Below are 54,253 nucleotides of genomic sequence, written 5' to 3' on the forward strand. Positions count from 1 at the left end.
ACCGCCGGTCTCGTCGAAGAACTGCAGCTTCTCCGGCGGGAAGTACGCCGGCATGCGGTCCATCAGCAGCTTGGCCAGGTGGCGCGAGTTCTCGCTCATCTTCACCATCGCGCGGTTGCCCGCGGCGAAGATGTAGGTGAGCTGGATCATCGTCAGGTTGATCGGGAAGTTCCACGGCGTGATGACGCCGATCACGCCCAGCGGCTGCGGAATGACGCGGTTCTTGGCGCCGAAGTAGTTGCGGATGTCGACTGCGCGCTTGCGCGGCTTCATCCAGCCGCGCAGGTGCTTGAGCACCTGGTCGACGCCGTCGGTGGCCGGGAAGATCTCGGCCAGCAGCGTCTCGTGGCGCGAGCGGTTGCCGTAGTCGGCAGAGACCGCGTCGATCAGCGCTTCCTTGTGGTCGAGGATGAAGCGCTTGATCTGGCGAAGGTCAGCACGGCGCTCTTCATAGGTGGGAACCGGGTGTGCGAAGTAGGCCTTGCGCTGCAATGCGAGCGCGTCGGTCAGTTGACGGGTGATCGCCTCGGGGGCAAACGGGACTCGCATGTCTGTCATTTCTTTCACTCCTGGGAATGTGGCACGAGCCCCGATTGCTACTGCTGCGCTGGTGCAGCTGCGGGCCTGGCAGCGCCCGCATTCACCATGCTGTCGATCAGCTTGTTCACGTCCAGCGACGTGGACTTCTGGCTCGGCGGGAAAGCCTTGAGCGAGCCGACATGCTGCATGAGTTGCTCCAGCGCAGCGTTCAGGAGCCAGGTCTTGTGCTGGGTCACGTCGCCGCGCGGTCCCGGCGCTTGTGTGTACGACTCGAACGGGTCCTGGCGCAGGTTGAGCACGAACGGCAGCGGATAGGTCGTCGAAGCACCGTAGTAGCCGTCACGGCTGCCGAAGGCCAGCTTCCACTGGTTCATGCGGATCGCGCGCAGCGTCGACTCTTCGTATTAGAAGAAGTTCTTGCGCGCCGACTCCTGCGACTTGCCGCTCCAGTAGTCGATGTTGTTCACGCCATCGATGTAGCCCTTCTTGACCACCGAGGTGCCCAGGGCGTCGCCCTTGGCCAGGCGATCCTTGATGTCGCCTGCGCCGGCGGCAGCCGCCAGCGAGGTGAACAGGTCTTCATGCGACTGGATGCCGTTGAGTTCGGTGCCGGGCTGGATGCGGCCGGGCCACTTGATCATCGCCGGCACGCGCACGCCGCCTTCCCAGGTCGTCATCTTCTCCGAGCGATAGGGCGTGGTGGCGCCTTCCGGGAAGGTCGAATGCTCCGGCCCGTTGTCGGTGGTGTAGACCACGATGGTGTTCTGGTCCAGCCCCATCTTCTTGAGATTGGCAAGCACGCCGCCGATTTCCTCGTCATGCTGCAGCATGCCGGCGCAGTGCGAGTCGTAGCCGCTGGTGATGGCGCGGCATCGCTTGTAGTAGTCCTGCGGCGCGTGGGTGAACACGTGCATGCGCGTGGTGTTGAGCCACACGAAGAAGGGCTTCTTGTCGGCCTTGGCCTTGGCCATGAATTTCTCTGCGCCGCCGATGAATTCGGCATCGACCGTTTCCATGCGCTTCTTCGTGAGCGGCCCGGTGTCTTCGCAGTTCTGCGCACCCCAGGGGCCGAAGCGCGCATCCGTCGGCGTGGCCGGGTTGTCGTCCTTGCGGGCGGTGCAATGCAGCACGCCGCGGGGGCCGAAGCGCTTCTTGAAGGCGGGGTCGGTCGGGTAGTCGGCGTCTTCGGGCTCTTCCTCGGTGTTGAGGTGGTAGAGGTTGCCGAAGAACTCGTCGAAGCCGTGCACGGTCGGCAGGTATTCGTTGCGGTCGCCCAAGTGGTTCTTGCCGAACTGGCCGGTGGCATAGCCCTGGGCCTTGAGCACTTCGGCCAGCGTGGCGTCGGTGGACTGGATGCCTTGCTTGGCGCCGACGATGCCCACGGAGGTCAGGCCGGTCCGGATCGGCAACTGGCCGGTGATGAAGGCTGCGCGGCCGGCCGTGCACGAAGGCTGCGCGTAATGGTCCGTGAAGATCGCGCCTTCGCGCGCGATGCTGTCGATGTTGGGCGTGCGGTAGCCCATGCTGCCGCGGCTGTAGGCGGAAAGGTTCCAGATGCCGATGTCATCGCCCATGATGACCAGGATGTTGGGCTGACTGGCAGCGGCCTGCGCTTGTGCCGGGGGGGCGAAGGCGCCAGCCGCCGCGATCATCAGGCCTGCCACGGCCGCGGTGCCGCGCCGCAGGAAAGAAGGCCGTGGGTCCATGCGGCACGCGGCCGCCGATGCGTTGTTCATTTCTTGTCTCCTCCTGAGTTTGTTGTTGGTGACCTGCACCACGCTTTATTCCAGCGAGCGCGCATTATGCGCGCGCGGTCGCCCCGTTCACTTCAACCTGCGCCCTGTTCGAACACGGTACGCAGTGCCTTCGGCGGGACGCCGAACCAGCGGCGGCAGCTCCGCGTGAGGGTCGAGGCGTCGGCGTAGTCGAGCATCGCCATCAACACCGTCAGCGATGGCGGCTCGGGGCCGCGCATCAGGCTTTCGACCATGTTGCGGCGAACCTCATCCTTGATCTTCTCGAAGTTCGTGCCTTCCTCCAGCAGCCGGCGCTGCAACGTGCGCGGGTGCATTGCCAGCATCTGCGAGACGGTGTGGTGCGAAGCCTGCTCGGTACCCAGCAGGCGCTGCACGATCTGGCGCACGCGATCGGAGAGGGGCTTGCTGGGCTCGATGAATTGCGTGTCGATGTAGCGCTGCGCCATCTCGCGCAGCATCGGGTTGCTGCCATGCAGCGGGCGTCGCATGTCGCGCGCAGCCAGCCGCACCGCGGCCTGGGGCTGGTTGAAGCGGCAGGGCGCGCCAAGCATTTGTTCGTGCTGCGTGCTGCCATTCGCGCGGGGGTGCGGCAGCAGGATCTCGTGCGGCGTGAATTCGCCCTGGCCGAGCATGTGCGCGCACCGCACCATCACGCCCAGCGCCAGCTCGATGGCCTGGACGCAAGGCGGGCGCGGCTCGAGTTCGATGTCGAAGCACAGGTCGATCCAGCGTCCGCCGGGGACCGGTTGCACGCTCATGCGTTTCGCGGGGCTGTGGACGAACATGTAGCGCCCCGTCAGCGCAAAGGCTTGCGCCACGTCGATCGCGTTCTCGGCGATCACCGCCACCGGCCCGAGGATCTCCAGCCCCTGGCGCTGAGACAGCCGCAGGCCGAAGTCCGGCTGGCCCGACGCCGCCGCCGACTGCTCCAGCAACGCGATCATGTCGGGATAGGGGATCAGCCGATCAGGTTCGTGCAAGACGGCCAGCGACAGTCCAACCCGCCGCAATTGAGCGTCCGCGGACAGGCCTGCTTCTGAAGCCTGTTGTTCATAGCCGGCGAGTGCCGCTGCTCGGATAAGAGGGTTCATTGCGAAGAATTGGAGGGCCGCGCATTTTCGCGCGTCCCCGTCTCCGCAAATAACCCGACTGGATGGGGAGGGAACAGAAAAGGCGGCTCACAGTGTCCGGCGTCATGCCGGGCGAGCGGTACACACTGTCATGGCCGTGGCGCAGTGCACGGCTGTCGGGGCACGCCCGGCCGTCTTTTTTTTCAGCGACCTTGGTCCGGGACCATGCCGGAACCGATCAGCCGCAGAACGGCGCCAGCGCGTGACAGCGGCGCCTCGGGCAGCGGCGCCTCGGGCAACGGCGCCCGGCGCTCGATCTGCACGCCCACGGCGCCCACGTCCTTGAACTTGCGCGGCTTCACCACCTTGACCCGGACCCAGCACGCACCGAACTCGCCGATCGCGATGTCGGCAATGGCCTCGGCGAAGGCCTCCAGCAATTGAAGCTTGTGTTGGGCCATCAGGCCACGCAGGCGCTGGCAGACCTCGCCGTAGTCGATGGTGTCGGCGATGCGGTCGGTGTCGCAAGCCCGCGCGCGGAGCAGGCCCATGTGCACGTCGATGACCAGGGGCTGCGGGCGGTGCAGTTCGGTCTCGTGGATGCCGATCACCGTGTCACCGGTGAATCCCTCGATGAAGACAACGTCCATGGCGGCCAAGCCGGGCAGTTGCTCGGCGGCGCTGGAGGGTGGGGTGAACGAAGAAATGCTCGTGTCCAAAGGGCGCCTTCTTGTCTGGAGCGATCGGTTGTCGGGAAGATTTCCCTATGCAGCGGACCATGGATCCGCAAAATCCGGGCCACACATCGCGTTGAGCGCGCGTTGGGAATTGGCATGCACCCGTGCACACCCCGTTGCGCTCGGCCGCCACTGCGCTACAGAATTGTCAACCGGCGCAAATCGACGCCGGACGGACTGGAGACGTCGATGGTGCTGACGGTGCGCAATGCGGGACATCCGGCGGATGCCCACGCGAATCGAGTTCTGGAAGTGGTGCGGGGCGGGTTCTCCGAGCGGAGCGACGATGTCGTGACGCTCTCCTGGATTCGCTGCCTCAACCAGTACAACCTGCGCCCGGACAAGCCGCGCGACCCCGCTGTGATGGGGCGCGTCCTGCTCGAGGAGCGGCGCGTGCGTCACGCCGCTGTGCTGGAGTGCGCGCGCTACGAGATGACCACGCTCTACCAGCAGCTGGCCGATACGGAGATGGCCGTGCTGTTGACCGACACGGACGGCGTGATCCTGCACATGGTGTCCTCCCCGGAGTTCGCGGCCGAGGTCGGCCCGCTGGGCCTGCGGGCCGGCGGCATCTGGAGCGAGACCGAGGCCGGCACCAACGGCATGGGCACCTGCCTGGCCGCGGCGAGCCCAGTCTGCGTGCGGCGTGAGGACCACTTCTACACGCAGTTCACGCAACTGACGTGCTCGGCGGTGCCGGTGTGCGATCCGGCCGGCAACATCGTCGCGGCGCTGGATGTGACGAGCCGGTCCAGCCTGATGCAGCAGCACCTGCTGGTCTTGCTGACGATGACGGCGCGGATGATCGAGAACCGGTTGATCGACCACCAGTTCCGCAACGCCCATCCGCTGCATTTCCACAGCCGTCCTGAATTCGTCTATACGCTGCACGAAGGCAAGCTGGCGGTGGACGATGACGGGCGCGTGCTGGCCGCCAACCGCAGCGCCTTGTTCCAGTTGGGCCTGCAGTCGATGGACGAGATCCGGTCGCGGCGCATCGAGGACCTGTTCCAGACCTCGCTGCCGGACATGCTGCAGCGCAGCGCGTCGTCATCCTTCCATCCCGTGGTGACCTATCGAACCAATGCGGCATCGCGCTTCTTTGCGGTGGCGCGACGCCCGGCCTCGACTGCGGACGCACTGTCCTTGCCTTCGTCGGCGAGCGGCATGCCTTCGCCTGGCGGTGCGTCGATGGCGCTCGCAAAGGGCAAGGCGCGGCCGGTGGCCCGGCGTGCCCCGGCAGTTGCCCGCGTCTTCGAGGATCCGCGACTGGCTGCGCAACTGGAGGTCGCTCGGCGCGTGATCGCCCGCGGCACGCCGGTGCTGCTTTGCGGTGAAACGGGTTCAGGCAAGGAAGTCTTCGCGCGCTCGCTGCATGAGAGCAGCCCGCAGGCATCGGGCGCCTTCGTGGCAATCAACTGCGCGAGCCTGCCCGAGGCGCTGATCGAATCCGAACTCTTCGGCTACTGTGCCGGCGCGTTCACTGGCGCACAAAAGGCAGGGCGCCGCGGCAAGATCCAGCAGGCCGATGGCGGCACGCTGTTCCTCGACGAGATCGCCGACATGCCGCTGGAACTGCAATCGCGCCTGCTGCGCGTGCTGGACGAGCGCCGCGTCACGCCGCTGGGCACCGAGGAAAGCCATGCGGTCGACTTCCAGCTCATCAGCGCCAGCCATCGCCACTTGCCGACGCTGGTGCGCGAGGGCCGCTTCCGCGAGGACCTGTACTACCGGCTGGCCGGCATCGAGGTGCAACTGCCGCCGCTGCGCGAGCGCACCGACAAGCTCGCACTGATTCGCGGCATGCTGGCCACCGAAGGCGGCAGCGACGCCGTGCTGAGCGCCGAGGCCGAACGCATGCTGATGGCCCACAGTTGGCCCGGCAACGTGCGCCAGCTCGGGCATGTGCTGCGCACCGCGGCGGCGCTGGCCGATGGCGAGCCGATCACCCGCGCGCACCTGCCGGCGCTGGCGGTCAACCTCCATGCCCCGCATGACGCAGAGCATGTGCCCCAGGTGGGCGGCGAGCGCTTGGGCGCGGCCCCGATGCAGGCTGCCGATGCGCAGACTGCCGCGCCGCACAACGCCCAGCATGACGACGCGCACGCCTCGGCCCGGCTCAACCCGATCCAGGCGAACGAGCGGCAACTGCTGCTGCAGATGCTGGAGCAGCACCGCTGGAACGTGAGCAATGTGGCCAAGGCGCTCGACATCAGCCGCAACACGCTCTATCGCAAGATCCACAAGCTGCAGATCGAGGTTTCGCATCCTGAGCAGAGTGCGTGAGCGAGACTGACAGCGGGGCTGGCGCGGGGGGTAGGGCGTCGTCCGGCAACCTGGCGCTGTTCGACCTTGACCACACGCTGATTCCCTTCGACAGCGGCACGGCTTGGATTCGCTTCCTGATGCGGCATGGACGCCTTCCGGCCGACGCCGAGGAGCGTCATCTGGACTTCTGCCGCCTCTATGTGGCCGGCACGCTCGACATCCATGCGATGCATCGCTCGAACATGCAGCCGCTGCTGCCGGTCCCGCGATCGACGCTGGCGCAATGGCAACGCGAATTCGAGATCGACTTGGCGCCGAGCATTCCGCCGGCGAGCCTGAAAGTGGTCGAGCGGCATCGGGCGAATGGAGACCTCTGCGCCATCGTCACGGCGACCACGGAATTGATCGCCTGGCCGATCGCCCGTTTGTTCGGCATCGACGAATTGATCGCAACGCGGCCCGCCACCGTTGGCGGGTTGCCAGACGCCGCCTTCACTGGAGAGATCGACGGTGAGCCCTGCTACCGGCATCACAAAGTGAGCCGGGTGGGCGAATGGCTGGCAGCGCGACCGCAAGGGTCCGCGACGCGGCTTGGCGACTTCGGGCGGTCCTGGTTCTATTCCGATTCGATCGGCGACCTGCCCTTGTTGGAAGCGGTATCTGATCCGGTCGCAGTCTGCCCGGACGATCGGCTGCGGACACATGCTTTGAACGCCGGTTGGCCAGTGCTTGACTGGGCTCCCGCAAATCCCACCGCGGCAGCCATCACGCGCTCGTCCTCGCCTGGCTCCCAATAGCCAGTCGCACGCGTGCGCCACGCGTTGCGAACCAACACAGGATCGATCCCCCGCAGACCAGCGAAGCGCCTTGCCAGAAGGACATCGAAAGCGACTGGTGCAAGAGCATCGCTGCCAGCGCGGCGGACAGCACCGGCGTGAAGTAAGACGCCCCGGCCAGCACGGTCACATGCCCATGCAGGATGCCGGTGTTCCAGGCCGCGTAGCCAAAGCCCATGGCCGAAGCAGCCAGCGCAAGCTGGAGGAGGGCGTGGAAGCTGAACTGCATCGCGCCACCGCCGTCCGCCAGGTACTTGCCCCACAGCGTCAGCGCCGTCAGCATGAAGAACAGCGTGATGCCGTTCTTCCCGCCGGCGAGCCTCGCCGTCACCGTGCAGTAGGCGGCCCAGATCAAGGCGCCCGCGAAGGCCAGTCCATAGCTGAGCGGGTTGGTCCGGACGTTGTCCACCATGCCGGGGAAATCCAGCCCCTGGTCGCCGCCCAGCACCCAGCAGATGCCGAAGAGGGACAGCGCAAGACCCGGAACGATCAGCAGGTTCGACTTCTGCCCGTTGAACGCGATCGCGAACAGCATCGTGAAGCTCGGCCACAGGTAGTTGACCATGCCCACCTCGATGGCCTGCCGGCCGCTGTTGGCATAGCCGATGGAGAGCGAAAGACACAGCTCATACGCCACGAAGAGCAGGCTTCCCCAAAGCAGGTAGCGGCGAGGAAAGGCGCGCAGCCTGGGAAAGCCGACCGTGAAGAGCAGAAGAACAGAGGCGACCGTGTAGATCATCGCGGCGCCGCCCGTGGCGCCGAGGCTCTCGCTGACGCCGCGGATCAGTCCGACGATCGAGCTCCACAACAGGATCGCGACCAGGCCGATCAGGGTCGCCTTGGTCTTGCTGATCATGCGACCTTCTTGAGGAGATGGCTCGAAGGTCCGTCGACGATGGCAGCCACCTCGCGCTTGAGCGCATCGACGATGGCCTTCAGCGATCGCTTCTCGCTGGCGTCGAGCGCTTGCAGCGGGGCGCGAACGCCGCCGGTTCGCAAGCCCGCCAGTTCGCAGCCGTACTTGATGGACTGCACGAACTTGCCGCCTTCCAGGAAGTCCATCAGCGGCAGCATGGCGGTCATGATGCGGCGGCCCTTGTCGAAATCCTTCTCGAGCACGCAGGCTTCGTAGAGCGCCACGTGTTCGGCCGGGACGAAGTTCGAGCCGGCGCAGGTCCAGCTGCGCGCGCCCCAGGCGAAGAACTCGATCGCCTGGTCGTCCCATCCGCAGGAGATGTCGATGTTCGGGAACTCGCGCGCCAGCATGTGCAGTTGCGCGGTCTCACCCGAACTCTCCTTGATCGCCACGAAGTTCTTCGAGGCCCTGGTGACGATGTCGAAGAACTCGCGGCCCATCGACACGCCCATGCGGCCCGGGTAGTTGTAGAGCATGACCGGCAGGCCCGCGGCCTTGTCGATGGCCAGCGCATGCGCTGCGTTTTCCTGCTGGGTCGGCAGCGCGTAGGGCGGCGAGCCGACCAGGATGGCATCGGCCTTGATGGCGCGGGCGGCCTTGGCGTATTCGACCGAATCCTCCGTGCGCACGGCGCCGGTGCCGACGATCAGTGGAAGCCGCCTGCCGATCACCTGCTTTGCCAGGGCCGCGAGCTCGAGGCGCTCCTGCATGGTCTGCGCGTAGTACTCGCCGGTGGAGCCGCCGATGATGATGCCGTGCACCTTGGCGTCGATGAGGTACTCCAGGACTTCTGCGAATGCGGTCGTGTCGATCTGCCCGTCGGACGTCAGGGGCGTGATGGCGGGGGTGTAGATGCCTTCGAATTTCATGATGATGTTTCCGTTGATTTTGAGAGGGTTTGCGATGAAGGGACGCCTGCGCCTGGCAGGCGAGGGAAGTGACGTGTCAGCGCGCCAGGGAGGCGGCCTCCTGCAGGCTCATTGAACGGGTCTCCGGCGCCAGGACCAGCGACACCAGCAGGCCGAGCATCGTGACTGCCGCGGCGGCAAACATCGTGTTGCCGATGCCGATGCCCTGCAGCGCGATCGGCACCAGCCACGTGCCCACGGCGGCCCCGATGCGGGATAGCGAGGCGCCCATGCCGACCGCTGCCGAGCGGATCTCGGTAGGGAACAGTTCGTTGGGGTAGACCAGTTGCAGCACCTGCGCACCGCCGATGAAGACCGCATAGGCACCGAACAGCACCAGGACCAGCACTTCCGCGCCAGCCGAGAAGTAGCCCAGCCCCAGCAGCGCCAGGCCCGACCACAGGAAGCTGTGGATCAGCATGCTGCGACGGCCGACGACATTGATCAGCTTCGTGGCGATGACGCAGCCCACCACGAACAGCAGCGTGATGGCGACGGAGCCGAAGGAGGCCCAGGCTCCGCTCAGGTTCAGTGCCTGCAGCACCTTGGGGGCGAATGCATACACGGCAAACACCGGGATGACGGAGCAGCTCCAGAACACCGCGACGAACAGCATGCGTCGGCCGTAGCCGGAGTGCAGCAGGTCGGCGATCGACACCTTCTTCTCGGCCGGTTGCTCGGGCAGGTTGCGCAGCGAGAACGACGGGCCGTAGACCTGCTTGATGACGGCTTCGGCTTCCGTCGTGCGGCCCTTGCTCAGCAGCCAGCGCGGCGACTCCGGGGTGCCGATGCGCACCAGCAGCAGCGCCACGCCGATGAAGGCCGGGCTCGCCAGCACCAGGCGCCAGGCCTCGGCCTCGCCGCCGCCCAGCAGGATGTTGCCGACCACATAAGCGAGCGCGGCGCCGGCGAACCAGAGGATGGTCAGCATCGCCAGGCGCGGGCCGCGGTGCTTCCGGGGCATGAACTCGACCAGCAGCGAGCCGGCCACAGGGTATTCAAAGCCCACGCCGATGCCGATCAGGAACCGGAGCAGGAACAGCGCCATGCCCGAGTCGGCCCACAACTGCGCCACGGAGCAGAGGACGAAGATGGTGGGCCCGACGAAGAAGAGCTTCTGGCGACCCAGCCGCCCGGTGAGCACGCCGCCGAGGAAGCCACCGAAAAAGATCCCGATCAGCGCCGAGGCCGCGATCATCCCCTGCCAGAAGCTGTCGAGATCGAGCGCGGCGGCCAGCGGGACCATGGCCACGCCGATGATGCTCAGGACATAGCCGTCCAGGATCCAGCCGCCGCCGCAGCGCACGCTGAGCCACTGGTGGAATTTGTTCAGGGGAACGTCTTCGATGGAAGTCGTGTTGGTCATCTTGTCTCCGTTGTTTACGTGAAGTGAGGGCGTGCCGCCTGGTCAATACGCCAGGTCTTGTTCACGCCTTGAATTGAAGGGAGGGCGCCATGCTCGATGGAGCGGAATTGAAATTCGCAGATTTGCCCGGCGACTTGTCAGCCTTCCTGGCCGGCCCGATACTGGTTCCACTTCAGGCTGAGATTCACGCCAATTGAAAGAAATGGCTCCGGCGGATTCCGGACAGGCCCCGGCGAATTGCGCAGAAAATCGATCAGGTCATTGCGCTCGCCGGCGAGCCAATCGGCGAGCAGGGTGCCGGTGGCCGTGCCACGCGTCACGCCCAGGCCATTGCAGCAAAGGGCACCGTAGACATTGGGCGCGAGTTGACCGAAAAAGCCCGCATGATTGCGCGACAAGGCCAGCGAGCCGCCCCAGGTGTAATCAAATTCGACATCCGGCAACATCGGAAACCTTCGCTGGAATGAATCGCGATGCTTCTTGACGAATTGGTCCAGGTATTTCTGCCTGCTGCGTCCGTCGGAATTGAAGCTGAAGCTGTTTCGCACCAGGATCCGGTTGTCGTGCGTGCGGCGCAGCGTGGTGCCGAACGGGTCGGCAGGAATCACGCCCCAGAAGTCCTTGCCACCCAGGCGGGCCTGCTCCGCCGGCGTCAACTCCCGCGTCAGGCTGGCATAGGTGAAGACGGGCAGCATCGTGCCCTGCAGGAAGCCGAAGCGCATGCCGAAGGCGTTGTTGGTGAGAACGAGCTTGTCTGCAGTGATGCGCCCGTTGCGATGGGTGATCACGGTCTTTTCGCCGTAGTCCACGTCGGTGATCGCGGTGTTCTCGTAGAGCGTGACGTTCGAGGGGAGGCTGTCCGCCAGGCCCTTCACCAGCGCCGCGGGCTGGACCAGCATCGTGCCGGGAGTGAACAAGGCCTTGCGGTAGAAGCGGGTGCCGATGTGGTCCGGCAGGTCCTTCCCGTCGATCATTTCGTAGGGCTGGCCGAGTTTGTCCAGACCGTGGCGATAGGCATCGAGCACGGCAATGCCGCGATCCTCGATGGCTGCCTGGTATTTGCCTGAGGGGCGGAGATGGCATTCGATCCGGTGTTCTTCGACCAGATTTTTGAGGATCGTCTGACCGCTCAGATTCAGTTTCATCGTCGTCTTGGCGGTTTCGATGTCGCCGATATAGTCGTCGGCGCCAATATCGTGCGGCAAATCGATGGCGAATCCGGCGTTCCGGCCCGAGGTGCCGAATCCCACCTCCTGCGCATCGATCAATACAATTTCCTCGTCCGGGAAATTAATTGCCAGTTGCCTTGCCGCCGCAAGACCGGTAAAGCCGGCGCCAATCACGACCCAGCGGGCCTCGGTATTTCCGGAATGCCCGGGGCGGGCCTTCCGGGGCTTGCTCAAGTGAAACCAGCCGCAGGTCGAATCGTCAGCTGGAAGTGAAGTAACTTTGGTCATTTCCTTGTCTCCGAATTGCTTTATTGGGTGATTCGAAGTCTAGGTATGACGTTAATTGGGCACAATCGACCTTTCTTGCTTAGAATTGATAACGCCCTGTTATGAGCAAGCACGCCACCCCCGACCAGACGCTGCTCAAGATGCCCTCCTTGAGGGCCGTGAAGTGCTTCGTCGCGGCTGCGCGCTTCCAGAGCTTCACGCGCGCCGCGGAGACGCTCTGCGTCACACAGGCCGCCATCAGCCGGCAGATCCGCGAGCTGGAGGACCATCTGGGCACGCCCCTGTTCAAGCGCGTGGGGCGCTCGGTGGAGCTGACTGCCGCCGGCACCGTCTTCTTCGATGCGGCACAGCTGTCCTTCATCAACATTGCCCAGGCCGCCACGCGCATCCGCAAGGACTACGGCAGCACGACGCGGCGCACGCTGACCCTGTGCTGCTCGCCAGCGTTCTCTGCGCTGTGGATGTCGCATCGCCTTCCCAGCTTCTTCCGCGCGAATCCCGACATCGACCTCAACCTGATCGCGACGGAAAACTTTCTCTCGATGGAGCCCGGGACCAATCCGGACATCTTCATCACCAAGATTTCGCGGGTGCTGGACGGCTACCTGAGCAAGCCACTCTTTCACGACCGGGTCTATCCGGTGTGCGCGCCTGCCTACCTGGCCGCGCACCCCGAGATCCAGACGCTCGAAGGGCTGAGGGACGGCGTGCTGCTGGACTTGAGCCCGTACGGGCGATCACAGATTGCCGAGCATGTGGACTGGGGCGTCTGGTTTGCCATGCACCAGCTCGACATCGAGGATCGGCTGCGCAAGGGCCCGCGCTACTTCAATGCCAACGACTACAACCTGCTGGTGCAGATGGCGCTTGGCGAGCAGGGCGTGACCCTGGGATGGGATCACCTCGTGCGGCATCTGGTCGAGCAGGGGCGGCTTGTGAGGCCTGTTGAGCAGGAAATGGTGCTGGGAGGCACGCACCACTTCATCGCGTATCGCGAGGAGCAGGCGGGCGACGAGGCCGTCGGGAGGTTCCTGGACTGGTTCATGGAACACGCCGGCATGGGGCAGGATGGGTGAGGGCTTGAGAGCCGCCCTGCGGGGCTTCGGCGCGGGCTCGATCACTTGCTCGCGGCGCCCGCCGCAGGGTCTTCTCGGTATCGAGCGCAGGCGAACCTGCTAGGCCTGGATCAATCCCCAGCGCAGCGCCACCAGCGTCAGCTCCGACTGGTTGCTCGCGCCCAGCTTCTGCTTCACGTGATAGAGGTGCGTGCCCACCGTGCTCGGTGACAGGTTCAACGTCTCGGCAATCTGCGCCACGCTCTGGCCGCGCGCGAGCTGGATGAACACCGAGAACTCGCGTTCGCTCAGCGTGTCGGCCGGGCTCGCGTCGCCTTCGAGTTGCGCAAGTGCCATGGCTTGCGCGGTGGCGGGGTCGACATAGCGCTGGCCGCGCGCCACGGCGGTTACGGCAGCGATCAGGGCATCGGGCGCGCTGCGCTTGGTGAGGTAGCCCAAGGCCCCGGCGCGCAACACGCGTCGCGGATGCACCGTGTCCTCGTAGGCCGACAGGGCCAGCACGCGGGCCTTCGGGTCTTGCGCGAGCAACCGGCGCACGGCCTCGAGGCCGCCGATGCCGGGCATCGAAAGGTCCATCACCACCACGTCCGGCTTGACCCGTGCGTAGTCGATGCAGGCCTGCTCGCCGGTGTCCACCTCGGCGACTACTTCGCACTCGGCATCGGACAGCAGCATGCGAAAACCCATGCGCACCAGGGCATGGTCGTCGGCCAGCATCACACGGATCACGCGGTCTCCTTGTTGTTGTTCACGGGCAGGCAAACCTGCAGGCGTGCGCCATGGGGCGGCACGTTGTCGATCTCGAAAGCACCACCCAGCGCCTGCACCCGTTCGGCCAACCAGCGCAGGCCGTGGTGTCCGCCGCGATGCAGGTCTTCCGGCGCGAAGCCTGCGCCGTCGTCGACGAGTTCCAGCCGGACTTCATCATGGCCGCCTTGCAGTGTCAGGCCAAGACGTGCGGCCTTGCCATGGCGCATGGCATTGGTGATGCCTTCCTGTGCGGCGCGGTAGAGGGCCAGCGAGGCGTCCGCGCCCAGCATCGCATCGGCCAGGTCGACCTGCAGCGTGACCTGCACGCCGGCATGGGTGCGCTGCGTGCGCTCGACCAGGTCGCCGAGCGCTTCGGCCAGGCCGAAGTTGTCGAGCACCAAGGGCGTCAGGCGCGGGATGATCCCGTGCATCGCGTCGTACAGGCGCGAGGATTCGTCGGCGATCAGGCGCGCGGCCTGTTCGGACTGCGGGTCCAGCGAACGCATGCGCGCCGCGATCGACAGGGCCATGCTGCGCATGGCCGTCACCGACTGGCCGAGTTCGTCATGCAGTTCGCGCGCGATCAGGCGGCGCTCGGCTTCGATGTGCTTGTCGACCCATCGGGAGAGCTCGCGGCTGTCGGACAGCTGGGATTCGGCGCGCACGGCGCGGCGCTCGGTCTCGATGTGGCCCTGCAGGTCATGCACCATGCGGTTGAAGGCAGCGCCTATGGCGCCGGCCTCGGTGCCCGCAAGCGGCGGCAGCACGACATCGAAGCGGCCGCCCTGCACCTGGTTGAGCGCATCCACGATCCGGCCGAAAGGCCGCACGGCCCGGCCGACCAGCCAGAAGACCAAGGCATTGACCACGAACAGGAATACCAGCGCGGCGATGCCCAGGTTCAGCATGTAGTCCCAGGCATCCACCTCGGCACGCGAGGGGTTGGCCTGCACCACCAGCTTGCCGTCCGGGAAGGCGATGGACTGTACCGATCGTGTCGGGCCGACCAGCGCGCTGAACCATGCCGGCGCATCGCGGCCGGCCTTGTAGGTGGGCGGCGGCGAGCGATAGAGCTCGTGCCCCTGCGCATCGAACAAGGTGAGGTCGTTGGAACGGATGCGCCCGATGCTCTGGAGGAAGGCCAGCATTGCGGGCGTGCCCTGCGCCGCGTAGCGCATGGCCTGGCCCTGCAGCAGCAGGGAGGCCACGCGATTGGCCGCCGCCGTCTCCTCGTGCACCGACTCGCGCATGCTGCGCAGCTCCAGCGTGAGGATGGCTGCCGCGAAGACGAAGGTCAGCGCGACGACGATCAGGTTGATCTTGAGCCGGAGACTCATCTGGAGCATGACCCCCACGCTCGGCACTGCGTGTCCTCGCTGCCCCCCGAGGGGGTGCGAGCTTGCTTGGGGCGGCCCGGCGCGGGTTCCATGAGCCCCCACGCTCGGCACTGCGTGTCCTCGCTGCCCCCCGAGGGGGAGTGAGCTTGCTTGGGGCGGCCCGGCGCGGCGCTCGGAGTGGTTGTGGCAGACACCCGCGCGATCGTAGCGGCTTGCCCGCATCGCCGTGACGGCGCCGCGCGATTCATGAAAATCATGAGGCGCGAATCATGATCGGGGGACTGTGCGTGCGGGGCGCGCGGGCGGACCATACGTCACGGGACTCGAAAAATCCCCGCGACCGCCAGTCGGTGGCCGTGCAACTGCGCAAAAGGAGAGACTGCTTATGCAATGGGAAACCCCTACCGCTCAAGACTTCCGCTTCGGCTTCGAAATCACGATGTACGTCGCTGCCCGTTGAGCCGGGCTGCGCAAGTTCAAGCCCCGCTGGCCTGGCCTGCGGGGCTTGTTGTCTTATTGGTCTCGTCGATTCACTGATATGCGCATCACCGTCCTGGGTTCGGCTGCCGGCGGCGGCTTTCCGCAGTGGAACTGCAATTGCCGAAACTGCGCCGGCCTGCGCGCCGGCACATTGAAGGCCAAGGCGCGCACGCAGTCCTCGATCTTCGTGCAGCCCGACGACGGAGACGATGGCGTGCTGTTCAACGCCTCCCCCGACATCCTGGAACAGATCCGCAGCAAGCCTGCGCTGCAACCCGCCCGCACTCTGCGCGATACGGCCATCGCCGGCGTGATCTTGATGGACGGCCAGATCGACCATGCGACCGGCCTGTTCATGCTGCGCGAGCGCACGTCGCCGCTGCCGCTGTGGTGCACCGATCCGGTCGAAGAAGACTTGCGCCGCGGCAACCCGGTGCTGGCCGTGCTGGGCCACTACTGCGGCGTGGACCGGCATGGCATCGCGCTGGACGGCAGCACCTTCAGCGTGCCGGGCATTGCCGAGCTGAGCTTTCGTGCCTTGCCGCTGTCGAGCAAGGCGGCGCCGTATTCGCCGCACCGCGACAACCCGGTCGAAGGCGACAACATCGGCATGCTGATCACCGATGCCCACAGCGGCAAGTCGGTGTTCTATGCGCCGGGCCTGGGGCAGATCACGCCGGCCGTGTTCGACGCGATGAACGCTGCCAACGCGGTGATGGTCGACGGCACCTTCTGGACCGACGACGAGATGCCGCGCATGGGGCTCAGCACCAAGACGGCCCGCGACATCGGCCACCTGCCGCAGTCCGGGCCGGGCGGGATGCTGGAGTGGCTGGCGAAGCTGCCGGACGGCACGCGACGCATGCTGATCCACATCAACAACACCAATCCGATCCTCGATGAAGATTCCGTCGAGCGCGCCACGCTCAGGAGCGCCGATGTCGAGGTTTGCGAAGACAACATGCTGATCCGCGTTTGAAAATGAAGCCCGCCCCCGAATGCGCCTGCGGCGCTCCCCCTCAAGGGGGCGCACCCAGCGGCCCGGCAAAGCCGGTTCCGCGGGTGCCCACGAACAGGCATGGCCGTGTGCGCCATGTCGGGAGTCCTGAATGAGCCAGACCCCACCCACCGTCGACGCCATCCCCTCATCGCAAGCCTGGACGCACGAGCAGTTCGAAGCCAAGCTGCGCGAGCGCGGTCGGGCGTATCACATCCACCATCCCTTCAACGTGATGCTCAACACCGGCCGCGCCACGCCGGAGCAGGTGCGCGGCTGGGTGGCCAACCGCTTCTACTACCAGATTTCGATCCCGATCAAGGATGCGGCGGTGCTGTCCAACTGCCCCGACCCGGAAGTGCGCAGGGGTTGGGTGCAACGCATCCTCGACCATGACGGCTTCGAGTTGAACGGCATCCGCGACGAGGGCGGCGTCGAAGCTTGGCTGCGCCTTGCGACTGCCGTGGGCCTCACGCGCGAGGAGGTCCTCGACCTGCGGCACGTGGCGCCGGCGATGCGCTTCGCCGTCGATGCTTATGTGACCTTCGCGCGCCGCGCACCGTGGCAAGAGGCCGTCTGTTCATCACTGACAGAACTCTTCGCGCCCGAGATCCACAAGCAGCGCCTGTCCACCTGGCCCGAGCACTATCCGTGGATCGAGCCCGAGGGCATGGCCTACTTCCGCAACCGCGTCAGCCAGGCGCGGCGGGACGTGGAGCAGGGCTTGGCCATCACGCTCGCGCACTTCACGACGCGGCCGATGCAGGAACGGGCGCTGGAGGTGCTGCAGTTGAAGCTCGACATCCTGTGGGCGATGAACGATGCGATGGCGTTGAAGTACGGGGTGACCGCATGAACTCTCCGACCGCCGATTCCTTGCCGCGTGTCGGCCCCGGCTTCCGCCTGCAATGGGAGCCGGCGCAGAACGCCCATGTCCTTCTTTACCCCGAAGGCATGGTCAAGCTCAACCAGAGCGGCGGCGAGATCATGAAGCGCTGCGACGGAGAACGAACCATCGCCGCGATCGTGAGCGAACTGGAGACGGCCTTCTCGATGCAGGGCCTGGACAAGGACGTGCTCGCCTTCATCGAGATGGCCGGCAAGCAGCGGTGGCTGGCATGGGACTGAATGCCACGCCCGGCCCACCGCTCTGGCTGCTGGCCGAGTTGACCTACCGCTGCCCGCTGCACTGCGTCTTCTGCTTCAACCCGGTCGACTTCGCGCGGCAGGAAGAAGAACTCACCACCGAAGACTGGATGCGCGTTTTGCGGCAGGGGCGCGAACTGGGCGCGGTGCAACTGGGCCTCTCCGGTGGCGAACCGCTGGTGCGAGACGACCTTGAGGAGATCGTCGTCGAGGCGCATCGACTCGGCTACTACACCAACCTGCTGACCTCCGGCGTCGGGCTGACCGCGGCGCGCGCCGCGGCGCTCAAGGCAGCGGGGCTCGACCATGTGCAGCTCTCCTTCCAGGATTCGACGAAGGAGATGAACGACTTCCTGTCGCACACGAAGACCTTCGAGCTGAAGAGCCGCGTCGCCAAGATCATCAAGGACAACGGCTGGCCGATGGTGCTGAACGTGGTGATCCACCGGATGAACATCGACCACATCGACCGCATCATCGAGATGGCGGCCGACATGGGCGCGGAGTACCTGGAACTGGCCAACACGCAGTACTACTCGTGGGCCTTCCTCAACCGCGACCAGCTGCTGCCGACGCACGAGCAACTGAAGCAGGCCGAGCGCAAGACCGACGCATGGCGCGCGAGGATGGGCGAGCGCATGCGGATCTTCTTCGTCGCGCCCGACTACCACGAGGGCAAGGCCAAGAAGTGCGTCAACGGCTGGGGCAACATGTTCCTCACCGTCGCGCCCGACGGCACGGCCTTGCCATGCCATACCGCGAAGATGCTGCCGGGGCTGAGCTTCCCGAACGTGCGCGAACATGACCTGCGGCACATCTGGTTCGACTCCGAAGGCTTCAATCGCTACCGCGGCACGGGCTGGATGAAGGAGCCTTGTTCATCGTGTGAATTCAAGGAGCAGGACCTGGGTGGTTGCCGATGCCAGGCTTACTTGCTGGCCAACGATCCGGCCGTGGCCGATCCGGCTTGCTACAAGAGCCCGCACCATCACCTGGTGGAGGAGGCCGTGGAGCGGGCGGGCAGCTTGTCACCGGCACGGGCCATGGAGCATCCGCTCGTGTTCCGGGACCCGGCCAATTCGCGACGGCTGGCAGGTGCCGCGGTTCCGGGAACGCACGCGACTTGATTGCGCGCGACCGAGATTGCTTTTGGCGTTGACGCAAGTCCTCGCAGCGCTCAAGGGTTCAGGAAACTGTCGATCACCGCGCCATGTCAAACTCGCCTCGCTTTTCCGAGGGGTACGCCATGCTTCGATTGTCGAGCCTGTTGCCAGGTGGCCTGCTGGCCATCGCCGTGACCGCAGCCCACGCCGACGTGGCGGTCAATTTCATCGATCCGGCGCATTACACGGACGCAGCCTACTCGCACGCATTCGCAAATGAAAAGGACCGTGCCGAGGTGCAGCGCGACATCACGCAACACCTGGAGCGATTGGCCGAGCGCAGCCTGCCGCCCGACGAGACATTGACGATCGACGTCCGCGACATCGACCTCGCCGGCTGGTTCGAGCCCTGGAACACGCGCATGGGCCATGACGTGCGCATCCTGCGCGACATCACCTGGCCCCGCATCAAGCTGGCCTGGGCCCTGAAGCGCGGAGACGAGTTGCTGGCAAGCGGGGAGGAACGCCTGGTCGACATGAATTACCTGATGGTGACCAATACCTACCCTCGCACCGACCGCCTGCGCTACGAGAGGCCGATGCTCGATGCCTGGTTCCGGGGAATCGTAGGGCGGCGTGAAGGCGTGGGGAGCGAGTAGCTCTCCGCGCGCGCTCTCCAGGTCATCCGCAGTCGGTTGCGTAAATTCACCGCAGCTTTACGAATCGCTCAGCAACAGGTCAGACTGGCGGACGACGATGCAAGTCCGCGGCGGCATCCGCATGCTGCCGATCCAGTCCGTCGGCGCTGCCGGACGCAGCCCGACGCAAAGTAGGACGACTCATGACATCCATTGCATCGGATTTCACCGGTAGTGCGTCGGCACCCATGGGCACTGCATCGGAAACCGAGATTCCGGCCTTGGTCGCGCAGGTCTACGAAGCGGCGCCTGTGGAGGAGCGCTGCCACCTGGTCGAAACCTTGCTGCGACCGCTGGGCGTGCTGTCGCTCGTCGCGATTGCGCACGGCGTGTTCGCGAAGATCCGGTTTCGCAGCGCGGGGCACGAACTGAATGTGCGCGTCGACGACCTGCAGAACGTCAGCGCGGCCGACATGATGGCGCTGGTCCACCATGCGCAGCAGGTCAGCGTCGAGACCGTCGACAGTCTCGTGCAGCAGCTCTCGAGCTCGGGCAGCATGACGGGCTCCGCCGCTGCGATCGTGCTGGTGGGGTTGCTGGTGCAGCGCGCCCGCGCCCGCCGCACCACGCCGCTGCAGCCGCGCGACGCATTGCTGGACCCTTGACTGGGTGGCAGTTGCCAGTTGTTGAGCGACGCGATGCCGCGTGCGCTACAGCGACAAGGTCGAGAGACTCCACACCACGACCACCAGTTGGACGAGGTTGATGAAGATCGCGGCCAGATGGGTCCGGCGGAAGCCCGGGATCGCGCCCAGGTCGTCGGCCTGGATCTGCGCGCGAAGCTGGTCCATCTTTCCGATCACCAGCCGCCGAAACACCACGGCGAGGACCGTGAGCCCTGCCGCCCCGATGGCGAATGCGGCCCGGCCGGCGAACGCGTAGCTCACCGAAGTCGCGCCCGCGGTGACCATCGCCGCCAGGTAGTAGGTATTGAAGAAGCCGCGCACGAACCGGGAGTCCAGCGGCGTGTCGTGCTTGAGGACCAGCAGCGGCACGGAACCCATCAGGAAGTAGGCGGTGGTGACCAGCAGTGCCACTGTGAAGAAGAGGGCGGGGAACATGGCAAGGGGCATCTGCATTCTCCGGGAGCGATATGCGCGGAGCGGAGGTTAATCCAACTGCTTCCGCTGCATGCGAACGAAGAGCGCGGAGGCATTCTTGGCGTTCAGCGTCTCGTACTGGTCCCAGCCCGCGAACTCGGGCAGTGCCGCGGCCTTGGGTACGTCGCTCAAGGCGGTGCCGGCCTGCAACAGTTGCGCGATGCGCGTGCGCAGTTGGGTGAGGTAGCGCACTTGCGCGTCGATGGCGGCAGTCGTGGTCCGCGGGCCATGGCCGGGCACGATGACCTGGGTGGGCAGCTTTCGCAAGGCGTCGAGTGCGGCCAGCCAGCCGTCGATGTCGCCATCCATCACATCGGGAATGCGCGCCTTGTCAACCAGCCCGCCGGCGAACAGCACGCCGGTGCGCGGGTCGAGCACCGCAACGTCGCCGGGGCCGCTGGAGTGGCCGAAGTAGATGATGCGCACGGGGCGGCCGATCACGTCCAGCGTTTGCGATTCGTCGAACTGCTGGTCCGGCGTGAACATCACCGTGCCCTTCATCTCCTCTTCGCCGAGCGTCTCCTTGAGCACGCGCAGGCATCGCTCGCAACGCGAGGCCATCAGGTCGGCGGCCTTGCGGTGCATGAGCACGGGGATGCCGCGCTCCCGGAACGCGGGCGCGCCGAAGAGGAAGTCCTTCTGCGCATGGGTGACGAGCGCGAGCCGCACCGGCTTGTCGGTCACGCTCCGTATGTTGGACAGCAGCGCGTCGCCATTGCGCCAGGAGGTGCCGGTGTCGATGGCCAGCACGCCCGTCTCGCCGACGATGAAGCCGGCGTTGCCGACGCGGCCGAGGTTCCGCGTATCGACTGCGCCCGGTTCGCCCTGCACCATGAAGACGCCGGCGCCGACTTCGACCGCTTTCGGCGAGACATAGGCTTGCGTGGATGGCGTGGATGGCGTGGACGGTGTGGGCGATGTGAACCGTGTGGGCGCTAGGGGCGCTGTGGGCGGCGTGGGGGCAGTCGCAGCCGGCCCCAATGCACCGGGCGACGCGCAGCCTGCGACGAGCATCGTGCCTGCCAGCGCCGGCACTGCCATGACCCACGACGCAACCCGCGTCGAGCGCACCCGCATCACCGGCGCGACCCGCAAGCGACTGGACCGCGACGCTTGTCCGGCCTCATTCCGGCCGCCGGTACTTCAGCGTGCTTTCGAATTGCAGGTCGCGCGAATCGACCACGTCCGCCTTCAGGACCCCATCGCCCTTCGGCACGAAGTAGAAGCGGAAGTTCGGGTTCTCGCTGATCGAGAAATCCACGTCGGCCGACATCACCGGCTGGCCTGCATAGGTGATGTTCACCTGCCGCACGAAGTGCGCAGGCGTGTAGAGGCGGGTGACCTGGTCGAGTGCCAGGCCGGAGTTGTTGGGGTGGCTGATCATCAGCTGCGCGAGCTGCGGCTTGTCGCCATCGGCGGGGCCCTGCAGGCTCAACTTCATGCGGCCCAGCGTCTTCAGTGCGGCCTCGGCATCCTTGGCCGGCGGGGCGGAACAGCCGCCGGAGGCCTTGACGAAAGCCGTCGCCATCTGCAGCTTGCCGTCATTCGTTTCCGCGATGGCGCGGATGTGGGTGTACTCGTCGACGCGCACACGCGTCTCGATGTCGGCCCGTCCGCTCAGCGGCGTGAAGTGGAAGATGGCCGAGATCGGCGAGGGGTTGTTGTCGATGATCAGCCAGACCTTGTCGATGTAGCGCTCCGGCGTCTGCTTCATGCGCGAGCGGATCGCGATCGGCACGATGGCCGCGTCCTCGGCGCGTACCGGCACCACCAGCGAGAGCACGTCATCGCTCGCGGGCGCGATCGGGCGCGACTGGAACAGGCTGGCGCGGACCTTCTTCCAGACCGGATTGCCTTCGGGGTTGTCAGCGGTCTTGATCTGCGCTGCGGCGTCATGGCCGATGCCGGTCAAGGCGATGGACAGCAACGCACCGCAGGCCAGGGCGCGCCGGGTGAGCGGGCGTGGCGCAAGCGTGGGGTTCTTCAAGGAGTTCATGGCTTCGTTGCCTTGGGCGCATCGGTGGGATCGGGGTCTTCCCATTCCAGTTCCGCGTACGCAGCCGTGACGTTGCGCTTGTGGAAGCGATCCGTCAACAGCCAGGTCGTACCGGGCGCGATGCCGATGCTGTCCACGGCCTGCTGGATCGTCAGGTGCTTGCGGAGCGCGGCGCGCGTGTCGCGCAGCAGGGCGCCGAGGTAGTTGGCCTGCGCATCCATCACGCCGGGCCAGTCGGTGCTGACCGGGCCGTGCCCCGGCACGACGGCGTCGACGGGCAGGCGCCTCAGGTCCTCCATCACCGCGGTCCAGCCGCGCAGGTTGCCATCGAGCGCCGGCAGGTGCCGCACGAAGAGCAGGTCGCCCGCGAACAGCGTGCGGGTGCGCTGGTCGTACACGGTGAGGTCGTTGTCGGTGTGCGCCGTGGGCCAGGCTTGCAGGGTGAGCACCCGGCCGCCGAGGTCCAGGTCCATCGACTTGTCGACGCTGTTGCCGGGGTACACGATGGAGGTGCGCGGCACGGTGAGGCCGAAGTCGCGCTTCAGCGAATTCAGCCAATACGGTTCGCGTGCCGTCAGGGCCTGGGCGAAACGGGCACTGGCCACGAAGCGCGGCGCCGGCTTGTAGGCGTCGACGAAGGCGGCGTTGCCCAGCACATGGTCGGGATGGGCATGCGTGTTGATGACGTAGCAGACCGGCAGGGTAGTCGCGCGGTCGATCGCGGCTTTCAAGGCCTGGCCGATGGCGGGCGTGCCCCCGGTATCGATCACCGCGACGCAGCGGCTGCCGACCACGAAGCCGAGGTTGGCCACGTCCCCGCCATTGGCGGGCGCCCAGTCCTCCAGCTTGCCGGCATGGGCGAAGACGCCGGGCTTCACTTCGACGACAGCCAGGGGCGCCACGGGATCGGCAGCTTGCGCGCCCGCGTTCGCGGCGCACAGGAACATGGCAAGCCACAGGCCGCGTGGCCAACGTCGCGTCGGCATCGCAACCCCGCTCCCTGGCATCACATCATCCGGTCACTTCGGGTCGGCAGCGCCGATGAAGCATCCTTTTTCAGCCTTCGCCACCAGCGCCTTATAGCGCTTGACCTCGGGCTCGTAGGAGGGCACGTCGCGGATCGCACCGCCGCGTTCGCCGCCGATCGACATGGCCTTGACGATGGTGCTCAGCGTCACGTAGTCCTTGTATTTCACGGAACTGGCAAGCGCATCGAGCGTGCAGGAGCACTTGTTGGTCATCTCGAACGTGGACCCCGGATGTGCGCGCATGCACTCCTGCACGTACAGCACCCTGTCCACGGTCGGAAAGTCGTTGACGGGGGCGGCGGCATTCGCTGCGCCGGCCAGCAGGAGCGCGCAGGCAGTCAGCGCGGAGGGCAAGGGTTTCAGCTTGGGCATGGTGTTCGACGCAGGCATTCAGGGTTTGGGCGCGGCTCCGGCGCCGTCGATGAGCATCTCCTCGACCATCAGCGGCGCATCGCCGGCGGACGCGCCGCCGATGCGCGTGCGGATGCCGTAGAGGCCGCCGGGCACGGCGCTCGACATCAGGAAGACGTAGGACTTGTTGGCCAGCTTCTCGAAGCGTGCGCGGTTCGGGTCGTCGAGGTAGGGCGTGATGCTGAACTCCTTCACCGCCACCGGCTTGCCGCGGTACGGCAAGGTGGTGTCGCGCACCGTCGCGCCCTGGTACACCGCCATGCGAATGCGCTTGCGGAAGTAATTCGGCTGGCCCTTGGTCAGGCGCTGCATCTCCTTGATGTCGCGTTCGAGGAAGTACAGGATCGCCGGGTTGCCCTTGGCGCCTTCGACCGGCGGCAGCGTCATGGCGCGCTTGCCGGTGAAGAACTGCGGGCTTGCGGCGCAGCAACTGCCGTCGGGCTGTGCCGTCAGTACGAGGTCGACCTTGTCGTCGAAGGCTTCTTCCATCGTGCCGGACTTGCGGAAGACGTAATGCAGGGTGAGCGGCGGACGCAGGCTGCCGAGATGGTCCTCCATGAAGACGGACTGCTCGGCGGCCGAGAAATCGGTGGCCGCCTGCGCCGGCCACGAGCCCGAGACGGCCGCGGCGAACACCAACGCCAGGACGGGAAGTGCTTTCATCGGCAGCACCCGCGGGCTTACTTCGGCACCTCGTACGACGCGTCGACGACCGGCACGCCGTACTCCTTCAGGATGGCCATGATCTGCGGCTTGTTCGATTCGATCAGGCCCTCAACCTGCTGCTTCCATTCACGCTCGCCGTAGCGCACGCCCATGGCGATCTGGTAGTCGAACTGCACGCCGGGCTCCGACTTCATCGGCACCACTGCCAAGGCAGGCGCCTTGATGCGCGTGGCGTAGTAGCCGCCGATGGGGCCCCAGACGATGGCGACATCGATCTTGCCGGCGGCGAGGTCCTTCTCGATGATCTCGCCGGGATACTGCTCGGGGTCCGCGTTCATGATCTTGTAGGGCACGCCCTGCTCGATCAGCTTGTGCTTGGTGAGCCATGCCGACGCGGGCGAGCGATCGTAGATGCCGATGCGCAGCTTCGACAGCGTGGCCGGGTCGAGCTTCAGGAAGTCCTCGGTCGACGCGACCTGGTCCAGGCCCTTGCCCTTGGGGAAGACCAGCGCATAGGTCGAGCGGTAGTACGGCTTGGTGACGGAGACCTGGTCGTAACCCGCAGGCACGCCCATCACGATGTCGCAGGGGTAGTCCTGGCCCGGCAACTTGTAGCGCAGCGTGTTGCGGATGAAGGCCAGGCGCTGCGGGAAGGAGTAGTAGACGACGGGGAGCCCCATCGACTTGCCGAACACTTCGGCGATCTTGTTCTCGATGCCTTCACCCTTGGTGTTGGAGAAGGGCAGGTTGTTCGGGTCTTGGCAGACACGCAGCTCCTTGCGCGGCGCGGGCTTTTCCTGCGCTGCCGCGCCGGTGGCCAGCAAGCTCAGCGGAAGGGCGACGACGGCCAGCGCGCGGATGCCGTTCATTTGGGGAGTTCTTCGACCTTGGCGCGAGTGATGGCGCCATCGGACCGGCCCTTGAGATAGGCGTAGAGCTGATTGATGTTGTCCATGACCACCGGGCTGTTGCCGAAGCTCTGCATGCCCTTGTCCAGCCGGCCGTTGGTCACGGTCTTGACGAATTCGTCCTTGCTGAGCGTCTTCAGGCTGGCCACCAGCGAGGGTCCGACCATGCCTTCCTGATTGGCGCCGTGACAGCGGTCGCAAGCCGCGGCACGCCAAGCCCGGAAGCCTTTCATGGTCTCGCCGTCGACCTTGTAGCCGTCAACCACCGTGTACAGCTTCTTGTCTTCCGCGTGAGCCGCAACGGCACCACCCATGCACAGCAGCGCGCATGCGCCGATCAACACCAATTTCAGTCTCATCATTTGTATTCAGCCCTGTTTCTTTCCAATTGAAAAGAGGGGCAGCCAGTAGGTGCCAGCTGCCCCTCTCCGGTATCAGAACAGGGTCCGGGCTCGTGGGTTCCCGGGGACTTACCCTGTCGTCGTATGCGATCAGTTCGGCAGCGCGAAGACTGTCAGCGAACCGCCCAGTTCCGTATACTGGTTCAGCTCACGGTAGCCGCCCACTGCGCCCAGGCCGTCCTGGTCCTTCTCGAGGCCAGCTGCCATGCCGATGCCGGCCCAGCCGCCAATGCCCGAGAACACGCCGATGTACTGCTTGCCCTTGTGCTCATAGGTGAACACGTTGCCGATGATCCCGGACGGGGTCTTGAACTTGAAGAGTTCCTTGTTGATGTTCTTCTTGTCCACGCACTTCAGGTAGCCCTCCAGCGTGCCGTAGCACGACAGGCCGCCAGCGGTGTTGAGCGAGCCGCTCCAGACCGAGAACTTCTCGGAATGGCTCTGCACGATCTTGCCGGTGCCGGCGTTGTACGTGATGAAGTTGCCCATGCCGCCATGGCTGCCCGGCGCCGGGTACATCGAGAGCGTCGCGCCCACGTACGGCTGGCCTGCGGTGTACTCGACCTTGAAGGGCTCGTAGTCCATGCAGACATGGTTGGTCGGCACGTAGAAGAGCTTGGTTTCCGGGTCGAAGGAGGCAGGCTGCTGGTCCTTGCTGCCGAGCGCGGCCGGGCAGATGCCCTTGCTGTTGACGTCCGGTCCGTTCTGCGCCGTCGAGTACTTGGCAACCACTTGCGGGCGGCCGGTCTTCATGTCGACGTTGGTGGCCCAGTTGACCTTCGGGTCGTACTTTTCAGCGACCAGCAGGGCGCCGGTGACGCGGTCCATCGTGTAGGCGAAGCCGTTGCGGTCGAAGTGCACGAGTGCCTTGGTCGGCTTGCCCTTGACGTCGATGTCGGCCAGGATCATCTCGTTCACGCCGTCGAAGTCCCATTCGTCGAAGGGCGTCATCTGGTAGACCCACTTGGCCATGCCGGTGTCCACGTCGCGCGCGAAGATCGTCATCGACCACTTGTTGTCACCCGGCCGTTGCGAGGGGTTCCACGTCGACGGATTGCCCGTGCCGTAGTACATCAGGTTGAGCGCCTTGTCGTAGCTGTACCAGCCCCAGGTGGTGCCGCCGCCGATCTTCCACTGGTCGCCCTTCCAGGTCTTCAGCGAAGAGTCCGCGCCGACCGGGGCCATCTTGCCGTCGGTCCAGGTCATGGTCTTCTGCGGGTCGATCAGCATCTCGGCATCCGGTCCGACGCTGTAGCCCTTCCAGGCCAGCTTGCCGTCGCTCAGGTTGTAGGCCGCGATGAAGCCGCGCACGCCCCATTCGCCGCCGGAGATGCCGGTGATGACCTTGTCCTTGAAGACGTGCGGCGCATTGGTGTTGACCGCGCCGAGCTTCGGGTCGCCGTTCTTGACGGTCCAGACCACCTTGCCGGTCTTGGCGTCGAGGGCGACCAGGTTGCTGTCGGCCTGTTGCAGGAGGACCTTGCCTTCGGCGTAGGCGAGGCCGCGGTACACCGTGTCGCAGCACATCTGCGGGATCACGGCCGGGTCTTGCTTGGGCTCGTACTTCCAGAGGATCTTCTGGTTGTCGAGGTTGATCGCGAAGACCTTGTTGGGGAAGGGCGAGTGCAGGTACATCGTCCCGTCGATCACCAGTGGCGAACCTTCATGGCCGCGCAGCACCCCGGTGGAGAACATCCACGCGACCTGCATCTTGCCGACGTTGCCCGTGTTGATCTGCTTGAGCTTGCTGTAGCGCTGGTTGTACATGTCGCCAGCCTGCATCGCCCAATTCTTCGAGTTGGCGATATTTTTCTCGACATCGGCATTGGCATGCGCCAATGCCGGCACCGCAAGTAGCGCCGCCGCCAGCAGGCGCCAGGTGCGCCCTAGTAAGTGCCCGGAAAATCGCATCGAAGTCTCCTTGTTTTGGAACATCAGAGCCTGTCCGCACCAACCGCAAACAGGCGCCTGCCGAGCAACTCGACGAAGCCGGCCAGTGCACCAAATGCAAGTTGCGCGCCTGCTTCGAGGTGCCGCAATCGTGGCGTCGTGCAACGGTGTGTTGCCGCGTTCGTATGCGCCGTCCTGCAGCATTGGCGAGGGGAAACCCTAGTCCTTCAATGCCATCACGGGGCGTGCGCGCGATGGACGGCGGGGCGAACGTTCTCTCGCGCACAACGAGGCCTGACGCCGATTCGTGGCCCTCTCAGGGTTCACCATGAATTGCGATCCGGCCAATGGCCGCAGCATCGCCCGGTGAGGGCTGCATCAGAAATGTGGCAACCACTTTCGACACAGAGTGTTTCACCGGGAACGGTGTCATCCGCGGGCAGACGAGGCACCCGACCACGGCGGAAAAACCATGGGCGCGGGTATTGCTTTGCTGGGGTGCCGTCCCCTGCGGATGGCCGTGTCCGACCGTACTGATTGATCAATGCAAGAGACGCTTTCGAAGACCATGCTCCGGACCACCGGCCTGACCAAGCGGTACGGCTCGCGCGTCGCATTAAAGAACCTTTCACTGAGCCTCGCGTCGGGGCAATTCGTCGCGCTGCTGGGGCCCAACGGCGCCGGCAAATCGACCTTGTTCCAGGTGCTCACCGGGCTGTTCGCGGCGGACGAAGGTGAGGTCGAAGTGGCAGGCCATTCGCTCGGCCGTTCGGCGACTGCGGCGCTGCGTCACATCGGCGTCGTGTTCCAGCAGATGTCGCTGGACCTGGACCTCAGCATCCGGCGCAACCTGCTGTTCCAGGCCGACCTGCACGGCCTGCCGCGGCGTGTTGCGGTGCAACGGATCGAGGCCGATTGCGCGCGCCTCGCCATCGAGCCCAACCTCGATCGCAAGGTGCGCGAACTCTCCGGCGGCAACCGGCGCAAGGTGGAACTTGTGCGCGCCTTGCTGCATCGACCCTCCGTGCTGCTGATGGACGAGGCGACGGTGGGCTTGGATCCCAAGTCCCGGCAGGACCTGATGCGTGCCCTGCGCGCCGATGTGAAGGAACGCGGCGTGGGCGTGCTATGGGCTACTCACCTGGTCGGCGAGGCCGAAGGCGCCGACCGCGTGCTGGTGCTGCACAAGGGCGAACTGCTGTGCGACGGCACGCCGGCCGAGGTGACGCAGGCACTGGGCGGGCCGACGCTGGAGGCGGGATTCATCTCGCGCACGAACGATTCAAGACCAAAGGAGACCGTGACATGAACGAAGTGGGTGACTGGGTGAAGCGTGTGGCTTGTGCGGGCACGGCGGTGCTGGGCTTGTGCATTGGCGGGGCCGCGATGGCCCAGGGCACGGCCTATGTCTCGAGCGAGAAGGACCAGGCGCTGACCATGATCGACCTGGCCACGCTCACGGTGAAGGGAACCATCCCGACCTGCAAGCGCGGCCGGCATATCCAGATGACGCCGGACAAGCTGATCATGGTCGCCTGCACCGAATCCAACGCCGCCGACGTGATCGACCCGGCCACCGGCAAGTCGGTGCGGCGCATCCCGCTGGGCGACGAACCGGAGGCCTTCGACATCTCGCCGGACGGCAAGACCATCTACGTCTCCAACGAGGACGAGGGCGCAACCAGCTTCATCAACGCCGCCAACGGCAAGGTGCTCAAGTCGATCAAGGTCGGCAAGGAACCGGAGGGCGTCAAGGTCAGCGCGGACGGCAAGATGCTGTACGTCACCTCCGAGGTCGCGAGCCTGGTCCATGCGATCGACGTGGCCAGCGCCAAGGTGGTGAAGAACATCAAGGTCGGCAAGCGTCCGCGCCGCATGGCCTTCACGCCGGATGGCAAGGAACTGTGGGTCACCAATGAACTCGACGCCACGGTCAGCATCATCGAAACGGCCACGCAGGCGGTGACCGACACGATCAAGTTCGAAGTGAAGGGCGCGCGCGCCGAGGACATCTCCCCGGTCGGCGTCGTGATGACGCGCGACGGCAAGCGCGCCTTCGTGGCGCTGGGCCGGGCCAACCACGTGGCCTTCGTCGACGTGGCCCAGCGCAAGGTCACGAACCTGGTGCTGGTCGGCAAGCGCGCATGGAACGTCACGCTCGACAAGGCCGAGGCGCGGCTCTACGTCGTGAACGGCCTGAGCGATGACGTGACCGTGGTGGACGTCGCCGGGGCCAAGGCGCTCAAGAGCATTCCGGTCGGGCGCGTGCCTTACGGCCTGGTGGTGGTGGAATGAAGGGTTGCGCCTGTCGCGCGGGCCTGGCGCTGCTGCTGGCGGCGCTGGGCGCGAGCGTGACGGGGGTGGCGGCAGGCGCGGTCACGCCCTTGAAAGCCACGCTGATCGTGCCCGGCGACGACCCGCGGCTGGAGCGCTCGCGCATCGAGCGTCACTTCCTCGGCCACACCGACGGGCCGGCGAACGACGGCTTGCAGGTGGCGCTGGAGGAAAGCGAATTCGAGTTGCAGGCCGTCGACGCCGCGGTCGCGCTGACCAGCCAGCCGGCCGACAACCTCGCAGCCGCGCGCACGGCCGCGCAAGCCGCGGAGAAGGCCGGCGCGGCGGTGCTGCTGACCGACCTGCCGACCGACTGGACGCTGGCCGTGGCGGACGCGGTGAAGATTCCGGTCCTCAACATCGGCAACCCGGCCGACAGCCTGCGCGAGCAGGATTGCCGCGCCCGCCTGTTCCACATCCTGCCGAGCGAGCGCATGCGCGCCGACGCCTTGGCGCAAACCCTTGTGTCTCGCAAATGGAGCAAGCTGTTGCTGCTCGTGGGTCAGAGTGCGCAGGACCAGTTGCGCAGCGCCACGGTGCAAGCCTCCATCAAACGCTACGGCTTGCAGGTGGTGGCGACCAAGCCCTTCAAGCTCTCCGGCGATCCGCGCGAACGCGACCTGGCCAATCCCTTGCTGCTCACGGCTGGCAGCACCTATGACGCGGTGTGGGTGGTCGACAGCGACGGCGAGTTCGCGCGCAGCCTGCCTTACCGCACCGTGCTGCCGCGCCCCGTGGTAGGTGATGCGGGGCTGGTGCCGGTGGCATGGCATGCGCAGTTCGAGCGCTTCGGAGCGCCGCAGGTGTCGCGCCGCTTTGCGAAGGCCGCGGGCCGGCCCATGACCGCCAACGACTGGGCCGCATGGATGGCCGGCAAGGCGCTGGTCGCGGCGGCCATCGCGGCGCCCAAGGGGCCGGCGGCGCAGTGGGCGCAGGCCATGGCCAAGACGCCGATCGACGGCTCCAAGGGCACCAGCCTGACGTTCCGTCCGTGGGACGGTCAGTTGCGCCAGACCATGCTGCTGACCGACGGCCAGGGCGTGATCTCGCAGGCGCCGATCGAGGGCCTGCTGCACCCCACCAACGTACTGGACACTCTGGGCGCGGATGCGCCGGAGAAGAAATGCAAGGTGACGCGATGAGCGCAGCGCCGGGCCGCCCCAAGCAAGCTCAGGCCCCCTCGGGGGGCAACGAGGAACACGAAGTGCCGAGCGTGGGGGCTGCGATGAGCGCGGTTCAGGAAGTCACCGCGGACACCGCGCCGCGGCGCGGCATCGCGCACGCACTGCAGGCGATGCGCGCCATCGTGCTGCGCGAGCTCATCAAGTTCTCCCAGCAGACGGGGCGACTGGTGTCCGCGCTGGTCCGCCCGCTTTTGTGGCTCGCGGTCTTCGCGGCCGGCTTCCGCAACGTATTCGGCGTGGCGATCGTCGAGCCGTACGACACCTACATCCCCTACGACGTCTACATCGCGCCGGGCCTGGTCGGCATGGTGCTGCTGTTTAACGGCATGCAGTCCTCGCTGGCGATGGTCTACGACCGCGAGATGGGCCTGATGCGGCTGTTGCTCACGGCGCCGTTGCCGCGCGCCTGGCTGCTGTTCTGCAAGCTCTGTGCGACGGCGCTGCTGTCGGTGCTGCAGGCGCTGGCCTTCATCGTCGTCGCGATGCTGCTCGGCACCGAGCTTCCGCTGTTCTCGCTGGCCGGCCTGCATGCGCTGCTGGCGCTGGTGTGCGGCGCGTTGATGCTGGGCGCGCTCGGGCTGCTGCTGTCGGTCTACGTCAAGCAACTGGAGAACTTCGCCGGCACGATGAACTTCGTGATCTTCCCGATGTACTTCATGTCGACCGCGCTCTATCCGCTGTGGAAGCTGCAGGAGTCGGGCGCCGAATGGGTCTACCAGCTGGCGCGCTTCAACCCCTTCACGCACGCCGTCGAATGGATTCGCTTCGCGCTCTATGGCAAGGACCCCGGCGAGGCGCCTTGGGTGGTGCTGGGTTGCCTGCTCGTCTTCTTCTTCGTGGCCTGCTGGGGCTACGACCCGCAGCGTGGATTCGGCGGGTTGACCAAGCGCGGAGGCCCGCCGTGAACCTTGCACGTCGGCGGTTGCTGGTGCGCGTGGCGGGTGGCGCCTTGACCGCACTGCCGTTCGTGCAAAGTACCGGCGCGCCGGCGGCCGAGCCGTTTCCCGTCCGCCCCGTGATGCTGTGGGTGCCCTGGGCCGCGGGCGGCGCCACCGACCTTTCGCTGCGATTGCTGGCCGAACTCGCGGGCGCGGCGCTGGGCCAGCCGGTGGTGGTGGCGAATCGCCCCGGTGCGGGCGGCACGATGGCAATGGGCCTGCTGACCCAGGCCGAGCCCAACGGCTACACCATCGCGCAGATGCCGCAGCCGGTGTTCCGCGCACCCTTCGTCCACAAGGTGGCGTGGGACCCGGTGCGCGACATCACGCCGATCATCCAGATCTCCGGCGTCACCTTCGGCGTGCTGGTCGCGAGCGAGAGTCGCTTCCGCTCGCTGGAAGACCTGTTCGCCTTCGCGCGCGAGCGGCCGGGGGAACTCAGCATCGCGACCAACGGCGTCGGCACCACGCCGCACTTGGTCCTGGAACAGCTCTTCACCGAACGCGGCATGCGCTACATCCATGTGCCGTACAAAGGCACCTCCGAGCTGACCTTGGCCGTGGAGTCCGGACAGGTGCTGGTGGGCGTGAATTCCAGCGGCTTCGGTCCCGAGGTCGATGCGGGCCGCATGCGGCTCTTGGCGACCTTCTCGGCGCAGCGTTCGAAGCGCTGGCCGCAGGTGCCGACGCTGCGGGAACTGGGCTTCGACATCGTGGCCATGTCGCCGTATGGGCTGGCCGGGCCGCGCGGGGTGCCGGCCCCTGTCGTGAAGGTGCTGCACGACGCGTTCAAGAAGGCGATGTACGACCCGCGCTTCATCGAGGACCTGGCCAGGTACGACCAGGAGCTGGCCTACCTCGGGCCGGCGGACTATGCCAAGGCGTGCCGTGCGGAGTACGCCAAGGAGCGCGCAGCGGCCGAGCGCCTGGGCGGCGCGCGCGGCGCGGTCAACTGAGGCAATAACGGAGAACGCCCGATGGATCGAAACGATGCGGTGATGAGCGATTGGCGGCAGCGGGCGCTGGCATTGGAGGCCGAAGTCGCCAAGGCGGTGATCGGGCAGGCGAGGGCGATCCGGCTCATCAGCACCGCCGTGTTCGCACGCGGCCATGTGCTGCTGCAAGGCGATGTGGGCGTCGGGAAGACCACGCTGCTGCGCGCCTTCGCGCAGGTGCTGGGCGGGGACTTCGGGCGCACCGAAGGCACGATCGACCTGATGCCCAACGACCTCATCTACTACACCTACATCAGCGCCGAGGGCAGGCCCGCGGTCGAGGCCGGCCCGCTCATCAAGCATGGCGAGAACCTGGCGATCTTCTTCTTCAACGAGATCAACCGCGCCCGGCCGCAGGTGCATTCACTGCTGCTGCGCGTGATGGCCGAGCGCAGCGTGTCGGCCTTCAACCGCGAGTTCCGTTTTCCGCATCTGCTGGTGTTCGCCGACCGCAACCGCGTGGAGCGCGAGGAGACCTTCGAGATCTCGGCGGCGGCGCGGGACCGCTTCATGATGGAAGTGACCATCGATGCGCCCGCCAGCGATGCCGAGCGGCGCGAGTTGATGTTCGACCCGCGCTTCCACGACACCGACCGGCTGGTCGGCGCGCTGTCCAGCGGGCTGGTGGCTTACGAGGAGCTGAACCAGGTGTCGGAACTCATCCAGCGCGGCGTGCAGGCCTCCGATGCGCTGCAGGCCTATGCGCTGAACCTCTGGCGCGCGACCTCGGTGCCGGCCGAATACGGCGTGCGCCTGTCGGACGTGGACACCGCGCAGCTGATGCTGGCCGGCGCCAGTCCGCGCGGCATGAGCCTGATGATGCGCGCCGCGCGCGTGGCGGCCTGGCTGGATGGGCGCAGCTATGTCGCACCGGAGGATGTGCAGGCCGTCTTCGTCGAGACCATCGCGCATCGGCTCTGCTACCAGCCGGTGTACGAGATGCGGCGGCAGGAGATCTCGGGGCGGCTCATGGCCGGCATCGTGGCCAGCGTGGCGGCGCCCTGAAAGGTCAATGCCGTGATGCAGCAGGCGCCCACCACGCGCGAGGTGCACTACCGCTTCGCCACGCCGGCCATGGGCCATTTCCCCGGCCATCACCGCAGCACGCGGGGCGAGAGCGGCTTCGAGTTCCGCGGCCATGCATCACTGCTGGACGCGCCCGACCCGCGGCGGCTCGACCTGCATGCGAGCCTGCGCGACCCCTTCGGCAACTGGGTCGTGCGGGTCTACAGCCAGCGCAAGTCGATCCCGGTCGTGGTGGTGGCGGACCTGTCGGCGTCGATGGGTTTTGCCGGCACGCGTCGCAAGCTCGACGTGCTGGCCGACTTCGTCGACAGCCTGGCCTGGTCGGCCTGGCGGACGGGCGACAGCTTCGGCTTTGTGGGTTGCGATCGCGCCGTGCGCGAAGACGTGCTGCTGCCGCCGACGCGCATGCGCGGCGTGGGTGCGACGCTGGCGCAGGCCTTGCGCGGGTTGGCGCTGGAGGGTGAATCGGCGCACGGGCTGTTGTCGGCCTCGCGCTACCTGGGGCGGCAGCGCGCGCTGGTGTTCCTGTTGTCCGACTTTCATCTGCCGTTGCCTGAGGTCGAGGCCCTGATCGCCTCGATGGCGCATCACGAACTGGTGCCGGTCGTGCTGTGGGACCCGATCGAATTCAGCCTGACGGCGCAGCGCGGGCTGGCGAACGTGGTCGACCCGGAGAGTGGCCGGCGCCGGCTGGTGTGGTGGCGGCCCGCGTTGCGCGACAAGTGGCTCGCTGCGCTGGCGGAGCGTCGTGAGGCGTTGCTGCACGTGTTCCAGGCCAACCGGCTCAAGCCGCTGTTCATCGAAGGCGCCTTCGATGCCGATGCGGTGACGCGGCACTTTCATTCCTGAGCGGCGAGATGACCTACCGCACGCGCTCCAGCGATCCGGCACGACACCGGCTGCGCCGCGCGGTGCTGGCAGGGGTGCTGGCCGCCTGGGCATGTGGCGCGTCGGCAATGCAACTCGAGGCGACGACATCCGAGCCGCGCGCCTTCGGCTACCAGGTGGGTGACATGGTGTCACGCACCGTCACGGTCGAACAACCGGATGGCCTCTTGCTCGACGAGACCAGCGTGCCGCGCCCGGGCGCGCGTGGCAAAGCGCTGGAGTTGCGCAGCGTCGAGCGAAGCAGCAGCGGGCAGTCCGGCGGGCGACGGCTGGAGTTCAAGCTGGCCTACCAGGTGTTCCTGTCGCCGCCGGAGCCGCGCACGCTGGAGATGCCGAGCTTCACGCTGCGCTTCAAGGGCGAACCGCGCGCGCAGGAGCTTCGCATCGAGAGCTGGCCGGTGACGGTGGCGCCGCTGGTGCCGGTGGATGTGTCGTCCCGGCATGGGCTCGGCGAACTGCGGCCCGACGCGGCGCCGCCGCTGATCGACACCCGCTTCGGGCGCTATCGCCTCGTCGCCTATGGCTGCGTGGCGCTGGTGCTGCTGGCTTGGCTGGCCCATGTGTACATCGGCCTGCCGTGGTGGGGCCGCGCGCACCGGCCGTTCACGATGGCCTGGCGCACGCTGCGGGGGCTGACGCCGGCAAGCCCGGATGCGCAATGGCGCGAGGCCTACCAGCGCCTGCATGCGGCCCTGAACCAATCCATGGGGGAGGTGGTGTTCGAGCAGGGAATCGACCGCTTCGTCGGCGCACGGCCGCGCTTCGCGCACTTGCGCGACGACCTCGCCACTTTCTTCGCGCAGTCGCGCAACGAGTTCTTCGGTGCCGGCGCGGCGGCCAAGGCGGACCGCAACTGGCTGATCGAGTTCTGCCGGCGCTGCCGCGATGCGGAGCGAGGTTCGGCATGAGCGCTGCGCCGGGCCGCCCCAAGCAAGCTCGCACCGCAGTGCGCAGCACGGAGGTCGCCCGGTGACCTTCGACCACCCGCTGCTGCTCTGGCTGCTGCCGCTGGCCCTGCTGCCGCTGCTCGCGCGCACGGGCGGCGCACTCAGCAACACCTGGGCCGCGCAGATGCCGCACGACCGCGCCTCCGACCTGCTGGGCTGGACGCTGCGCGGCATCGGCGTGCTGGCGCTGGCTGCATCGCTGCTCGGCATGGCGGGGCCGCACCTGCCGGAGTACGACGTGGAGCGCGTCGGCAAGGGTGCGGAGATCGTGCTGGTGCTCGACCGCAGCCGCAGCATGGACCAGGGCTTCGGCGGCGTGCGACCTGGTGCCGTGAAGGGCACCGGGCCCGAGGCGATCGACTACTACATGCGGCAAAGGAACCTGAGCGAGCCCAAGGGCAAGGTCGCGCGCCAGTTGCTGGCGGAGTTCGCGGCCAAGCGGCCGGATGACCGCTTCGGCATGATCGTCTTCAGCACCCTGCCGATCCGCGTGCTGGACTTCACGTCGAAGAACGACGCCATCCAGGCCGCCATCTCGGCGGGCGACATCGGACGCGGCCTGTCGGAGACCAACATCGGCCTGGCGATGCAATCGGCGCTGTCGTACTTCGAGGACGAGCCCTACACCGGCTCGCGCATCGTGATGCTGGTGTCCGACGGCGGCGACCGGCTCGACCCGGATGCCAAGGAACGCATCGCCTACATGGCGCGCAAGCTGCGCGTGACGATCTACTGGATCTACCTGCGCTCGAACAACGCGCCCGGGCTGGTGATGGAGAAGGGCGAGACGCCGTCGAACGTCGACGCCGTGCCGGAATACGCGCTGCATCGCTTCTTCGAGCAACTGGGCACGCCGTACCACGCCTATGAGGCGCACGACCCCGCGGCGCTGAAGACGGCCATAGAGGCGGTGAACCGGCTGGAGAACCTGCCGATCACCTACCTGGACACCGTGCCGCAGCGCGACCTCCGCCAGCCGGTGCTCGGCTTGGCCTTCGGCTGTGTCCTGCTGCTGCTGGCGGCCAACCTCATGGAGCTGCGGCGATGGGCCTGAATTCGCGGCGGCGGCGCACGCGCGTGGTGTGGGGCCTGCTGGTTGCGCTGGCGGTGGCAGCGACAGTCGACGGCGCGCTCGCCTGGCGCAAGTACCAGTGGAACGAGGTGATCGCCTCAGGCACGCTGCCGGCCGATGTCAAAGATGCGCCTCCGCAGGTGCGCTTCGCCCGAGCCCACGCCCAAGCCGACGCGGGCGAGGAGGAAGCGGCGCTGCACCTCTACCGCAGCCTGGAAGACGACACGCCCTTGGGCCAGGCCGCCCGCTACAACAGTGCCAACCTGTTGATCCGGCAGGCCGTCGCAGCGCAGGGCGGTGCCGAACCCGGCAAGGCCATCCCGCTCATCGAACTGGCCAAGGAGATCTACCGCGACGTGCTGCGTGTGGAGCCCGGGCGCTGGGATGCGCGCTACAACCTGGAGCGCGCCCAGCGGCTGCTGCCCGACCCGGACGAACTCGATCTGGCGCCGCCCGACACGCAGCGCAACTCCGAACGCGCGGCCACGACGATGCGCGGCTTCTCGCCGGGCCTGCCATGACGGCCAGCGACAGTCCGCGTGACGCTCCACGCGTTGCTCCACGCGATGATCGGCGCGACATGCCAGGCGCCGGGTGGCGACACCTCGCCGATCGCTGGCTGCTGCTGCTGGCCGCCATCGCGCTGGCCGCCAGCCTGTTCGATCCCGGCGTGATGACGCAGCGCCCGCTGGTCGACCATGTCGTCGTGATCGACGTGACCCAGAGCATGAACGTCACAGACGAGCGGATCGACGGCGAGCCGGTGTCGCGCCTGGCCTTTGCCAAGCAGGCGCTGCGCCAGTCGCTGCTGCGGATGCCTTGTGGCTCCAAGGTCGGCTGGGCGGTGTTCACCGAATACCGCGCCTTGCTGCTGCTGTCGCCGATCGAGGTCTGCGCCAACTTGAAGGAACTGCGCTCCACGTTGGCGCGGATCGACACGCGCATGGCCTGGTCGGGCAACAGCGAGATTGCCAAGGGACTGCACAGCGCCATCGGCATTGCGAAGCTGCTGCCGGACAAGCCCTCGCTGGTGTTCGTGACCGACGGGCAGGAGGCGCCGCCGCTGAACCCGCGCTACCGTCCGGCCTTCGACGACAAGCCGGGCGACGTGGCCGGGCTGATCGTCGGCGTCGGCGACTTGCGCCCCTCGCCGATTCCAAAGACTGACCAGGAGGGCAACCCGCTCGGCTTCTGGCGCCCTGACGAGGTGGCGCAGACCGACTTGCGCAGCCAGGGGCGCAACGCCAGCGTGAGGTCGGAAGGCATGGTGGATGACGTGGCGGGCACCAACGCGCCCACGCTCGGCGCGACGCCGGGCAGTGAACACATGTCGGCCTTGCGCGAGTCCTATCTGCGCCTGCTGGCGGGGGAGCAGGGGCTTGAATTCGTGCGCTTGCAATCGCCCGAGCGGCTGGCGCAAGCCTTGATGGCGCCCGCGCTGACCCGGCCGGAACCGGCGCGTTTCAGCCTGGCCGGCGTGCTGGCGGCTGTCGCCTGGGGGCTGCTGGTGGCGCGCTATGCGCTGTCGCTGCGGGTCAGGCGCCGGGCCTCGCGCGCCGGCTTGAAGACCAGGGCGTCGTAGAAATAGAACTCGGCATCCAGCGCCCACGCGATGTTCCGGCCCTGGCGAAAGCCGTGCTGCTCGCCTGCGAAGAGCAGGTACTGCGCGGTGATGCCTTTCTGGCGCAGCGCGGCGACCATCGACTCGGTCTGGCTTGGTGGGACGATCTTGTCCTCTGCGCCCTGGAAGAACGCGACCGGCGCGGTGAGCCTGTCGGCATTGCGAACGGGGGAGCGCTGCGCGTAGACCTCGCTGCCTTCCACATAGGGCGCGACCAGCCAGTCCAGGTAGCGCGACTCGAACTTGTGCGTGTCCCGTGCCAACGCTGCCAGGTCGCTGACGCCGTAGTGGCTGCCGCCCGCTGCGAACGCCTTGCGCACCGAGGGATCTTCAGAAGTCAGGCAGGCGAGGGCGGTGAAGCCGCCTGCGCTGCTGCCGGTGATCATGATCTGTCGCCCATCGACCCATCCCTTGCCGACGAGACAGCGCGCAGCCGCAGCGCAGTCCTCGACATCGACGAGGCCCCACATGCCGTGCAGGCGCTCGCGGTAGGCGCGGCCATAGCCGGTGCTGCCGCCGTAGTCGACATCAACCACCGCGACACCCCGGCTGGTCCAGAACTGCGTGCGCAGGTCGAGCAGGGTCGAGGCCGAGGAGGTCGGCCCGCCATGGCAGCGGACCAGCAGCGGGGGCAACTCGCCATCCGGTGCGCGATGGTCCGCGTTGGCGGGGGGATAGAACTGGGCGAAGGCTGTCTGGCCGCGCGGCGTGGGGAACTCGATCGATCGCGGGGTGGAGAAGTGCCGATGGATGGCGGGGTCGTCGGCGACTGCGCCGGACTGTCGCAGCACGGTGGTCGCGCCGGTGCGCGGGTCCAGCCGGACGATGGCGGTCGGCAGGGTCGGCGCGCCGGCCTTGAAGGCCACAGTTGTGCCGTACGCGCGAACCAGGGAGAAGTCGGCGTAGGGCAGGTCGAAGGGTGTCAGCCTGCCGCTCTGAAGGTCCAGCAGCGCGAGCCGGCCGAGGCCGCCCTCGATGTAGCTGCAGACCGCCTCGCCGGCCGACAGGAAGGCATAGGTGGACATCCCCAGCCCCCATTGCGGCCGGCCGAACTCGGCTGCCATCGGGCGCACGTTGACGATGTGCGCGTTCGCCTCGCAGCGATGGAGGTTCCACCAACCCGTCCGATCCGACACGAAGTAGAGGACACCATCCGGCGACCATTCCGGCTGGAACACCGATTCACCCGGACCACCCGCCATCAGGGTCGGATTGCGCACCGTGGCGCCGTCGAAGTCCGCGACCCAGATTTCGGTTCCTTCCCACGGCATGCGCGGGTGGTCCCATGCGAGCCAGGCCACGCGGCGACCGTCCGGGCTGAGCCTTGGCGAAGCGAAGAAGTCATGGTCCTGAACGAGCACGGTGCCGGCGCTTTCGCTGTCCGACGCAAGATCCAGTGCCACGATGGTGTTGACCGCTTCCTTGCCGGCCTCGCGGTGATCCTCGCGCACGCCGATCCACAAGCGGCGCGCCATGTCGACACGCCCATCGGCATACCGGAGCGCGGCGCGCGGCGTCCCGGCCGCAGCGGCCGGCGTGAGCGGTTCGGGCCTGCCGCCCTTGTCCAGGCGATACAGCCGCTGGTCCGCGAAGTCGCTGAAGCAGACGCTGCCATCCACCACGAGCGCCGAGTTGCCGCCGTACTCATGCACCCGCGTGCGCACGGAAAACCCCGTTGGCGTCACGTCCACGTTCGACCCATCCCCAGCCCGGCGTACCAGCACATGCCGCCCGGCCTCCTGCGGCCGGGCCTCGACCCAGTACACCTCGCTGCCATCCAGCAGCACATCGACAAGGGTGATGGATTCGCTGGCCACCAGCGCGGACGTAATGGGGGAGGACCAGCTTCCGAAAGAGGCCTCGGTCGGATTGGGCATGGACATTGCGGTTGGGGTGGCGACGGCTGTCGCGGAAGTCGAGAAAGAGGTCGGGATGATGCTACGAATGCCCCTTCTTCGGATGCTCGATGCAGGCGACGGCCCGGACTTGCGCAGCAAGCGTGGCACTCGGGTCAGTACGGGGGCCACCCCTGCGTGGCAACGTTACATTGCGGAACAGAGTGCAGCACGGCGTTCCAATTGGAGACATGGCGGATGACGACTCATTGGCGATTGCCACGATGGCGTGCCTGGGCCCCCGAGCGATTCGAATTCGCGGGGGTGTTGCTTCTGACTTTGCTGACCTTCGTGGTGTCCAGCGCGCTGGAACTGCGCGAGCGCATGGCCGATCTCCTGGCCCATGGCGAGGCGTGGCAGATCGACGAGGTTCCGTTCACGTTGATGGCGCTCTCCCTGGGTCTGGCCTGGTATGCGTGGCGCAGGCGCATCGACGCGTCGCGCCTGCTGGTCAAGAACCGCGAACTCACGCAACAGTTGATCGCCCTGCAGGAGAACGAACGGCTGGCGCTGGCGCGCGAGTTGCACGATGAATTCGCCCAGCACTGCACGGCGATCCGGATCGAGGCCACCTATATCCAGCGCTCGAATTCGCTCGAGCAGATCGGCGAGGCCGCGCGACGCGCCGCTGCTTCTGCCCAGTCATTGCAGGAGGGTGTGCGGCGCCTGGTCTGTCGCCTGCGCCCGGCGGAACTCGACGAGCTGGGCCTCGTTGCCGCGATGCAGTCGCTCTGCGAAAGCTGGACCGTGCGCAGCGGCGTGCCCTGCCTGTTCCATTCCCGTGGCAATCTGTGCCAGCACAGCGAGGCCGTCGACACCACCGTCTATCGCGTGACGCAGGAAGCCCTGGCCAACGTCGTGCGGCATGCGAATGCCACGCGCGTGAACATCGAGCTGGCGGCGACGTCGGAGAGCCTGTGCTTGTGCGTGGAAGACGACGGCCGCGGCTTTGGTGCCGTGGTGCCGGAGCGCGGCTTCGGCCTGCTCGGTGCGACCGAGCGTGCCGCAGCCCTGGGCGGCAGGCTCGAAGCCGACAGCGCTCCGGGCGCCGGCACGCGCATCCGCATGCAACTCCCGTTGGTTGCGCGCCAAACCAAGTCGGAGGCGCTCGCATGATCCGGCTGCTGCTGGTCGACGACCATCCGGTGGTGCGGGCCGGATACAGCCACCTGCTGGAACAGGACGGCGACATGAAGGTCGTGGCGCAGGCGGCCAGCGTCGATGAAGCCTGCGCGCAGTTCGCCATCCATGAGCCGGAGATCACCATCACCGACCTGGCCATGCCCGGCAGCAGCGGGCTGGAACTGATCCGCCGGCTGCGCGAACGCGACCCGCGGGCGCGCACCCTGGTCTTCAGCATGCACGACACCAACCTGCTGGTGCAGCGCGCGCTCGAACTCGGCGCGCTGGGCTTCGTCTCCAAGAGCAGCCCGCCCGAGTGCCTGATCGAAGCCGTCCACAGCGTGCGCGACGGGCGACGCTACCTGAGCCCGGCGCTGGCCGAACGCCTGCGCAACGGCGCGGACGAGTCGCAGGCCTTCGACTCGCTGACGCAGCGTGAATTCGAACTGTTCCGCTTGCTCTCGCGCGGCGAGTCGGTGGCCACCTGCGCCAACACCTTGCACCTGAGCCCGAAGACGGTGTCGAACCTGCAGAGCCTGTTGAAGGACAAGCTGGGTGTGCATACCACCGCGGCGATGGTGCACCTGGCGCTGCGACATGGTTTGATCCCGGCCGAACTCGCCTGAACCTGCCTCCCTCATTGAGGGGATGAAAACACTAGCGCACATTTTTCGTGTGAACAGGGCCACATCGAAAAAAAGTCTCGCTGCCTACCATTTGCACAGGTTCGAAGCCCCTCGATCACACCACCTGACAGCAGGTATCGACGCATTCGGACCCTTGCAACCGATCGCAGGAGCCGATGATGAAGTCTTCCATTTTCTCTTCCCGTTCTGTCTGGCGCGCGCCCGCTGCCGCGGTGGCCGCCCTCGCGCTGGCAGGCGCCGCCTGCATGGCGCTGGCCCAATCCAGCTACACGCCGCCGCAGGCCTCGGCCCAGGGTACGCCGCTGACTTTGCTGCTGCGCGGGCCCACGGGCGACCCCTCGACACTCGTGTTCTCGGCCGATTCGGGTTGGCGCCTGAATCGCGGCTGGGCCTCGGTCGCGAAAACCACGCGGGGCGATGGCATGTTCCAGATCATGAAGACTGCGATGAAGTCGCCCCCAGTGCCGGCCGACGAGCAGCCCGCGGAGGCGCGGCCCTTGACCGTGTTCATCGACGGCCCGACCGGCTACGCCTTCATGTACACCTTCGACCAGGGCTGGAAGTTCGTCGGGCAGATTGCCAACGACGGTCGGTAGCAACCCCGTGCGTGACGACGGCAGGGCACCTGGAGTGCGCAATGTGGCGCGCAGTGGATCTGGCGAAGCGCTTGCGGGCGGGGCAGATGGCCCGCTACGCGGCGGCGCTGTTCCTGGCGCTGTCCGGCGAGCTCGGCACACCGGAACACATCGGCCGTGCGCCCGCGCCGTTCACGGGTATCGACGACCCGGCCGTCGCGAGTGCGTGGCAGGCCTTGCGCACCCTCCAATGCGAACGCTGCCACGGCCAAGGCTATGAGGGTCTGTCGGCGCCGTCCATCGTCGAGTTCGCCCGCACGCAGGACCACGCGGCTTTCGTTCGCACCGTGCTGGATGGCAATGGCCCGCGAGGCATGCCCGCCTACCGCGGCAATCCGCTCGTCGACGCGAACATCGAAGGCATCTATCGCTACTTCGCCGCAAGGGCCGATGGGTCGATCGGCCCGACGGACCGACCCGCGGCGCGAACGGCATCTGGCCAGGGTTGAAGCGACTAACGGACGATCTTCTCGCGATTGACTGCGCGATCGATGCCCTTGGCTTGGTCGAAGCCCTTCGCGTCCTTGAAGATCGTCCCGTCCAGGTCGGCTTCAGTGAAGTCGGCGCCGGTGACGTCCGCGCCCGTGAGGTCGGCGCCGGCCAGCCGGACCAGATAGAAGCTGACGCCCTGCAGGTTGCTGCCGCGCAGGTTGCTGAAATTCATCACCGAGCGGTTGAAGTCCGAGCCCGACAGGTTGGCGCCTGCCAGGTTCGCACCGTTCAGGTCGGTCCGCATCTGTCCCATCCCCTGGTTCTTGATGTTGACGCCGACCATGGCGTTGCTGATGTTGGCGCCGGACAGGTCGGCCCCCGGCAGGTCCGCGATCATCTTCACGCCGGTCATGTTGGCGCCCTTGAACACCGGCATCTTCTTGACCTCGCCACCGAGTATCACAACCGACAGCAGGCTGGCCTTCGTGAGGTTGGCGCCGCTGAAGTCGGTGCCCATGAGCCACGCGCCGTTGAGGTTGGCGCCTTCCAGGTTCGCGCCGCGGAAGTCGGCCAGTACGAGCTTGCTGGCGAAGAAGCTGGTGCCGCGCAACTGGGCATGGCGAAAGTCCAGCTTGCTCAGGTCGAGGTCCGACAGGTCCTTGCCTGCGAGGTCTGCCGGCTTGGCAGGCGAGGCGGCTTTGAGCAAGGCGCCGACCTGGTCGACCGAAAGCTCGGCCGACGCGGCGCTCATGGCCCCGGTGGCGGACAGCAGCGCGACCACTGTCGATATCACGGTCGAGATCGCGAAACATCGGGCGCGGATCATTCGGCTACTCCTCTCGTTGTCGCGGCTTTCCACGAGGCATCTGCCTCGCGACCCCGTGCCGCCATAGGATCGACCTTCACCACTTCGCAATTTGAAGAAGGAGTCGGAGATGACCCAATGGCGCAAACAAACCGCTTCCGAGGTGTTCACGCCCGAGGAGGTCACCGCAAGGCTCGCCGAGGAACTGCCGAAATGGTATCTGGAAGACGGCTGGATCCGACGCAAGTTCAAGACCAGCGGCTGGAAGGGCACGCTGATGGTGGTCAACACGGTGGGCCATCTTGCCGAGGCCGCCTGGCACCATCCGGACCTGACCGTCTCCTACGCCTTCGTGACGGTCAAGCTCATGAACCACGCGGCCAAGGGCATCACCGAGAAGGACTTCGAACTGGCGAAGAAGATCGAGGAAGTGGTGATGTGGCAACCGGGTGCGGTGGAAGGGGCCGTGCTGGAAGGGACGCCTGACGATCCAAGGTTCAAGTACCTGAAGTACGACTGAACCCGTACCGTCGGTGTGACAGCTACGGCGGCTCCCTGAGCCAGAACCAGGCCGCTGCAGTCAGGCCCAGCCACACGGCGACGACGAAGGCCGCGCCCGCCCAACTGCGAGGCTTCGCGCCCTGGGTGGCCATCCACTGGTCCGCCTGCGCGCGGCATTCCGCGAGGACATCGGGCGGCAGGAGCCTGATGGCCAGCCAGATCAGGCCGGGCAGCAGCAGCACCTCATCGAGGTAGCCCAGCACCGGGACGAAGTCCGGGATGAGGTCGATGGGGCTCAGCGCATAGGCCACGACGAACAGGCCCAGGGCCTTTGCATACCAGGGTGTCCGCGGGTTCTTGCCGGCGAACCACAGCGTCACGCCGTCGCGCTTGATGCGCTTGGCCCAGTCGCCGACGCGGTCGAGGATGCCCATGGGTCGAAGTCCGCCGATGTGCCGAGGCGCCGATGTGCCGGGGGCCTCAGGAGCGCAAGGGCGCCGATGCCTCGGGCGCGGGTCTGGCCCGCACCGGCCACAGCACCGAGGCAATCGCCACCATCATCAGCACGACGGCGGTCCAGTCCTGCCAGTACACCGTCTCGCCGAGCCACAGCGCGCCGCTGAACACGCCCAGCACGGGTATGAACATCACGCTCAGCGTGGAGGCCACGGGCGGCAGTCCACGCGCCAGGTAGAACCAGGCGGCATGCGCAAAGCCGAAGATCAGCACGGCGTTGTAGCCAATCGCGGCCCAGGTGGCCTTGCCTGGCGGTCCCCATTGCGCGCGTTCGAACAGCACGGACAGCACCGTCATCACCACGGCCGTCAGCGCGGTCATCCAGAACGAGAGCGTGAGCGTGGGCAAGGGAATGCGCGTATGGCGCAACAGTTGCGTGCCCAGCGCCCAGGTGGCCGCCGCGATCAGGGCCAGCGCGACATAAGCCGGGCGCCCGGCCAGGTGCGTGAACTCATGCCACAGCAACAGCGCCACGCCGAGCGCGCATGCGCCCACGCCCACCCAGCCGCGACGCGTGAGCACCGCCGAGAACAGCACCGCACCGATCACGGCCGAGAACACCGGCATCGTGTAGCCCAGGATGGCCGCGCGTCCGCTCGACAGCGCCTTCACCGCCAGGATGATGCAGGCGTGCCAGACGAACATGTTGGTGGCGGCCAGCCACAGCAGCTCGGGCCACTGCTGGCGCGGCACCTTGAACGGTGTCTTCAACACGACCAGCGCCAGGCCCAGCACCGGCAAGCCGAGCCAGAGCGAGAGCGCGCGGAAGGTCAGCGGCGGATAGTCGGCCACCCCCAGCTTCATCACCGGCCAGTTGAGCCCCCAGGCCAGCGTGAGTGGGACGAGCAGGGCGAACTGGCGCAGCGTGAGCGTTTGCATGTGCGCCATTGTCGGGAAGTTCCGGCTGCTTCGCCGGGACTGCAAGCGCGGCTCGCGTGGAGCGCGAGACGCCATGTCAAAAGACGCAGCCGCGTTTCCGGATTGCCTACAAAGGGCAGCCCCCGTTGCTGACGAAGCCTGGCCGTCTGCGAAGTCATCGTTGACTTCGACGCACAGCCCCATCGGCGGCGCTTTTCAACCAACCATCAAAGGAAACAACATGGCCAATGTTCAAGACTTTCCCGAAACCCGTGACCTGAACCGCGACCCGATCACGGGTGCTCCCGGCGCACATCCCGTGGGTACCGGCGTGGGCGCCACAGGCGGCGCACTGGCAGGTGCTGCGGCAGGCGCGATGGCCGGCCCGGTCGGCGCTGCTGTCGGCCTGGTGGCGGGCGCTGTCGTTGGCGGCCTGGGCGGCAAGGCCGTCGGCGAGCGCATCAACCCGACCGCCGAGGACGCCTACTGGCGCAAGAGCTACGACACGCAGCCCTACTACGAATCCGGCCTCGGATATGACGACTACGGCCCGGCCTACCAGTTGGGCTACACCGGACGCGGCACGCTGGGAAGCGACTGGGACACCGTCGAGCCGACGCTCGCCAGCCGCTGGGAAACCGACCGGGGAACCTCCCGGCTCGACTGGCCGCGTGCCCGCGCCGCGACGCGCGCCGCATGGGACCGTGCGGACGAGACCTACTTCAGCACCGACGAAATCACCACTGGCGAAGGTCCGCAGTACGGGGACCCGATGTCCAACGACGACGTGGTGGATGTGCTCAACGACCTGCTCGAGAACACGCGCGACGGCGGCTACGGCTTCCTGGCCTGCGCCGAAGAGGTGGAGAGCCCGACCATGAAGCAGCTCTTCGTCAGCCGTGCCGAAGGTTGCCGCCAGGGTGAAGCGGAACTGGTGCAACTCATCACGTCGTTGGGCGGCGAGCCGGCCGAAGGCGGGACGACCGCAGGCGCGCTGCATCGCGGCTGGGTGCATGTGAAGGGGTCACTGGGCGCCAACAGCGACTTGTCGATCCTGGAATCGTGCGAACGCGGCGAAGACACGGCCATCGCGCGCTATCGCAAGGCGCTGAGGCAGAACCTGCCCGCGAATGTTCGAAGCGTGGTGCAGCGCCAGGCCGAAGGCGCCCAGCGCAACCATGACCAGATCCGCGACCTGCGCAACGCCGCACGTGCGCGCGACGAGGCATAACGACAGGACCTGATAGGGAGGCCTCCCCGGTCGAGACCGAAGCCGCCAATGCGATGGCTTCGGTCTTGAGTCCAGGCGGCCTTATCCCTTGTTGATGTTGAAACCGGTCGTGGCCATGTCGTGCTCGGCGTTCTTCCCGTGTTCACAGGTGTCGGCCGCAGCGCTCACTGGGGCGGCGCTCGCATCGATACGGATTTCAAGGGCCGCCGCGGCCGTCCTCGCCTCGTTCACCTTTCGCGCGTTGGCCGGACTCGGCCGGTAGAGTTGCTCCAGTTCCGCCCGCGCGATCGCGTTGGCTTGTTGTGCTTGCACCATGCAGAAGTCCTTGGCGTCCTCGGCCAAGGTGTCGCACCTGTCCTTCGCGCCCTGGTACCTGGCTTCGATGGCGCAGCATGCGACCCTGTACTCGTCCTTGGTCATCGCCTGCACGCCGGTCAAGGCGAGCAGCGCCGATGCGATGGCGATCGCAAAGAGATGCTGTTTCATTGTTCAAGTCCTCCCTGCTCTGGATGCCCGCACGATACCGGGTCCGGCCGGCACATGCTGTCGCGAATCGCAACGCCCCGACAAATCGAGCGGCCATGCCGCAGGCACGAACGCAAAGCTCCGCTCAGATGACCCCGCTCGCGTGCCCTTCCCAGAACGCATCCCGCAGCTTGCGCTTGTACAGCTTGCCCGTGGGCAGCCGCGGCAACTGGTCGGTGAAGTCCACCGACTTCGGGCACTTCATGTGCGCCAGGTTCGACTCGCAGAACGCGATCAGTTCGGCGGCCAGTTCCGGCGTGTGCGCGATGCCCGGTACGGTCTGCACCACCGCCTTCACTTCCTCACCCATCTCCGCGTTGGGCACGCCGAACACCGCCGCGTCGGCCACCTTTGGATGGGTGATGAGCAGGTTCTCGCTTTCCTGCGGATAGATGTTGACCCCGCCCGAGATGATCATGAACGTCGAGCGGTCGGTGAGGTAGAGATAGCCGTCGTCATCGACATAGCCCATGTCGCCGACCGTGCTCATGGTGCCATCCGGCGAGCGGGTGAGGGCCGTGCGCTCGGGGTCGTTGAAGTAGACGAAGGGCGTGGCGGTCTTGAACCAGATCTCGCCGGGCTGGCCCTTGGGCACCGGCTGCATCTGCTCGTCGAAGATGTGGATGTCGCCGAGCAGCACCTTGCCCACCGAGCCGCGGTGCGCCAGCCACTGTGGCGTGTCGCAAGCGGTGAAGCCCAGGCCCTCGGTGGCGCCGTAGTACTCGTGGACGATCGGGCCCCACCATCGGATGATGTCTTCCTTCACCTGGACCGGGCAGGGCGCGGCGGCATGCACCACGATCTTCACGGTCGACATGTCGGCCTTGGCCCGTTCCTCCGGCGGCAGCTTGAGCAGGCGGGAGAACATCGTCGGCACGAGTTGGGTGTGGGTGATCTTGTGCTGCGGGATCAGCGCCAGGTACTGTTGAGGATCGAAGTGCTCCATGATGATCGCCGTGCCGCCATGCCGGATGGTCTGCGACACATTCGCCAGTGGCGCCGAGTGGTACAGCGGCGCGGGCGAGAGATAGGTCATGCCTTCCTCGCATTTCCACAGCCCGGTCAGGAAGGTCATCAAGGGCAGTTGATGGCTCGGCGGTTCTTCCGGCAATGGCCGCAGCACGCCCTTGGGCCGGCCGGTGGTGCCGGACGAGTACAGCATCGAGTGGCCCAGCCATTCGTCCGCGACGGGCGTTTCGGGCAGGCCGGCCACCGCTTCGTCGAAGTCGATGAGCCGCGCCGTGCCGGCGGTCTGGCCTGCGACGCTCGCGCCGCCGCCCGCCACCAGGCACAGCTTGACCTTCGGGCATTCCAGCAGCGCCTGCCGCGCCACGGGCAGCTTCTCGGCCGAGGTGATGAGCACCTGCGACTCGCTGTTGTTGACGATGTACGCCATCTCCTGCGCCGTGAGGTACGCGTTGATGCAGGTGTAGTAGAGGCCGGTGCGCTCGCCCGCGACGCAGCACTCGATGAAGTACCGGTTGTTCTCCATGAAGACCGCGAAGTGATCGAGCCGCTTCAGGCCCTGCGCGCGCAGCAGGTGCGCGAGGCGGTTGCTGCGCGCCTCCAGTTGCGCATAGGTCAGCGATTCGCCGCTCGTGGCCATGATGAAAGCGGGTCGGTCGGCGTGCTGCTGCGCGTACTTGCCTGGGTACATATTCTCGGACTCCGGGGTTGCTGGACGATGTCCAAATTGTCCCGATCCGATGGGCTGGCGCGATAAGGGCTTGCCCGCGAGCGGCGGAGCCCGCGGTCCTGCGCGCTGAAGCGCTACTTGGCTTGCAGGGTCAGAGCCTGGATGTATTCCGATAGGTCCAGCGTCCCGTCATTGTCCGCATTGGCCGCATCGAAGAGCTTCTTGTTCTTGATGCCGGCCTTGGCGGCTTCCTTGCGGTCGAGGGTTCCGTCCTCGTCTGGGTTGGCCTTCTGGAACTGGTAGGTGATCGCGGCCAGGAACTCCTTGCTGTCGAGGGTGCGGTCGTTGTCCTGGTTCGACTGGTCGAAGGCGGCCTTGGTGATGCCGAACTTCCTCGCCTCCGCCCAACTGACGGTGCCGTCGTTGTCGGGGTCGGCCTTCTTGAAGGCTGCAGCGACGACCGCGTCCGTGGGTTTGTCGCCGGCGGCCAAGGCGGCCAGCGGGATCAGGGCGACCGTCAACGCTGTCATCAGTACTTTCATCGAACACCTTCGTAGTGGATGAGGCGATCCTATGACCGGCGGCAGGCCGGCACTGTCGGCGGAATTGCGCGCCGGATCGTCGGAAATTGCTGCAAGCGGCGTACCGGCCGAATGCGCCTGAAGGGAGGGCGCGTCGCGTGACACAGTGTCCCTGCCTCGATACAGGTCCGGATCGCTGATTGGCACCGGTGTCCGCTAGCGCATTGGCCTGATCCCTGCAGCCGCGAGAGTGCTCGGCGATCCAGCTGCACTGGATTTCGCGACGGAACAGACCTTGCTTTGAAGGCACGATGCAGTTGTCTCCATCCCCTGCCGAGGAAGCCATGCATGCCGACGAATCGGCCACCGTCACGGTGCGCGCCCCCGGCCGCCTGCACCTGGGCTTTCTTGATCCTTCGGGCTCGCTGGGCCAGCGCTTCGGCAGCCTGGGGCTGGTGATCAACGGCTTCGAGACCGAGGTCGAACTGGGCGACTCGTCCTTCACGCAGGTGAGTGCGAACGGGCCGGCCGCACAGGCCGACATCGAGCGCGCGGAGGCCGACCTGCTCCTGCTGCAACGCCACAGCGGCCGCCATGAGCCGTTGCATCTGCGGCTGGTCCGGGTGCTGCCGGCGCATGCGGGCTTCGGCTCCGGCACGCAACTGGCGTTGGCCATCGCGCGCGCATTCGCACATTGGCACGGACTGGACATGTCGACGGCGCGGCTGGCGCAATGGCTGGGGCGCGGGCAGCGCTCGGGCATCGGCGTCATCGGCTTCGACCTGGGCGGCTTGATCGTCGATGGCGGGCCGAGTGCGCATGGCGAGCCGCCCGTGGTGTTGTCGCGCCTTGCCTTGCCTGTGGAGTGGCGGGTGCTGGTCGTGGAGGACAGCGCGCAGCAGGGTTTGTCGGGCGCGGCGGAAAGGCAGGCCATCGGTGCCTTGCAGCCCATGCCGCAGTCGCAGGCCGCCGACATCTGTCACCAGGTTCTGATGCGCGTGTTGCCGGGTGCGGCCAGCGCGGAGTTCGCGCCCTTCGCGGCCGGCGTCACGCACATCCAGCGGCTTCTGGGTGCGCACTTCGCGCCAGGGCAGGGCGGGCACGCTTTCACGAGTGCGGCGGTGGGGCGGGTGATGGATTGGGTCGGCGTGCACGAACCGCTCGCCGCACTGGGCCAGAGTTCATGGGGGCCGACCGGCTTCGCGATCCTGCCGTCGCTGGCGCGTGCCGAGGCGCTGGCAGGCGCGCTGCATGTGGCCGGGGTCGTTGCGCCATCGCTGACGCTGCGCGTCGTGTCAGGCCGCAACTCGGGCGCCATGCTGGTGGACCGTCGCCCCGGCGCGCCGGGGCGCTGAACAGGCCAGGCCGCCGTCATCCGGAGCATCTGTCAAATGGAACGTCCCTACATCCTCCACATGTTCACGCCGGGCCCTCGCATGAGCCCGTTCGACATCAACATGGCCGCCGACGCCGGCTACCAGGTGATCGTGCCGTACACCGACTGCGATGCCGACAGCGTGGCCAGCCTGACGCAGGACACGATCTTCTCGCGCAGCCCCAAGGGTTTGCTGCGCACCGGCATCTTCATCGGCGGGCGCGATGCGCTCGAAGCCGCCGACTTGCTCAAGCGGGCCAAGGCCTCGATGTTCAAGCCCTTCCAGGTGTCGCTGATGGCTGACCCGAGCGGGGCGTACACGACCGCGGCGGCGATGGTGGCTTGCGTGGAGGCTGCGCTTCGCAAGCATCACAAGGCGGAGCTGAAGGGCCAGCGTGTCGTGATCTTCGGCGGGACCGGGCCGGTGGGGCGCATCGCCGGGGTGATTGCTGCGCAGGCCGGGGCGCAGGTTGCGCTTTCGAGTCGCAGCAGCATCAATGCGGCGGAGGAGGCCGCGCGCAAGACGGGCGAGCGCTTCGGCGTCGAACTGAAGGGCCTGTCCGGCACCGACGGCACGGCCATGCGTGACTCGATCGCGAATGCCGATGTGCTGCTGGCCTGCGCGGCGGCGGGCGTGCAGGTGGTGTCGGGCGAGACGCTGGCTTCCGCGAAGCAACTCAAGGTCGTGGCCGACGTGAACGCGGTGCCGCCGCAGGGCATTGCCGGCGTCGATGCGATGGACAACGCCAAACCGCTGGCCGGCACGTCGGCGGTGGGCATCGGCGCCCTGGCCATCGGCAACGTCAAGTACCAGACGCAGCAGCGGATGCTGGTGCAGATGCATGACGCAGAGGCGCCCGTGGTGCTGAGTTTCGCCGAGGCCTTTGCGACGGCGCGGGCCTTCATCGCCGAAAAGGCGGCATGAAGCGGAGGACCCGATGACAACGCTTGCGGTGGCGGCCATCTCCGCGCGCATGCTGGCGGAATCGGCGCGCGACGACGACATCGACGTGGTGGCGCTGGACCTGTTCGGCGACGCCGACACCCGGCGGGCCAGCGAGGAGTGGATCCGCATCGGCGAGCCGTCGAAGCTGCAGATCGACGGCGCGTTGCTGTTGTCGGCGCTGGAGGCGCTCACCCGGCAGGGGCGCGTGACGGGCTGGATCGCCGGCCCGGGCTTCGAGGGGCAACCCGATGTGCTCGAGCGTGGCGCGGCGCTGCTGCCCTTGATCGGCACGCAGGCCGACGCGGTGCGGCGCGTGCGCGACCCGCGCCTCTTCTTCGGGTGTCTGGACGAACAGGGGATTGCCCATCCCGCCATTCGCATGGACGCGCCAGAGGATGCTGCAGGCTGGCTGCTCAAGGACGCGCAAGGCAGCGGCGGCTCGCACATCCAGCATGCCACGGCCCTGGGCGGCGCGACACCCGGTGAGCATCACTACTTCCAGCGCGAGGTCCCGGGCAGCCCGATGTCGGCGACCTTCATCGCGAACGGCAGCGACGCCGAAGTGCTGGGCTTCAATCACATGATCGTGCGACCGATGGGCGGGCGGCCCTTCGTGTTCTGCGGCGCGGTCGGTCCCGTGACACTGCCCGCCGAGTTGGCCTCCCGGATCCGGACCGCCGTGCGCGCCCTGGCAGGCGCCTTCTCGCTGCGCGGCCTCGGCAGCCTGGACTTCATGCTGGATGGGGATGCGGCGAACGTGCTCGAAGTCAACGCGCGGCCGTCCTTGAGCATGGGGCTCTATCGACGTGTGCGCCGCCTGTCGGCGACGCCCGGCATGGTGGCTGCGCACGTTCGTGCCTGCCTTCATGGCGAACTGCCGCAATGGCCCTCGCGTACCGGCAACGTCCCCGTGCAAGGCACCGAGATCGTCTATGCCAGGCGCGCGCTGTCGCTGGACGAATCCGCGGCAAGGCGCCTGGCCACCCATCCCGACTGCCATGACCTGCCGAGCGCCCCGACGCAGTTCGAAGCCGGCGAACCCCTGTGCAGCGTGAGCGCGAGCGGTTCCAATGCCGACGAGGTGTGCGCGATGCTGCGCCGCCGTCGCGAGGCCGTGCACCTCTCCCTGGAGACCTCCGAATGAGCGACAACCCGACGCTGCCTGCGTCGAAGAAGCCCAGCGTCAACGCGCTGGCCCGGCCGCTGGTGGAGCGTTTGCGTGCGCAGGCGGAGTTGCTGGACGTGCAGGTGCGTCGGGACGCGTCCGGTGTCTGCATCGTCGATGCGGGCATCGCGGTGCGCGGCAGTGTGGCAGCGGGGTTGCTGATCGGCGAGATCTGCATGGGCGGGCTCGGCCAGGCGCACCTGGCGACCGGTTGCCTGGAAGGCTGGCCCACATGGATCGAGGTGCGCAGCGCGCAGCCGGTCCTGGCCTGCATGGGCAGCCAGTACGCCGGCTGGAGCCTGGCGGCCAGCAAGGAGGAGACGGGCGGCAAGAAGTTCTTCGCGCTCGGCTCCGGACCTGCGCGGGCGCTGGCCGGCAAGGAGACGCTGTTCGAGGAGATCGGCTACCGGGACAGCGCGGACACCGGCGTGCTGGTGATGGAAGTGGACCGCGCGCCACCCCAGGTGATCATCGACAAGCTGCTGCGCGACTGCGGGCTGGAAGCGGACGCGTTGACGCTGATCCTCACGCCGACGACCAGCCTGGCCGGTACGACGCAGGTGGTGTCGCGTGTGCTGGAGACGGCGCTGCACAAG

58 protein-coding genes (1 of these 58 cut by a window edge) are annotated in these 54,253 nt (G+C 66.8%); 31 read left to right on the top strand and 27 right to left on the bottom strand.

Translation table 11 applies throughout. The features are described 5' to 3' along the window. The 5 genes from WKW82_RS28255 to WKW82_RS28275 form a co-directional block, all read right to left on the bottom strand. Positions 1–558 (bottom strand): aldehyde dehydrogenase family protein (locus WKW82_RS28255; RefSeq protein ID WP_340345939.1); only part of this gene is annotated, 558 nt, incomplete at its 3' end. Between the two features lie 38 nt (positions 559–596). Next, positions 597–914, bottom strand: a complete 318-nt coding sequence (locus tag WKW82_RS28260; protein WP_340345940.1) for a hypothetical protein — start codon at positions 912–914, stop codon at positions 597–599. A 30-nt stretch (positions 915–944) separates the two neighbouring features. Continuing rightward, positions 945–2,276 (bottom strand): sulfatase-like hydrolase/transferase, encoded by a 1,332-nt coding sequence (locus WKW82_RS28265; RefSeq protein WP_340345941.1) that lies wholly within the window; start codon positions 2,274–2,276, stop codon positions 945–947. Positions 2,277–2,368: 92 nt separating this feature from the next. Next, a complete protein-coding gene (locus WKW82_RS28270; protein ID WP_340345942.1) occupies positions 2,369–3,388 on the bottom strand; it encodes an AraC family transcriptional regulator in 1,020 nt (339 codons plus the stop codon). Between the two features lie 182 nt (positions 3,389–3,570). Then, positions 3,571–4,086, bottom strand: coding sequence for a dihydroneopterin aldolase (locus WKW82_RS28275; RefSeq protein WP_340345943.1), 516 nt, complete (start codon positions 4,084–4,086; stop codon positions 3,571–3,573). A 207-nt stretch (positions 4,087–4,293) separates the two neighbouring features. Here WKW82_RS28275 and WKW82_RS28280 point away from each other — a divergent pair, with 207 nt between their 5' ends. Beyond that, positions 4,294–6,390: a sigma-54-dependent Fis family transcriptional regulator gene (locus WKW82_RS28280; RefSeq protein ID WP_340345944.1), complete on the top strand. Its 2,097-nt coding sequence runs from the start codon at positions 4,294–4,296 to the stop codon at positions 6,388–6,390. Next, positions 6,387–7,169, top strand: coding sequence for an HAD family hydrolase (locus WKW82_RS28285; RefSeq protein ID WP_340345945.1), 783 nt, complete (start codon positions 6,387–6,389; stop codon positions 7,167–7,169). Before WKW82_RS28280 ends, WKW82_RS28285 begins: the two co-directional genes overlap by 4 nt. Here the strand turns inward: WKW82_RS28285 and yddG are convergent. The 4 genes from yddG to WKW82_RS28305 form a co-directional block, all read right to left on the bottom strand. Then, positions 7,138–8,064, bottom strand: coding sequence for an aromatic amino acid DMT transporter YddG (yddG, locus tag WKW82_RS28290; protein WP_340345946.1), 927 nt, complete (start codon positions 8,062–8,064; stop codon positions 7,138–7,140). The two genes, WKW82_RS28285 and yddG, sit on opposite strands and share 32 nt — an antisense overlap. Next, a complete protein-coding gene (locus WKW82_RS28295; RefSeq protein ID WP_340345947.1) occupies positions 8,061–8,993 on the bottom strand; it encodes a dihydrodipicolinate synthase family protein in 933 nt (310 codons plus the stop codon). The genes yddG and WKW82_RS28295 overlap by 4 nt, the downstream gene beginning before the upstream one ends. 76 nt (positions 8,994–9,069) lie before the next feature. Further along, a complete protein-coding gene (locus WKW82_RS28300; RefSeq protein ID WP_340345949.1) occupies positions 9,070–10,398 on the bottom strand; it encodes an MFS transporter in 1,329 nt (442 codons plus the stop codon). Between the two features lie 137 nt (positions 10,399–10,535). Then, positions 10,536–11,855, bottom strand: coding sequence for an NAD(P)/FAD-dependent oxidoreductase (locus tag WKW82_RS28305; RefSeq protein WP_340345950.1), 1,320 nt, complete (start codon positions 11,853–11,855; stop codon positions 10,536–10,538). Positions 11,856–11,956: 101 nt separating this feature from the next. Between WKW82_RS28305 and WKW82_RS28310 the strand changes: the two genes are divergently transcribed. Next, positions 11,957–12,931 carry a LysR substrate-binding domain-containing protein gene (locus WKW82_RS28310; protein ID WP_340345951.1) on the top strand — a complete coding sequence of 325 codons (975 nt, stop codon included), beginning with the start codon at positions 11,957–11,959 and terminating at the stop codon, positions 12,929–12,931. A 99-nt stretch (positions 12,932–13,030) separates the two neighbouring features. Here the strand turns inward: WKW82_RS28310 and WKW82_RS28315 are convergent, their stop codons facing one another. Continuing rightward, the gene (locus WKW82_RS28315) at positions 13,031–13,660 is read right to left on the bottom strand and encodes a response regulator (RefSeq protein ID WP_340333773.1); all 630 of its coding nucleotides are present in this window, start codon (positions 13,658–13,660) and stop codon (positions 13,031–13,033) included. Next, positions 13,657–15,027: a HAMP domain-containing protein gene (locus tag WKW82_RS28320; protein ID WP_340345952.1), complete on the bottom strand. Its 1,371-nt coding sequence runs from the start codon at positions 15,025–15,027 to the stop codon at positions 13,657–13,659. The genes WKW82_RS28315 and WKW82_RS28320 overlap by 4 nt, the downstream gene beginning before the upstream one ends. A gap of 376 nt (positions 15,028–15,403) precedes the next feature. On the opposite strand from WKW82_RS28320, the gene pqqA reads away from it, so the two are divergent. The 7 genes from pqqA (at position 15,404) to WKW82_RS28355 (ending at position 20,047) form a co-directional block, all read left to right on the top strand. After that, positions 15,404–15,478, top strand: coding sequence for a pyrroloquinoline quinone precursor peptide PqqA (gene pqqA / locus WKW82_RS28325; RefSeq protein WP_213954950.1), 75 nt, complete (start codon positions 15,404–15,406; stop codon positions 15,476–15,478). Positions 15,479–15,556: 78 nt separating this feature from the next. Beyond that, complete coding sequence (gene pqqB, locus WKW82_RS28330) at positions 15,557–16,477, top strand: pyrroloquinoline quinone biosynthesis protein PqqB (RefSeq protein WP_340345953.1); 921 nt, start codon at positions 15,557–15,559, stop codon at positions 16,475–16,477. A gap of 130 nt (positions 16,478–16,607) precedes the next feature. Continuing rightward, complete coding sequence (pqqC, locus tag WKW82_RS28335) at positions 16,608–17,351, top strand: pyrroloquinoline-quinone synthase PqqC (RefSeq protein WP_340345954.1); 744 nt, start codon at positions 16,608–16,610, stop codon at positions 17,349–17,351. Beyond that, the gene (gene pqqD, locus WKW82_RS28340) at positions 17,348–17,623 is read left to right on the top strand and encodes a pyrroloquinoline quinone biosynthesis peptide chaperone PqqD (protein WP_340345955.1); all 276 of its coding nucleotides are present in this window, start codon (positions 17,348–17,350) and stop codon (positions 17,621–17,623) included. The genes pqqC and pqqD overlap by 4 nt, the downstream gene beginning before the upstream one ends. After that, positions 17,614–18,768 (top strand): pyrroloquinoline quinone biosynthesis protein PqqE, encoded by a 1,155-nt coding sequence (gene pqqE / locus WKW82_RS28345; RefSeq protein ID WP_340345956.1) that lies wholly within the window; start codon positions 17,614–17,616, stop codon positions 18,766–18,768. Before pqqD ends, pqqE begins: the two co-directional genes overlap by 10 nt. A gap of 119 nt (positions 18,769–18,887) precedes the next feature. Next, a complete protein-coding gene (locus tag WKW82_RS28350; RefSeq protein ID WP_340345957.1) occupies positions 18,888–19,403 on the top strand; it encodes a DUF3016 domain-containing protein in 516 nt (171 codons plus the stop codon). A 182-nt stretch (positions 19,404–19,585) separates the two neighbouring features. Continuing rightward, positions 19,586–20,047, top strand: a complete 462-nt coding sequence (locus WKW82_RS28355) for a hypothetical protein (RefSeq protein WP_340345959.1) — start codon at positions 19,586–19,588, stop codon at positions 20,045–20,047. Between the two features lie 45 nt (positions 20,048–20,092). On the opposite strand, the gene WKW82_RS28360 is transcribed toward WKW82_RS28355, so the two are convergent. From WKW82_RS28360 to xoxF, 9 genes are all read right to left on the bottom strand, one after another. Further along, positions 20,093–20,515 (bottom strand): hypothetical protein, encoded by a 423-nt coding sequence (locus WKW82_RS28360; protein ID WP_340333764.1) that lies wholly within the window; start codon positions 20,513–20,515, stop codon positions 20,093–20,095. A gap of 36 nt (positions 20,516–20,551) precedes the next feature. Beyond that, the gene (locus WKW82_RS28365; protein ID WP_340345961.1) at positions 20,552–21,583 is read right to left on the bottom strand and encodes an MBL fold metallo-hydrolase; all 1,032 of its coding nucleotides are present in this window, start codon (positions 21,581–21,583) and stop codon (positions 20,552–20,554) included. A gap of 82 nt (positions 21,584–21,665) precedes the next feature. After that, on the bottom strand, positions 21,666–22,538 hold the full coding sequence (locus tag WKW82_RS28370) for a quinoprotein dehydrogenase-associated SoxYZ-like carrier (RefSeq protein WP_340345963.1): 873 nt from the start codon (positions 22,536–22,538) through the stop codon (positions 21,666–21,668). Then, positions 22,535–23,524 (bottom strand): quinoprotein relay system zinc metallohydrolase 2, encoded by a 990-nt coding sequence (locus WKW82_RS28375; protein ID WP_340345964.1) that lies wholly within the window; start codon positions 23,522–23,524, stop codon positions 22,535–22,537. Before WKW82_RS28375 ends, WKW82_RS28370 begins: the two co-directional genes overlap by 4 nt. A 33-nt stretch (positions 23,525–23,557) precedes the next feature. Continuing rightward, positions 23,558–23,938 (bottom strand): hypothetical protein, encoded by a 381-nt coding sequence (locus WKW82_RS28380; RefSeq protein ID WP_340345966.1) that lies wholly within the window; start codon positions 23,936–23,938, stop codon positions 23,558–23,560. Between the two features lie 18 nt (positions 23,939–23,956). Then, positions 23,957–24,640 (bottom strand): hypothetical protein, encoded by a 684-nt coding sequence (locus WKW82_RS28385; RefSeq protein WP_340345967.1) that lies wholly within the window; start codon positions 24,638–24,640, stop codon positions 23,957–23,959. Positions 24,641–24,657: 17 nt separating this feature from the next. Continuing rightward, positions 24,658–25,512, bottom strand: a complete 855-nt coding sequence (locus WKW82_RS28390) for a substrate-binding domain-containing protein (RefSeq protein ID WP_340345968.1) — start codon at positions 25,510–25,512, stop codon at positions 24,658–24,660. After that, complete coding sequence (locus tag WKW82_RS28395) at positions 25,509–25,910, bottom strand: c-type cytochrome (protein WP_422823613.1); 402 nt, start codon at positions 25,908–25,910, stop codon at positions 25,509–25,511. The genes WKW82_RS28390 and WKW82_RS28395 overlap by 4 nt, the downstream gene beginning before the upstream one ends. A gap of 132 nt (positions 25,911–26,042) precedes the next feature. Continuing rightward, positions 26,043–27,863, bottom strand: coding sequence for a PQQ-dependent ethylene glycol dehydrogenase XoxF (xoxF, locus tag WKW82_RS28400; protein WP_340345969.1), 1,821 nt, complete (start codon positions 27,861–27,863; stop codon positions 26,043–26,045). 547 nt (positions 27,864–28,410) lie between these two features. On the opposite strand from xoxF, the gene WKW82_RS28405 reads away from it, so the two are divergent. The 11 genes from WKW82_RS28405 to WKW82_RS28455 all read left to right on the top strand — a co-directional run bounded on the left by WKW82_RS28405 (position 28,411) and on the right by WKW82_RS28455 (position 38,808). Continuing rightward, positions 28,411–29,151 carry an ABC transporter ATP-binding protein gene (locus tag WKW82_RS28405; protein WP_340346158.1) on the top strand — a complete coding sequence of 247 codons (741 nt, stop codon included), beginning with the start codon at positions 28,411–28,413 and terminating at the stop codon, positions 29,149–29,151. Next, entirely contained in the window at positions 29,148–30,137 is a 990-nt protein-coding gene (locus WKW82_RS28410) for a PQQ-dependent catabolism-associated beta-propeller protein (RefSeq protein WP_422823614.1), read from the top strand. Before WKW82_RS28405 ends, WKW82_RS28410 begins: the two co-directional genes overlap by 4 nt. Next, the gene (locus WKW82_RS28415) at positions 30,134–31,318 is read left to right on the top strand and encodes a type 1 periplasmic-binding domain-containing protein (protein ID WP_340345970.1); all 1,185 of its coding nucleotides are present in this window, start codon (positions 30,134–30,136) and stop codon (positions 31,316–31,318) included. Before WKW82_RS28410 ends, WKW82_RS28415 begins: the two co-directional genes overlap by 4 nt. Further along, the gene (locus WKW82_RS28420; RefSeq protein WP_340345972.1) at positions 31,315–32,265 is read left to right on the top strand and encodes an ABC transporter permease; all 951 of its coding nucleotides are present in this window, start codon (positions 31,315–31,317) and stop codon (positions 32,263–32,265) included. Before WKW82_RS28415 ends, WKW82_RS28420 begins: the two co-directional genes overlap by 4 nt. Then, positions 32,262–33,254 (top strand): Bug family tripartite tricarboxylate transporter substrate binding protein, encoded by a 993-nt coding sequence (locus WKW82_RS28425; RefSeq protein ID WP_340345973.1) that lies wholly within the window; start codon positions 32,262–32,264, stop codon positions 33,252–33,254. The genes WKW82_RS28420 and WKW82_RS28425 overlap by 4 nt, the downstream gene beginning before the upstream one ends. A gap of 21 nt (positions 33,255–33,275) precedes the next feature. Further along, entirely contained in the window at positions 33,276–34,298 is a 1,023-nt protein-coding gene (locus WKW82_RS28430; protein ID WP_340345975.1) for an AAA family ATPase, read from the top strand. A gap of 15 nt (positions 34,299–34,313) precedes the next feature. Next, positions 34,314–35,168 carry a DUF58 domain-containing protein gene (locus WKW82_RS28435; RefSeq protein WP_340346161.1) on the top strand — a complete coding sequence of 285 codons (855 nt, stop codon included), beginning with the start codon at positions 34,314–34,316 and terminating at the stop codon, positions 35,166–35,168. Between the two features lie 8 nt (positions 35,169–35,176). After that, positions 35,177–36,115, top strand: a complete 939-nt coding sequence (locus WKW82_RS28440; RefSeq protein WP_340345976.1) for a hypothetical protein — start codon at positions 35,177–35,179, stop codon at positions 36,113–36,115. A gap of 61 nt (positions 36,116–36,176) precedes the next feature. Further along, entirely contained in the window at positions 36,177–37,208 is a 1,032-nt protein-coding gene (locus WKW82_RS28445; protein WP_340345977.1) for a vWA domain-containing protein, read from the top strand. Then, positions 37,199–37,747 (top strand): MxaK protein, encoded by a 549-nt coding sequence (locus WKW82_RS28450; RefSeq protein ID WP_340345979.1) that lies wholly within the window; start codon positions 37,199–37,201, stop codon positions 37,745–37,747. Before WKW82_RS28445 ends, WKW82_RS28450 begins: the two co-directional genes overlap by 10 nt. 59 nt (positions 37,748–37,806) lie before the next feature. Next, the gene (locus tag WKW82_RS28455; protein ID WP_340345980.1) at positions 37,807–38,808 is read left to right on the top strand and encodes a vWA domain-containing protein; all 1,002 of its coding nucleotides are present in this window, start codon (positions 37,807–37,809) and stop codon (positions 38,806–38,808) included. On the opposite strand, the gene WKW82_RS28460 is transcribed toward WKW82_RS28455, so the two are convergent. Next, positions 38,742–40,724 (bottom strand): S9 family peptidase, encoded by a 1,983-nt coding sequence (locus tag WKW82_RS28460; RefSeq protein ID WP_340345981.1) that lies wholly within the window; start codon positions 40,722–40,724, stop codon positions 38,742–38,744. The genes WKW82_RS28455 and WKW82_RS28460 overlap by 67 nt on opposite strands. Before the next feature lie 282 nt (positions 40,725–41,006). On the opposite strand from WKW82_RS28460, the gene WKW82_RS28465 reads away from it, so the two are divergent. The 4 genes from WKW82_RS28465 to WKW82_RS28480 all read left to right on the top strand — a co-directional run bounded on the left by WKW82_RS28465 (position 41,007) and on the right by WKW82_RS28480 (position 43,595). Continuing rightward, positions 41,007–41,858, top strand: coding sequence for a sensor histidine kinase (locus WKW82_RS28465; RefSeq protein ID WP_340345982.1), 852 nt, complete (start codon positions 41,007–41,009; stop codon positions 41,856–41,858). Next, positions 41,855–42,490, top strand: coding sequence for a response regulator (locus WKW82_RS28470; protein ID WP_340345984.1), 636 nt, complete (start codon positions 41,855–41,857; stop codon positions 42,488–42,490). Before WKW82_RS28465 ends, WKW82_RS28470 begins: the two co-directional genes overlap by 4 nt. Before the next feature lie 179 nt (positions 42,491–42,669). Further along, positions 42,670–43,107 carry a hypothetical protein gene (locus tag WKW82_RS28475; protein WP_340345985.1) on the top strand — a complete coding sequence of 146 codons (438 nt, stop codon included), beginning with the start codon at positions 42,670–42,672 and terminating at the stop codon, positions 43,105–43,107. A gap of 41 nt (positions 43,108–43,148) precedes the next feature. Continuing rightward, a complete protein-coding gene (locus WKW82_RS28480; protein WP_340345987.1) occupies positions 43,149–43,595 on the top strand; it encodes a c-type cytochrome in 447 nt (148 codons plus the stop codon). Between the two features lie 5 nt (positions 43,596–43,600). On the opposite strand, the gene WKW82_RS28485 is transcribed toward WKW82_RS28480, so the two are convergent. Continuing rightward, complete coding sequence (locus tag WKW82_RS28485) at positions 43,601–44,404, bottom strand: pentapeptide repeat-containing protein (RefSeq protein ID WP_340345989.1); 804 nt, start codon at positions 44,402–44,404, stop codon at positions 43,601–43,603. A 109-nt stretch (positions 44,405–44,513) separates the two neighbouring features. Here WKW82_RS28485 and WKW82_RS28490 point away from each other — a divergent pair, with 109 nt between their 5' ends. After that, entirely contained in the window at positions 44,514–44,903 is a 390-nt protein-coding gene (locus WKW82_RS28490) for a 4a-hydroxytetrahydrobiopterin dehydratase (protein WP_340345991.1), read from the top strand. A 22-nt stretch (positions 44,904–44,925) separates the two neighbouring features. Here WKW82_RS28490 and WKW82_RS28495 read toward each other — a convergent pair whose 3' ends face one another. Together WKW82_RS28495 and WKW82_RS28500 are read right to left on the bottom strand one after the other, a co-directional pair. Next, positions 44,926–45,318, bottom strand: coding sequence for a YkvA family protein (locus WKW82_RS28495; protein WP_340345993.1), 393 nt, complete (start codon positions 45,316–45,318; stop codon positions 44,926–44,928). Positions 45,319–45,364: 46 nt separating this feature from the next. Further along, positions 45,365–46,279, bottom strand: coding sequence for a DMT family transporter (locus tag WKW82_RS28500; RefSeq protein ID WP_340345995.1), 915 nt, complete (start codon positions 46,277–46,279; stop codon positions 45,365–45,367). Positions 46,280–46,499: 220 nt separating this feature from the next. Here WKW82_RS28500 and WKW82_RS28505 point away from each other — a divergent pair, with 220 nt between their 5' ends. After that, positions 46,500–47,489, top strand: coding sequence for a PA2169 family four-helix-bundle protein (locus tag WKW82_RS28505; RefSeq protein ID WP_340345997.1), 990 nt, complete (start codon positions 46,500–46,502; stop codon positions 47,487–47,489). 81 nt (positions 47,490–47,570) lie between these two features. On the opposite strand, the gene WKW82_RS28510 is transcribed toward WKW82_RS28505, so the two are convergent. From WKW82_RS28510 to WKW82_RS28520, 3 genes are all read right to left on the bottom strand, one after another. Next, on the bottom strand, positions 47,571–47,975 hold the full coding sequence (locus WKW82_RS28510; protein ID WP_340345999.1) for a hypothetical protein: 405 nt from the start codon (positions 47,973–47,975) through the stop codon (positions 47,571–47,573). Between the two features lie 124 nt (positions 47,976–48,099). After that, positions 48,100–49,671 (bottom strand): AMP-binding protein, encoded by a 1,572-nt coding sequence (locus tag WKW82_RS28515; protein ID WP_340346001.1) that lies wholly within the window; start codon positions 49,669–49,671, stop codon positions 48,100–48,102. 113 nt (positions 49,672–49,784) lie between these two features. Then, entirely contained in the window at positions 49,785–50,192 is a 408-nt protein-coding gene (locus tag WKW82_RS28520; protein WP_340346003.1) for an EF-hand domain-containing protein, read from the bottom strand. A gap of 323 nt (positions 50,193–50,515) precedes the next feature. Here WKW82_RS28520 and WKW82_RS28525 point away from each other — a divergent pair, with 323 nt between their 5' ends. The 4 genes in view from WKW82_RS28525 to mch are tightly spaced (at most 36 nt apart) and all read left to right on the top strand, a layout consistent with a single transcriptional unit that may run on beyond the window. Next, the gene (locus WKW82_RS28525) at positions 50,516–51,526 is read left to right on the top strand and encodes a beta-ribofuranosylaminobenzene 5'-phosphate synthase family protein (protein WP_340346005.1); all 1,011 of its coding nucleotides are present in this window, start codon (positions 50,516–50,518) and stop codon (positions 51,524–51,526) included. Positions 51,527–51,562: 36 nt separating this feature from the next. Further along, on the top strand, positions 51,563–52,471 hold the full coding sequence (locus WKW82_RS28530) for an NAD(P)-dependent methylenetetrahydromethanopterin dehydrogenase (protein WP_340346006.1): 909 nt from the start codon (positions 51,563–51,565) through the stop codon (positions 52,469–52,471). Between the two features lie 13 nt (positions 52,472–52,484). Beyond that, positions 52,485–53,636 (top strand): ATP-grasp domain-containing protein, encoded by a 1,152-nt coding sequence (locus WKW82_RS28535; RefSeq protein ID WP_340346008.1) that lies wholly within the window; start codon positions 52,485–52,487, stop codon positions 53,634–53,636. Continuing rightward, positions 53,633–54,253, top strand: partial view of a methenyltetrahydromethanopterin cyclohydrolase gene (gene mch / locus WKW82_RS28540; protein WP_340346010.1) — the 5' portion only. 384 nt of this gene lie beyond the right edge of the window; the window shows 621 of its 1,005 coding nt (coding positions 1–621); it begins with the start codon at positions 53,633–53,635; its stop codon lies beyond the right edge, outside the window. Before WKW82_RS28535 ends, mch begins: the two co-directional genes overlap by 4 nt.

It is taken from the genome of Variovorax rhizosphaerae (genome assembly GCF_037889975.1).
Lineage (GTDB): Bacteria > Pseudomonadota > Gammaproteobacteria > Burkholderiales > Burkholderiaceae_C > Variovorax > Variovorax rhizosphaerae.

Excerpts from the sequence above, each read along its gene's own strand:
- WKW82_RS28260 (WP_340345940.1), bottom strand. The coding sequence starts at position 914 with ATGAACCAGTGGAAGCTGGCCTTCGGCAGCCGTGACGGCTACTACGGT.
- WKW82_RS28265 (WP_340345941.1), bottom strand. The coding sequence starts at position 2,276 with ATGAACAACGCATCGGCGGCCGCGTGCCGCATGGACCCACGGCCTTCT.
- WKW82_RS28270 (WP_340345942.1), bottom strand. The coding sequence starts at position 3,388 with ATGAACCCTCTTATCCGAGCAGCGGCACTCGCCGGCTATGAACAACAG.
- WKW82_RS28280 (WP_340345944.1), top strand. The coding sequence starts at position 4,294 with ATGGTGCTGACGGTGCGCAATGCGGGACATCCGGCGGATGCCCACGCG.
- yddG (WP_340345946.1), bottom strand. The coding sequence starts at position 8,064 with ATGATCAGCAAGACCAAGGCGACCCTGATCGGCCTGGTCGCGATCCTG.
- WKW82_RS28295 (WP_340345947.1), bottom strand. The coding sequence starts at position 8,993 with ATGAAATTCGAAGGCATCTACACCCCCGCCATCACGCCCCTGACGTCC.
- WKW82_RS28300 (WP_340345949.1), bottom strand. The coding sequence starts at position 10,398 with ATGACCAACACGACTTCCATCGAAGACGTTCCCCTGAACAAATTCCAC.
- WKW82_RS28305 (WP_340345950.1), bottom strand. The coding sequence starts at position 11,855 with ATGACCAAAGTTACTTCACTTCCAGCTGACGATTCGACCTGCGGCTGG.
- WKW82_RS28310 (WP_340345951.1), top strand. The coding sequence starts at position 11,957 with ATGAGCAAGCACGCCACCCCCGACCAGACGCTGCTCAAGATGCCCTCC.
- WKW82_RS28320 (WP_340345952.1), bottom strand. The coding sequence starts at position 15,027 with ATGCTCCAGATGAGTCTCCGGCTCAAGATCAACCTGATCGTCGTCGCG.
- pqqB (WP_340345953.1), top strand. The coding sequence starts at position 15,557 with ATGCGCATCACCGTCCTGGGTTCGGCTGCCGGCGGCGGCTTTCCGCAG.
- pqqC (WP_340345954.1), top strand. The coding sequence starts at position 16,608 with ATGAGCCAGACCCCACCCACCGTCGACGCCATCCCCTCATCGCAAGCC.
- pqqD (WP_340345955.1), top strand. The coding sequence starts at position 17,348 with ATGAACTCTCCGACCGCCGATTCCTTGCCGCGTGTCGGCCCCGGCTTC.
- pqqE (WP_340345956.1), top strand. The coding sequence starts at position 17,614 with ATGGGACTGAATGCCACGCCCGGCCCACCGCTCTGGCTGCTGGCCGAG.
- WKW82_RS28350 (WP_340345957.1), top strand. The coding sequence starts at position 18,888 with ATGCTTCGATTGTCGAGCCTGTTGCCAGGTGGCCTGCTGGCCATCGCC.
- WKW82_RS28355 (WP_340345959.1), top strand. The coding sequence starts at position 19,586 with ATGACATCCATTGCATCGGATTTCACCGGTAGTGCGTCGGCACCCATG.
- WKW82_RS28360 (WP_340333764.1), bottom strand. The coding sequence starts at position 20,515 with ATGCCCCTTGCCATGTTCCCCGCCCTCTTCTTCACAGTGGCACTGCTG.
- WKW82_RS28365 (WP_340345961.1), bottom strand. The coding sequence starts at position 21,583 with ATGGCAGTGCCGGCGCTGGCAGGCACGATGCTCGTCGCAGGCTGCGCG.
- WKW82_RS28370 (WP_340345963.1), bottom strand. The coding sequence starts at position 22,538 with ATGAACTCCTTGAAGAACCCCACGCTTGCGCCACGCCCGCTCACCCGG.
- WKW82_RS28375 (WP_340345964.1), bottom strand. The coding sequence starts at position 23,524 with ATGCCGACGCGACGTTGGCCACGCGGCCTGTGGCTTGCCATGTTCCTG.
- WKW82_RS28380 (WP_340345966.1), bottom strand. The coding sequence starts at position 23,938 with ATGCCCAAGCTGAAACCCTTGCCCTCCGCGCTGACTGCCTGCGCGCTC.
- WKW82_RS28385 (WP_340345967.1), bottom strand. The coding sequence starts at position 24,640 with ATGAAAGCACTTCCCGTCCTGGCGTTGGTGTTCGCCGCGGCCGTCTCG.
- WKW82_RS28390 (WP_340345968.1), bottom strand. The coding sequence starts at position 25,512 with ATGAACGGCATCCGCGCGCTGGCCGTCGTCGCCCTTCCGCTGAGCTTG.
- WKW82_RS28395 (WP_422823613.1), bottom strand. The coding sequence starts at position 25,910 with ATGAGACTGAAATTGGTGTTGATCGGCGCATGCGCGCTGCTGTGCATG.
- xoxF (WP_340345969.1), bottom strand. The coding sequence starts at position 27,863 with ATGCGATTTTCCGGGCACTTACTAGGGCGCACCTGGCGCCTGCTGGCG.
- WKW82_RS28405 (WP_340346158.1), top strand. The coding sequence starts at position 28,411 with ATGCTCCGGACCACCGGCCTGACCAAGCGGTACGGCTCGCGCGTCGCA.
- WKW82_RS28410 (WP_422823614.1), top strand. The coding sequence starts at position 29,148 with ATGAACGAAGTGGGTGACTGGGTGAAGCGTGTGGCTTGTGCGGGCACG.
- WKW82_RS28415 (WP_340345970.1), top strand. The coding sequence starts at position 30,134 with ATGAAGGGTTGCGCCTGTCGCGCGGGCCTGGCGCTGCTGCTGGCGGCG.
- WKW82_RS28420 (WP_340345972.1), top strand. The coding sequence starts at position 31,315 with ATGAGCGCAGCGCCGGGCCGCCCCAAGCAAGCTCAGGCCCCCTCGGGG.
- WKW82_RS28430 (WP_340345975.1), top strand. The coding sequence starts at position 33,276 with ATGGATCGAAACGATGCGGTGATGAGCGATTGGCGGCAGCGGGCGCTG.
- WKW82_RS28435 (WP_340346161.1), top strand. The coding sequence starts at position 34,314 with ATGCAGCAGGCGCCCACCACGCGCGAGGTGCACTACCGCTTCGCCACG.
- WKW82_RS28440 (WP_340345976.1), top strand. The coding sequence starts at position 35,177 with ATGACCTACCGCACGCGCTCCAGCGATCCGGCACGACACCGGCTGCGC.
- WKW82_RS28450 (WP_340345979.1), top strand. The coding sequence starts at position 37,199 with ATGGGCCTGAATTCGCGGCGGCGGCGCACGCGCGTGGTGTGGGGCCTG.
- WKW82_RS28455 (WP_340345980.1), top strand. The coding sequence starts at position 37,807 with ATGCCAGGCGCCGGGTGGCGACACCTCGCCGATCGCTGGCTGCTGCTG.
- WKW82_RS28460 (WP_340345981.1), bottom strand. The coding sequence starts at position 40,724 with ATGCCCAATCCGACCGAGGCCTCTTTCGGAAGCTGGTCCTCCCCCATT.
- WKW82_RS28470 (WP_340345984.1), top strand. The coding sequence starts at position 41,855 with ATGATCCGGCTGCTGCTGGTCGACGACCATCCGGTGGTGCGGGCCGGA.
- WKW82_RS28475 (WP_340345985.1), top strand. The coding sequence starts at position 42,670 with ATGAAGTCTTCCATTTTCTCTTCCCGTTCTGTCTGGCGCGCGCCCGCT.
- WKW82_RS28480 (WP_340345987.1), top strand. The coding sequence starts at position 43,149 with ATGTGGCGCGCAGTGGATCTGGCGAAGCGCTTGCGGGCGGGGCAGATG.
- WKW82_RS28485 (WP_340345989.1), bottom strand. The coding sequence starts at position 44,404 with ATGATCCGCGCCCGATGTTTCGCGATCTCGACCGTGATATCGACAGTG.
- WKW82_RS28490 (WP_340345991.1), top strand. The coding sequence starts at position 44,514 with ATGACCCAATGGCGCAAACAAACCGCTTCCGAGGTGTTCACGCCCGAG.
- WKW82_RS28495 (WP_340345993.1), bottom strand. The coding sequence starts at position 45,318 with ATGGGCATCCTCGACCGCGTCGGCGACTGGGCCAAGCGCATCAAGCGC.
- WKW82_RS28500 (WP_340345995.1), bottom strand. The coding sequence starts at position 46,279 with ATGCAAACGCTCACGCTGCGCCAGTTCGCCCTGCTCGTCCCACTCACG.
- WKW82_RS28505 (WP_340345997.1), top strand. The coding sequence starts at position 46,500 with ATGGCCAATGTTCAAGACTTTCCCGAAACCCGTGACCTGAACCGCGAC.
- WKW82_RS28510 (WP_340345999.1), bottom strand. The coding sequence starts at position 47,975 with ATGAAACAGCATCTCTTTGCGATCGCCATCGCATCGGCGCTGCTCGCC.
- WKW82_RS28515 (WP_340346001.1), bottom strand. The coding sequence starts at position 49,671 with ATGTACCCAGGCAAGTACGCGCAGCAGCACGCCGACCGACCCGCTTTC.
- WKW82_RS28520 (WP_340346003.1), bottom strand. The coding sequence starts at position 50,192 with ATGAAAGTACTGATGACAGCGTTGACGGTCGCCCTGATCCCGCTGGCC.
- WKW82_RS28525 (WP_340346005.1), top strand. The coding sequence starts at position 50,516 with ATGCATGCCGACGAATCGGCCACCGTCACGGTGCGCGCCCCCGGCCGC.
- WKW82_RS28530 (WP_340346006.1), top strand. The coding sequence starts at position 51,563 with ATGGAACGTCCCTACATCCTCCACATGTTCACGCCGGGCCCTCGCATG.
- WKW82_RS28535 (WP_340346008.1), top strand. The coding sequence starts at position 52,485 with ATGACAACGCTTGCGGTGGCGGCCATCTCCGCGCGCATGCTGGCGGAA.